50 protein-coding genes (2 of these 50 cut by a window edge) are annotated in these 55,861 nt (G+C 75.8%); 27 read left to right on the top strand and 23 right to left on the bottom strand.

What is annotated here, in order from left to right:
- The 3 genes from ACGFSC_RS10530 to ACGFSC_RS10520 all read left to right on the top strand — a co-directional run.
- On the top strand, positions 1–230 hold the end of the coding sequence (locus ACGFSC_RS10530; RefSeq protein ID WP_359900971.1) for a Tat pathway signal sequence domain protein. 439 nt of this gene lie to the left of the window's left edge; 230 of the gene's 669 nt are visible here — the last part of the coding sequence; its start codon lies off the left edge, out of view; its stop codon occupies positions 228–230.
- A gap of 185 nt (positions 231–415) precedes the next feature.
- Complete coding sequence (locus ACGFSC_RS10525; RefSeq protein WP_359900970.1) at positions 416–1,288, top strand: MoxR family ATPase; 873 nt, start codon at positions 416–418, stop codon at positions 1,286–1,288.
- The gene (locus ACGFSC_RS10520) at positions 1,285–2,709 is read left to right on the top strand and encodes a VWA domain-containing protein (RefSeq protein WP_359900968.1); all 1,425 of its coding nucleotides are present in this window, start codon (positions 1,285–1,287) and stop codon (positions 2,707–2,709) included. Before ACGFSC_RS10525 ends, ACGFSC_RS10520 begins: the two co-directional genes overlap by 4 nt.
- A 72-nt stretch (positions 2,710–2,781) precedes the next feature.
- Here the strand turns inward: ACGFSC_RS10520 and ACGFSC_RS10515 are convergent, their stop codons facing one another.
- The 3 genes from ACGFSC_RS10515 to ACGFSC_RS10505 form a co-directional block, all read right to left on the bottom strand.
- Positions 2,782–3,750, bottom strand: coding sequence for an alpha/beta hydrolase (locus ACGFSC_RS10515; protein WP_359900967.1), 969 nt, complete (start codon positions 3,748–3,750; stop codon positions 2,782–2,784).
- Positions 3,751–3,902: 152 nt separating this feature from the next.
- Entirely contained in the window at positions 3,903–7,400 is a 3,498-nt protein-coding gene (locus ACGFSC_RS10510) for a S8 family serine peptidase (protein WP_359900964.1), read from the bottom strand.
- A 353-nt stretch (positions 7,401–7,753) separates the two neighbouring features.
- Positions 7,754–8,605, bottom strand: a complete 852-nt coding sequence (locus ACGFSC_RS10505) for a siderophore-interacting protein (RefSeq protein ID WP_359900961.1) — start codon at positions 8,603–8,605, stop codon at positions 7,754–7,756.
- Between the two features lie 81 nt (positions 8,606–8,686).
- Between ACGFSC_RS10505 and ACGFSC_RS10500 the strand changes: the two genes are divergently transcribed.
- The 4 genes from ACGFSC_RS10500 (at position 8,687) to ACGFSC_RS10485 (ending at position 11,992) form a co-directional block, all read left to right on the top strand.
- Entirely contained in the window at positions 8,687–9,544 is an 858-nt protein-coding gene (locus tag ACGFSC_RS10500) for a TetR/AcrR family transcriptional regulator (RefSeq protein WP_359900958.1), read from the top strand.
- 279 nt (positions 9,545–9,823) lie between these two features.
- On the top strand, positions 9,824–10,348 hold the full coding sequence (locus ACGFSC_RS10495) for a SigE family RNA polymerase sigma factor (RefSeq protein ID WP_359900955.1): 525 nt from the start codon (positions 9,824–9,826) through the stop codon (positions 10,346–10,348).
- Positions 10,335–11,132, top strand: a complete 798-nt coding sequence (locus ACGFSC_RS10490) for a hypothetical protein (RefSeq protein ID WP_359900952.1) — start codon at positions 10,335–10,337, stop codon at positions 11,130–11,132. The genes ACGFSC_RS10495 and ACGFSC_RS10490 overlap by 14 nt, the downstream gene beginning before the upstream one ends.
- A 74-nt stretch (positions 11,133–11,206) precedes the next feature.
- Positions 11,207–11,992, top strand: a complete 786-nt coding sequence (locus tag ACGFSC_RS10485; protein WP_359900949.1) for a L,D-transpeptidase family protein — start codon at positions 11,207–11,209, stop codon at positions 11,990–11,992.
- Between the two features lie 85 nt (positions 11,993–12,077).
- On the opposite strand, the gene ACGFSC_RS10480 is transcribed toward ACGFSC_RS10485, so the two are convergent.
- A complete protein-coding gene (locus tag ACGFSC_RS10480) occupies positions 12,078–12,275 on the bottom strand; it encodes a hypothetical protein (RefSeq protein WP_359900946.1) in 198 nt (65 codons plus the stop codon).
- Between the two features lie 190 nt (positions 12,276–12,465).
- Between ACGFSC_RS10480 and ACGFSC_RS10475 the strand changes: the two genes are divergently transcribed.
- Positions 12,466–13,824, top strand: coding sequence for a D-alanyl-D-alanine carboxypeptidase family protein (locus ACGFSC_RS10475; protein ID WP_392862928.1), 1,359 nt, complete (start codon positions 12,466–12,468; stop codon positions 13,822–13,824).
- Between the two features lie 86 nt (positions 13,825–13,910).
- Complete coding sequence (locus ACGFSC_RS10470; RefSeq protein ID WP_359900943.1) at positions 13,911–14,324, top strand: PPOX class F420-dependent oxidoreductase; 414 nt, start codon at positions 13,911–13,913, stop codon at positions 14,322–14,324.
- Here the strand turns inward: ACGFSC_RS10470 and ACGFSC_RS10465 are convergent.
- Complete coding sequence (locus ACGFSC_RS10465; RefSeq protein ID WP_359900940.1) at positions 14,207–14,866, bottom strand: hypothetical protein; 660 nt, start codon at positions 14,864–14,866, stop codon at positions 14,207–14,209. The two genes, ACGFSC_RS10470 and ACGFSC_RS10465, sit on opposite strands and share 118 nt — an antisense overlap.
- Positions 14,867–15,024: 158 nt before the next feature.
- Here ACGFSC_RS10465 and ACGFSC_RS10460 point away from each other — a divergent pair, with 158 nt between their 5' ends.
- Positions 15,025–15,426, top strand: coding sequence for an NTP pyrophosphohydrolase (locus ACGFSC_RS10460; protein WP_359900939.1), 402 nt, complete (start codon positions 15,025–15,027; stop codon positions 15,424–15,426).
- Here ACGFSC_RS10460 and ACGFSC_RS10455 read toward each other — a convergent pair.
- A complete protein-coding gene (locus tag ACGFSC_RS10455) occupies positions 15,364–17,130 on the bottom strand; it encodes a TROVE domain-containing protein (RefSeq protein ID WP_359900936.1) in 1,767 nt (588 codons plus the stop codon). The two genes, ACGFSC_RS10460 and ACGFSC_RS10455, sit on opposite strands and share 63 nt — an antisense overlap.
- A 352-nt stretch (positions 17,131–17,482) precedes the next feature.
- Here ACGFSC_RS10455 and ACGFSC_RS10450 point away from each other — a divergent pair, with 352 nt between their 5' ends.
- The 3 genes from ACGFSC_RS10450 to ACGFSC_RS10440 are packed head-to-tail and all read left to right on the top strand — an operon-like array spanning position 17,483 to position 20,441.
- Entirely contained in the window at positions 17,483–17,644 is a 162-nt protein-coding gene (locus ACGFSC_RS10450) for a hypothetical protein (protein WP_359900935.1), read from the top strand.
- A complete protein-coding gene (locus ACGFSC_RS10445; RefSeq protein WP_359900933.1) occupies positions 17,641–19,878 on the top strand; it encodes a heavy metal translocating P-type ATPase in 2,238 nt (745 codons plus the stop codon). Before ACGFSC_RS10450 ends, ACGFSC_RS10445 begins: the two co-directional genes overlap by 4 nt.
- Positions 19,879–19,928: 50 nt before the next feature.
- A complete protein-coding gene (locus tag ACGFSC_RS10440) occupies positions 19,929–20,441 on the top strand; it encodes a copper chaperone PCu(A)C (RefSeq protein ID WP_392862924.1) in 513 nt (170 codons plus the stop codon).
- A 102-nt stretch (positions 20,442–20,543) separates the two neighbouring features.
- Here the strand turns inward: ACGFSC_RS10440 and ACGFSC_RS10435 are convergent, their stop codons facing one another.
- Positions 20,544–21,545 carry an Acg family FMN-binding oxidoreductase gene (locus tag ACGFSC_RS10435; RefSeq protein ID WP_359900928.1) on the bottom strand — a complete coding sequence of 334 codons (1,002 nt, stop codon included), beginning with the start codon at positions 21,543–21,545 and terminating at the stop codon, positions 20,544–20,546.
- Between the two features lie 258 nt (positions 21,546–21,803).
- On the bottom strand, positions 21,804–22,655 hold the full coding sequence (locus ACGFSC_RS10430) for a universal stress protein (RefSeq protein ID WP_359900925.1): 852 nt from the start codon (positions 22,653–22,655) through the stop codon (positions 21,804–21,806).
- A gap of 392 nt (positions 22,656–23,047) precedes the next feature.
- Here ACGFSC_RS10430 and ACGFSC_RS10425 point away from each other — a divergent pair, with 392 nt between their 5' ends.
- Positions 23,048–24,745 carry a GAF domain-containing protein gene (locus ACGFSC_RS10425; protein ID WP_359901051.1) on the top strand — a complete coding sequence of 566 codons (1,698 nt, stop codon included), beginning with the start codon at positions 23,048–23,050 and terminating at the stop codon, positions 24,743–24,745.
- 59 nt (positions 24,746–24,804) lie between these two features.
- Here ACGFSC_RS10425 and ACGFSC_RS10420 read toward each other — a convergent pair whose 3' ends face one another.
- Positions 24,805–25,653 (bottom strand): alpha/beta hydrolase, encoded by an 849-nt coding sequence (locus ACGFSC_RS10420; protein WP_359900922.1) that lies wholly within the window; start codon positions 25,651–25,653, stop codon positions 24,805–24,807.
- A gap of 38 nt (positions 25,654–25,691) precedes the next feature.
- Here ACGFSC_RS10420 and ACGFSC_RS10415 point away from each other — a divergent pair, with 38 nt between their 5' ends.
- Positions 25,692–26,840 (top strand): saccharopine dehydrogenase, encoded by a 1,149-nt coding sequence (locus ACGFSC_RS10415; protein ID WP_359900920.1) that lies wholly within the window; start codon positions 25,692–25,694, stop codon positions 26,838–26,840.
- Positions 26,837–27,418: a TetR/AcrR family transcriptional regulator gene (locus tag ACGFSC_RS10410; RefSeq protein ID WP_359900917.1), complete on the top strand. Its 582-nt coding sequence runs from the start codon at positions 26,837–26,839 to the stop codon at positions 27,416–27,418. The genes ACGFSC_RS10415 and ACGFSC_RS10410 overlap by 4 nt, the downstream gene beginning before the upstream one ends.
- Before the next feature lie 21 nt (positions 27,419–27,439).
- On the opposite strand, the gene ACGFSC_RS10405 is transcribed toward ACGFSC_RS10410, so the two are convergent.
- From ACGFSC_RS10405 to ctaD, 4 genes are all read right to left on the bottom strand, one after another.
- Complete coding sequence (locus ACGFSC_RS10405) at positions 27,440–27,796, bottom strand: pyridoxamine 5'-phosphate oxidase family protein (RefSeq protein WP_359901048.1); 357 nt, start codon at positions 27,794–27,796, stop codon at positions 27,440–27,442.
- Between the two features lie 345 nt (positions 27,797–28,141).
- The gene (locus ACGFSC_RS10400) at positions 28,142–28,861 is read right to left on the bottom strand and encodes a response regulator transcription factor (protein WP_359900914.1); all 720 of its coding nucleotides are present in this window, start codon (positions 28,859–28,861) and stop codon (positions 28,142–28,144) included.
- Positions 28,862–29,069: 208 nt separating this feature from the next.
- Entirely contained in the window at positions 29,070–29,603 is a 534-nt protein-coding gene (locus tag ACGFSC_RS10395) for a hypothetical protein (RefSeq protein ID WP_359900911.1), read from the bottom strand.
- A 112-nt stretch (positions 29,604–29,715) separates the two neighbouring features.
- Positions 29,716–31,551, bottom strand: coding sequence for a cytochrome c oxidase subunit I (ctaD, locus tag ACGFSC_RS10390; RefSeq protein WP_380352263.1), 1,836 nt, complete (start codon positions 31,549–31,551; stop codon positions 29,716–29,718).
- A gap of 692 nt (positions 31,552–32,243) precedes the next feature.
- On the opposite strand from ctaD, the gene ACGFSC_RS10385 reads away from it, so the two are divergent.
- Positions 32,244–34,148, top strand: coding sequence for a BTAD domain-containing putative transcriptional regulator (locus tag ACGFSC_RS10385; protein ID WP_359900908.1), 1,905 nt, complete (start codon positions 32,244–32,246; stop codon positions 34,146–34,148).
- Positions 34,149–34,198: 50 nt separating this feature from the next.
- Here the strand turns inward: ACGFSC_RS10385 and lanKC are convergent, their stop codons facing one another.
- From lanKC to ACGFSC_RS10370, 3 genes are all read right to left on the bottom strand, one after another.
- Complete coding sequence (gene lanKC / locus ACGFSC_RS10380; protein ID WP_359900905.1) at positions 34,199–36,757, bottom strand: class III lanthionine synthetase LanKC; 2,559 nt, start codon at positions 36,755–36,757, stop codon at positions 34,199–34,201.
- Between the two features lie 40 nt (positions 36,758–36,797).
- A complete protein-coding gene (locus ACGFSC_RS10375) occupies positions 36,798–38,018 on the bottom strand; it encodes an MFS transporter (protein WP_359900902.1) in 1,221 nt (406 codons plus the stop codon).
- A 156-nt stretch (positions 38,019–38,174) separates the two neighbouring features.
- Positions 38,175–38,351, bottom strand: coding sequence for a hypothetical protein (locus ACGFSC_RS10370; RefSeq protein ID WP_380636940.1), 177 nt, complete (start codon positions 38,349–38,351; stop codon positions 38,175–38,177).
- Between the two features lie 336 nt (positions 38,352–38,687).
- Here ACGFSC_RS10370 and ACGFSC_RS10365 point away from each other — a divergent pair, with 336 nt between their 5' ends.
- From ACGFSC_RS10365 to ACGFSC_RS10355, 3 genes are read left to right on the top strand one after another with little or no spacing between them, the layout of a single operon-like run.
- Complete coding sequence (locus ACGFSC_RS10365) at positions 38,688–41,804, top strand: adenylate/guanylate cyclase domain-containing protein (RefSeq protein ID WP_359913618.1); 3,117 nt, start codon at positions 38,688–38,690, stop codon at positions 41,802–41,804.
- Positions 41,801–42,661 carry a S8 family serine peptidase gene (locus ACGFSC_RS10360; protein WP_359913621.1) on the top strand — a complete coding sequence of 287 codons (861 nt, stop codon included), beginning with the start codon at positions 41,801–41,803 and terminating at the stop codon, positions 42,659–42,661. Before ACGFSC_RS10365 ends, ACGFSC_RS10360 begins: the two co-directional genes overlap by 4 nt.
- Positions 42,645–43,202: a GAF domain-containing protein gene (locus tag ACGFSC_RS10355; RefSeq protein WP_359913624.1), complete on the top strand. Its 558-nt coding sequence runs from the start codon at positions 42,645–42,647 to the stop codon at positions 43,200–43,202. Before ACGFSC_RS10360 ends, ACGFSC_RS10355 begins: the two co-directional genes overlap by 17 nt.
- On the opposite strand, the gene ACGFSC_RS10350 is transcribed toward ACGFSC_RS10355, so the two are convergent.
- The 7 genes from ACGFSC_RS10350 to ACGFSC_RS10320 form a co-directional block, all read right to left on the bottom strand.
- Positions 43,193–44,110 (bottom strand): virginiamycin B lyase, encoded by a 918-nt coding sequence (locus tag ACGFSC_RS10350; protein ID WP_359913627.1) that lies wholly within the window; start codon positions 44,108–44,110, stop codon positions 43,193–43,195. The genes ACGFSC_RS10355 and ACGFSC_RS10350 overlap by 10 nt on opposite strands.
- Before the next feature lie 107 nt (positions 44,111–44,217).
- On the bottom strand, positions 44,218–45,318 hold the full coding sequence (locus ACGFSC_RS10345; protein WP_359913630.1) for an AI-2E family transporter: 1,101 nt from the start codon (positions 45,316–45,318) through the stop codon (positions 44,218–44,220).
- A gap of 98 nt (positions 45,319–45,416) precedes the next feature.
- Positions 45,417–46,514, bottom strand: a complete 1,098-nt coding sequence (locus tag ACGFSC_RS10340; protein ID WP_359913632.1) for a winged helix DNA-binding domain-containing protein — start codon at positions 46,512–46,514, stop codon at positions 45,417–45,419.
- The gene (locus tag ACGFSC_RS10335; RefSeq protein ID WP_359913635.1) at positions 46,511–47,206 is read right to left on the bottom strand and encodes a glycerophosphodiester phosphodiesterase; all 696 of its coding nucleotides are present in this window, start codon (positions 47,204–47,206) and stop codon (positions 46,511–46,513) included. The genes ACGFSC_RS10340 and ACGFSC_RS10335 overlap by 4 nt, the downstream gene beginning before the upstream one ends.
- 5 nt (positions 47,207–47,211) lie before the next feature.
- Entirely contained in the window at positions 47,212–47,658 is a 447-nt protein-coding gene (locus tag ACGFSC_RS10330) for a hypothetical protein (protein ID WP_359913638.1), read from the bottom strand.
- A gap of 85 nt (positions 47,659–47,743) precedes the next feature.
- Positions 47,744–48,160: a TOBE domain-containing protein gene (locus ACGFSC_RS10325; RefSeq protein ID WP_359913640.1), complete on the bottom strand. Its 417-nt coding sequence runs from the start codon at positions 48,158–48,160 to the stop codon at positions 47,744–47,746.
- 91 nt (positions 48,161–48,251) lie between these two features.
- Positions 48,252–49,436, bottom strand: a complete 1,185-nt coding sequence (locus ACGFSC_RS10320; protein WP_359913642.1) for an ROK family transcriptional regulator — start codon at positions 49,434–49,436, stop codon at positions 48,252–48,254.
- 109 nt (positions 49,437–49,545) lie between these two features.
- On the opposite strand from ACGFSC_RS10320, the gene ACGFSC_RS10315 reads away from it, so the two are divergent.
- The 7 genes from ACGFSC_RS10315 to ACGFSC_RS10285 form a co-directional block, all read left to right on the top strand.
- Positions 49,546–50,790 carry an MFS transporter gene (locus ACGFSC_RS10315; protein ID WP_359913645.1) on the top strand — a complete coding sequence of 415 codons (1,245 nt, stop codon included), beginning with the start codon at positions 49,546–49,548 and terminating at the stop codon, positions 50,788–50,790.
- 95 nt (positions 50,791–50,885) lie between these two features.
- A complete protein-coding gene (locus ACGFSC_RS10310) occupies positions 50,886–51,656 on the top strand; it encodes a dienelactone hydrolase family protein (protein ID WP_359913648.1) in 771 nt (256 codons plus the stop codon).
- 62 nt (positions 51,657–51,718) lie between these two features.
- On the top strand, positions 51,719–52,435 hold the full coding sequence (locus ACGFSC_RS10305; RefSeq protein ID WP_359913650.1) for a VTT domain-containing protein: 717 nt from the start codon (positions 51,719–51,721) through the stop codon (positions 52,433–52,435).
- A 79-nt stretch (positions 52,436–52,514) separates the two neighbouring features.
- On the top strand, positions 52,515–53,027 hold the full coding sequence (locus ACGFSC_RS10300) for a DinB family protein (RefSeq protein ID WP_359913652.1): 513 nt from the start codon (positions 52,515–52,517) through the stop codon (positions 53,025–53,027).
- A 282-nt stretch (positions 53,028–53,309) separates the two neighbouring features.
- Positions 53,310–53,702, top strand: coding sequence for a cell division protein SepF (locus ACGFSC_RS10295; protein WP_359913654.1), 393 nt, complete (start codon positions 53,310–53,312; stop codon positions 53,700–53,702).
- Between the two features lie 175 nt (positions 53,703–53,877).
- Positions 53,878–54,525, top strand: a complete 648-nt coding sequence (locus ACGFSC_RS10290; RefSeq protein WP_359913657.1) for a TetR/AcrR family transcriptional regulator — start codon at positions 53,878–53,880, stop codon at positions 54,523–54,525.
- Positions 54,522–55,861, top strand: partial view of an MFS transporter gene (locus tag ACGFSC_RS10285; RefSeq protein ID WP_359913660.1) — the 5' portion only. Its footprint extends 232 nt past the window's final position; 1,340 of the gene's 1,572 nt are visible here — the first part of the coding sequence; it begins with the start codon at positions 54,522–54,524; the stop codon falls past the right edge of the window. Before ACGFSC_RS10290 ends, ACGFSC_RS10285 begins: the two co-directional genes overlap by 4 nt.

Below are 55,861 nucleotides of genomic sequence, written 5' to 3'. Positions count from 1 at the left end.
CCACGGTGGTGCTCAACACCATCCTGGGCAGCATCAACTGCAACTACCAGAACACCACCGGGATCAACGGCACCACCTCCAACACCGGCAACACCATCGGCTTCACCGGCCAGCCGTTCGCCCTGGCCTCCGGGCCGAGCCTGTGCTTCGCGACCGGCTACTTCAGCGCCACCTACGGCCCGGTCCTCGACACCTCGGTCGCCGGCAGCCCGGCCCTCTTCGTCAACTGACGCCCGGGCCCTCCCGGCCCGTCCCGACGGCGGCGGCGCACGGCACCCTCACCGGGCCGTGCGCCGCCGCGCCGACCGGCCCCGCGGCACGCCCCCGGAGCCGGCCGCCCACCCCCGGGACAGCGAAGTGACCGGCCGGTAGGGTGGCGCCGCACGGAGACGGCGAACCGGAACGGGGCGAGCGGATGAGCGACAACGGCACGGGTTTCTTCACCTCGGTGGCGGACGCCGCCGAACAGCTGGCCGCCACCGGCTACCTGGCCTCCACGGCCGTGGCCACCACCGTCTTCCTCGCCGACCGGCTCGGCAAGCCGCTGCTGGTCGAGGGCCCGGCCGGGGTCGGCAAGACCGAACTCGCCAAGGCGGTGGCCGCGATCGGCCACGCCCGGCTGGTCCGGCTCCAGTGCTACGAGGGCATCGACGAGGCCCGCGCGCTCTACGAGTGGAACCACGCCAAGCAGCTGCTGCGGATCACCGCCGGCCGCGACGAGGGCTGGCAGGAGGCCCGCACCGACATCTTCGGCGAGGAGTTCCTGCTCACCCGCCCGCTGCTCACCGCGATCCGCGGCGAGGAGCCGACGGTGCTGCTGATCGACGAGATGGACAAGGCCGACGTCGAGGTGGAGGCGCTGCTGCTGGAGGTGCTCAGCGACTTCCAGGTCACCGTCCCCGAGCTCGGCACCATCACCGCCACCCGCCGCCCCTTCGTCCTGCTCACCTCGAACGCCACCCGCGAGCTCTCCGAGGCCCTGCGCCGCCGCTGCCTCTTCCTCCACCTCGACTACCCCGAGGCCGAGTTGGAGCGCCGGATCGTCCGCCTCAAGGTGCCCGGCCTGGACGGGACGCTGGCCGATTCGCTGGTCCGGGTCGTCGGCGCGCTGCGCGCGATGGAGCTGCGCAAGGCGCCGTCCGTCGCCGAGACCATCGACTGGGCCCGCACCCTGCTCGCCCTCGGCGCCGACACCCTCGACGAGACGGTCGTCCGGGAGACCCTCGGGGTGATCCTCAAGCACCAGGACGACGTCCGCAAGGCCGCCCAGAAGCTCACCCTCGCATGACGACGCCCCCGCCGGCCGACACCGCCGCCCGCCTCACCGGCCTGGTCCGCGCCCTGCGCGGGCACGGCCTGCGGATCGGCCCGGCCGAGACGGTGGACGCCGCCGCCGTGCTGGAGGTCCTCGGTTTCGCCGACCGCGAGCAGATGCGGGCCGGTGTGGCCGCGGCCCTGCTGCGCTCGGAGGGCCAGCGGAGCGTCTTCGACGCCGCCTTCGACCTGTTCTTCCCCCTCGCTGTCGGCACCCCGGAGGCCGTCCGGGCCGACCCGCCGCCCGTCCCCGACGACCCCGAGCCGCCCCGCTTCGGCCGCCCCGACCCGCTGCGCGAGCAGCTGCGCGAGCGCCTGGCCGCCGCACTGGCCGACGACGACCGCGCCGCCCAGGCCCGGCTGGCCGGCGAGGTGGTGGAGGCCTTCGGCCGGTACGGCGCCGGCGGCACCCCGGGCTCGGACGGCTGGTCCGCCCAGCAGGCGCTGGGCCGGCTCGCCCCCGAGACGCTGCTCGCCCGCGTCCTGGCCGCCCTGCGCGAGCGGCGGAGCGCCCCGGACCTCTCCGACCTGGTGCTCGCCGACGAGATCCGCCGCCGCATCCAGGACTTCCGCGCCCTGGCCGCCGGCGAGGCCCGCCGCCGGGTCGCCGAGCTGCGCGGCCCCGAGCGGATCGCCGAACGCGCCGTCGCCCCCACCGCCGACCTGGTCGACTTCCTCTACGCGGGGCGCGGCCAGGTCGCCGAACTGCGCCGCACCGTCCACCCCTTGGCCCGCAAGCTGGCCACCCGGCTGGCCGCCCGGCGTCGCCGCGCCGCCCGCGGCGAGATCGACCTGCGCCGCACCCTGCGCCGCTCGCTGAGCACCGGCGGGGTGCCGCTGCGCCCCGCGTACCGGCTGCGCCGCCCGGTCCGCCCGGAGCTGGTGCTGCTGTGCGACGTCTCCGGCTCGGTGGCGGGCTTCGCCGACTTCACCATGCTGCTGGTGCGGGCGATGAGCGAACAGTTCAGCAAGGTCCGGGTGTTCGCGTTCGTCAACCGCACCGCCGAGGTGACCGGCCTGCTGCGCGGCGACGACGACCCGGCCCGCCTGGCCGCGCGGATCCTCACCGAGGCCAAGGTGACGGGCTACCACGGCAACAGCGACTACGGCGCCGCGCTCGGCGAGTTCGCCGAGCGGCACCTGGACGCCGTCGGCCCGCGCACCTGCGTGCTGGTCCTCGGCGACGCCAGGAACAACCGGCGCGACCCCAACCCGGACGCGCTGCGCCGGATCGCCGGCCGGGCCCGCCGGGTGTTCTGGCTCAACCCCGAGCAGCCCTCGCTCTGGCCGACCGGCGACTCCGCCGCCCTCGTGTACGCGGGCGTGGTGGAGATGCACTCCTGCCGCAACGCCCGCCGCCTCGGCGAGCTGATCGCCCGCCTGCTGCCGGTCTGACGCCGGTCCGACGGTGCGAGGGCGCCGGTCGCGGCCCCCGTCCCCGGACGGCCTCGACCGGCGCCCCGGGGTCTACTTTTCGAGGTGGGCCAGGAAGTCCAGCAGCGCCGCGTTGACCTCGGCCGGGCGCTCCTGCTGCGTCCAGTGCCCGGTCTCCGGCAGCCGGACGTGCCCGTGCAGCCTGGGCACCCGGCTCAGCAGGTGGTCCAGCACCGGGCGCGGGACCATCGCGTTGACGAGGTCCTGCTCCCCCACCACGAACAGCGCGGGCACGTCGACCGTCACCCCGGTGAAGGCGGCCAGCAGTTCGGCGTTGCGGTCGAGGTTGCGGTACCAGTTGAGCCCGCCGGTGAAGGCCTTCTCGCCGTGCGGGGCGTAGTCGGCCTCGAAGGCGTCGAGGTCCGCCTCGGTGAGCCAGTCCGGCAGGCGTTCCGGCTCCGGGAGGCTGTCCAGCAGCCCCTCGCCCTCGGGGACGATCCACACGCGCGGAGTGCCGTCCGGCGACTTCGCGGACAGGATGCGGCGCAGGCTGGTCCGGACGTCCGCGGCCAGTTCGGCGTCGGCCCGGCCGGGCTCCTGGAAGTAGACCTGGTAGTAGCCCTCGCCGAAGGCCGCCCGGGCGGCCTCCAGCGGCGGCGGCCCGCCCACCGGCAGCGGCGGCACGCTCAGCCCGGCCACTGCGCGCACCAGGTCCGGCCGCAGCGCCGCGGTGGCCCAGGCCACCGGCGCGCCCCAGTCGTGCCCGACCACGACCGCCCGTTCCTCGCCGAGCGCGCCGATCAGCGCCGTCACGTCGCCGACCAGGTGCAGCAGGGTGTACTGGTCCACCCGCTCGGGCCGGTCGCTGCGGGCGAATCCGCGCTGGTCCGGCGCGACGACCCGGTAGCCGGCCTCGGCGAGCGGCGCGAACTGGTGGCGCCAGGAGTACCAGCTCTCCGGAAAGCCGTGCAGCAGCAGGACCAGCGGGCCTTCGCCCTGCTCCGCGTAGTGCAGCCGGACGCCGTTCACCTCGATCTCGCCGTGCTTGATCGCGTCGTTCAACTCGCCACTCCCCATCCGGTGAAGACATGCCGTCACTCCCGACCCTGCCCAGCCGACCGCCCCCGGAACCCCGCCGGCTCCGGGCGGCGGAAGCGGCCGAGGCCGCCCCGGAATCCCGGGACGGCCTCGGCCTGGAACGATCTGACGTGACGTCAGTTCACGGTGTAGCTGTACGGGATCGCCGCGAGCACCGAACCGGTGGTGTTCAGGACGTTGTTGGCGGTGGCCACGCCGGTCGGGCCGGACACCAGGTACAGCACGCCCTTGACGGTGCTGCCCTTCGGGCCGGCCGGGGTCAGCGTCACCTGGAGCGAGCCGGTGGCGCCGGGGGCGACGGTCACCGGGGTGGCGGCCGCGGCCGAGGCGTTCACCGAGGCGGCGTACGGGTCACCGGTGCTGGAGGTCAGCGCCGGGTCGAAGGCCTGGGTGTGCGCGGTGGCCGTGATGGTGGAGGTGCCGGCGGGCGCGGAGCCGCTGCCGAACGGGCCGATCTGCTGGACGAAGGTGCCCCAGGTGCCGGGGACGACCGGCTGCTCGGCGGTGCCGTTGTCGGTGACCACCGAGACGGTCGAGCCGTCCTGGGCCTTCTTCAGGTCGCCGAACAGGTCCGGCGAGCCGGTGGTGGCGCTCAGCTCGATCTGCGCCGGCGTCGAGGACGCCGCCACGGCCTTGAGCCGGTCGGTGCCCGGGGGCACCAGGAAGGACGGCACCGCGGAGCTGAGGCTCAGCGGCAGGCTGACGGTCGCCGAGGCGCCCTGCGGCACCAGCGCCAGGTCGACCCGGCGGTCCAGCCGGCCGTCGGCCGCGATCCGCTGGGTCGCGACGGTGTTGTTGGTGTAGTTCACCTGGACGGTGACCGGCTTGCCGGCCGCCAGCTCGGTGCGGGCGTCGTTCGGCAGACCTGCCGCGGTGGCCTGGTTCTGGTTGAACGCGACGGTGCCGGCGAAGTCCTGGGCGAGCTCCTGGCCGCTGACCGGGCCGAGCACGTTCAGGACGAAGCGCCAGCGGCCGGCGGCCGGGTTGACGGCGGTGGCCGAGACGCCGTTGCCGGTGCCGGCCAGGTTGCCCTGGGCGTCGAACTGCCCGTTGCCCTCGATGTCGACCGGGGTGCCGTTCGGGCTGATCAGCGCGCCCTGCATGAGCAGCTTCGGGTCCTTGCCGACGGTCACGCCGACCCGCAGGTCCTTCTGGCCCTTCGGGACGTCGAAGGCGTACGCGAAGCTCTGCGTCGGCGAGGCGCTGCGGCCGTTGCCACCGGTGACGGTACCGGTGAAGGTGCCCTTGCCCTGGTTGACCGGGACGAGGCTGCGCAGCACGACCGGGACGCTGGTGGTGTTGCCGTTGGAGCTGGAGACCAGGACGGCCTCGCTGGAGTCACCGCTGGTGGCCGGGGTGGTGAGCTGGACCTTGAGGGTCTTGGTCTGGCCCGGCTTCAGGTCGGTGGTGTTCGGGCTCACGGTGCCGGCCGGCACCGCGCGCTGGGTGGCGGTGCCCAGCTGGACGGCGCCGCTGTAGCCGGCCTTGCCGGCCGGGGTGTAGAGGATCGCGGTCCACTCGCCGGCCACCGGGTGCGGAACGTCCACCAGGCCGAAGTTCGCCGGGGTGGCGCCGCCCTGCGGACGGGTGTTGGTCTCGAAGCGGCCCGAGGGGTCGAGCAGCGTCATGCGGACCACCGGTCCGTTGGTGACCGGGTTGGGCGCGCCCTGCCAGGCGATCGAGGCCGCGAGGCGGTCGGCGCCGGCCGGGACGGTGAACTTGACCTGCTTCTGCACCCAGTCCGCGCCGTTGGTCGCGTACTTGAAGGTGTCCTTCGAGGACGGGTCCAGCTGGACGGTCTGCTGGTTGCCCGACTGCGGGGCGAAGCTGCGGGTCGCGGCGCTCACCGTCTGGGTGGTGTCACTGGTGTTGGTGACGGACACGTCGGCGGTGTGGGTCGAGCCGGGGGCGCCGGCGATGTCGACCTGGCCGGTGTTGACCACGACGGTCTTCGCGCCGTCGGTGCCGTCCCCGTCGTCGTAGCCGCGGGCGGCCTCGACGGCGGCGCGGACGTTCAGCAGGCCGGCGCCCTGCTCCTCGGCCGGCACGCCGAGGTCGGTGGCGGTGCCGGTGAGGAACTTCTTCACCAGCGCCGGGGCGGGCGAGTCGCCGCCGTGGGTGTCGCGGTAGGCCTGGATGACCAGGGCCGCGGCGCCGGTGACGAACGGGGCCGACTGGCTGGTGCCGCCGAACGGCTGGATCGGCGAGGGCTGGCCGTTGTAGCCCGTGCAGTCGGTGTACTTGCTGGTGTCGGGCGTGCACAGCGCCCAGTCCGACTCGCCCGGGGCGACCAGGTCGACGGTCCGGCCGGCCTGGGTGAAGCCGCCCGAGGAGAGCGCGGAGATCCGGCTGTTGCTCCAGGTCCTGTTGGAGAACTGGGAGGCCGCGTAGCCGGTCTGCTGGTAGTTCTGGTTGTCGGTGGAGGCACCGACCGCGATCACGTACGGGTCGGTGGCCGGGGTGCCGACCGTGCCGCTGATGCCGGCGTCACCGCTGGAGACGGCGACGGTGACACCGGCCTTGACGGCCTGCTCGTTGAAGAGCGAGATGGTGTCGTGCGCGCCGCTGTCCGGGGTGACGTTGCCGCCGAAGGACTCGTTCAGCACGTCGACGTGGGCGACCCGCACCGCGTAGTCGATCGACTGCAGGATCGATGAGTTGGACATCATCTCGCCGCCGGCCTTCAGCGCGACCAGGTCGGCGTCCGGGGCGAGGCCGCGGATGCGGATGTTGCAGCCGGCCGGGAGCGGGTGCGAGGAGTTCACGAACTTGGAGACGTCGTAGACCTGGCGGCCCTGGGCGATGACCGCCGAGGCGTCGCCGAAGGCTTCGGCCGCACCGGTCGGCGCGTCCCAGCCGTCGCCCGCGAAGTCCTGGTAGTCGACCACGGCGTGCGAGCCGTCGGCCCGGATGAAGTCCGGGTTGTCGGGGTCGAGGCCGTCGGCGATGTAGGCGACCTTGACGCCCTTGCCGGTGGCCAGGTCCTCCACGCCGGGCTTGCCGTTGCCGGTGACGGCCCGGGTCGAGTAGAGGCCCTCGGGCTCCAGCAGCGGCTTGCTCGGGTCGGAGGGGCAGACCGTGTTGGTCGCGTTCTCCTCCGCCCCCTGGCCGTTACTGCCCGAAACGGCCTGCGGAGCGGCATCGGCCTTGGGCGCCTTGGCGCCGGCGGCGGCAGCGTCCTTGGCCGCCTTCGCCTTTACGGCGGCCGCCGGGGCGACCTGGACCTGGGCGTCGGCCACCACGGTGGAGACGGCCGGGTCCGCCTGGAGCTGGGCGCGCAGGGCGGGGCTGACCGTGGCCGAGAAGGCGTTGCCGACCACGAAGCTCTTGATGTCGGTGCCGCCGGCCGCCTTGACCTTCTTCAGCAGCGGCGCCTGCGCGTCGGCGGTCTTCTGCTGCCGGGCGCCCAGGTGGCCGTGGTCGGCCGGGGCGTCCGCGATCTGGTCCTTCAGAATCACGATCACCGGCACCGGGGCCCCGTCCGCGGACGCCGCCCGGGCGTTCTGCGGGTCGGGGGCCGGGGCCGCGTTCGCCATGGTCCCGAGGCTCAGGACCATCGACGCGGCGGTGACCGTGACGGCCGCCGCCAGCTGGGTTTTCCGCCAGCCGATCATATAAATCCTCTCGTCAGATGGATAGCTGACGCATTCCAACGCACCTGAGAGGATCACGACAAGGGGGTAAATCCCCATCAGAAAGTAAAGTTGACCATCAATCAGTAAAATTCACGGAGGAAATCGGGCTGAATCATCATCTTTCAGCCGATCGGCCCTTACCGGACCCGGGGCGACTCCACCGCGGGAAGGGCGGTGGCGACTCCCTTCCCGCGCCACCGCCCGGCGAAACGACGCGGCCGGCGAAACGACGTGCCCGGCGAACCGGCGCGTCCGGCGAACCGGCGCGTCCGGCTCCTGTCGAGGCCGCCGCCCGCCCCTCCGCCGCCCGCCCGCCGTCCGGCCCGTCCCGGTCAGTACCCGGCCAGCCGCTCCTGAGCGTCCGCCAGGTCCTCGGCGGTCGGCGCGTCGTCCTGGGTCAGCCGGTGGCGCCAGTAGCCGGTGAAGTCGACGGACGCCTTCGGCACCCCGCGCTCCTCGACCAGGTGGCGGCGCAGCGCCCGGACCGCCCCCGCCTCGCCGGCCAGCCAGGCGAACGGCCGGCCCGGCGGCAGCTCGGCGGACCGGACGGCCCCGGTCAGCACGGCGCCCGGGGCGGCGCCGTCCCGGTGCAGCCAGTGCACGTCGAGGCCCTCCGGCCCCTCCAGCGGCTGCCGCTCGGCCTCGTCCGCGACCTCGACGTACGCCACCGCCCGCACCCCGGCGGGCAGCGCCCCGACCAGCGTCGCGAGCGCCGGCAGCGCGGTCTCGTCGCCGGCCAGCAGCACCCAGTCGGCCGCCGCCGCGGCCTCGGCGAACGGGACCGGCGGGGCGTACAGCGCGGAGGGGCCGACCATCCCGAGCCGGTCCCCCGGTGCGGCCCGCAGCGCCCAGGCGGCGGCCGGCCCGGTGTCGCCGTGCAGCACGAAGTCGATCTCGACCAGCCGGGTGCCGGGGCGCCGCCCGCGCAGGGTGAAACCGCGCAGCAGCGGGCGCCGCTCCTCGGGGATCGCCAGGTAGGCCCGGTACCAGCCCGTCGGGTCGTCCTGCCGGGCGGGCAGCACCGGCTCGCGCTGGCCGGGGCGGGGGAAGCAGAGCTTGAGCTGCTGGTCGGGGGCGGTACCGACGGCGTCGGGCAGTTCCTCGGCGGCGAAGGTGATCCGGGCGGTGCGCGGCGTGATCCGGCGGACCTCGACGACCTCGACGAAGGTGACGGGCAATGTCATCGCGAAACCCCTTCGATTGGTAACCTTACGGCATAAAGAGTTGCCGCAGGGGCGATACTTTACGCCATAAGGAGATGTCGGATGACCGTCTACGCCGGACAGGGCGACGCCCATCGCTCGCTCGCCCTGCTCTGGGGTGCGCCCGCGGAACCGCGCACCGGGCGCAGCGGCCCCAAGCCGGGCCTGAGCGTGGACGCGATCGTGTCGGCCGGAATCGCGGTGGCCGACGCCGAGGGCATGGCCGCACTGTCGATGCGCGCCGTGGGCGAACGGCTCGGCCGCACCGCGATGGCCCTCTACACCTATGTGCCCGGCAAGGCCGAACTGCTCGACCTGATGCACGACCGGGTGCTCGCCGAGCTCCCGGTCGAACGCCCGACCGAACGCCCCGCCGAATACCCCTCCGAACTCCCCGGTGAGCGCTCCGCCGAATACCCGTCCGGACTCCCGGACGGCCCCTTTGTGGCCGAGGGCTGGAGGGGGGCCGTCACCGCCTGGGCCGAGAACCTGTACGCCTGCTACCTGCGCCACCCCTGGGTGCTCCAGGTCTCGCAGGCCCGCCCGGTGCTCGGCCCCGCCGAACTCGCCGCGATGGAGGCGCTGTTGCGCGCGCTGCGACCGGCCGCGCTGGCTCCCCGGCGGCTGCGCGGGGCGGTCGCCGCACTCTGGCAGTTCGTCCGCGGCCTGGCCGCCACCACCGCCGACGCACGCGGCGCGGCCGCCGCGACCGGCGTCACCGACGAGGACTGGTGGGCCGGCCGCTCCGCCCGACTGGTCGAACTCGCCCCGGACTTCGCGGAACGCTTCCCCCTTCTCGTCGCCCTGCAGAGCGAAGGCGGCGGCGCCCCGGAGGACGGCCACCTGGAGGCCTTCCGCAGCGGGCTCGCCGTGCTGCTCGACGGCATCGCGGCGGAGGGCCTCCCGACTGATCCACGGTGACGCGGTCCCGGGAACCGGGAACCAGGAGCCGGGAACCGGGAACCGGGAACCGGGAACCGGGAACCGGGCCGCTGCGGGCGGCGCGGTCCCCGGCCTCGGATACCGCACCGCCCGCGGCACCGCCGCTCCGCGCCGGCCCGAAAAACTTTTTCCCGCAGGCAGGCAACCCGCCCCGTCACCCATCGCGTTCAGCAGCCGTGAGAATGAGACGACCACCGCGGCCGACCGGGCCGCCGCAGCGAACGGGAACGGCACGAGCACCATGGCGGGGACAGCACGATGAGGGACGCGACACCGGACTTCGAGGAGTTCGTCTCCGCCTGCGGACCGAAGCTGCTGCGCACGGCCTGGATGCTGACCGGCGACCGGCACCAGGCCGAGGACCTGCTGCAGACCGCACTGGCCAAGGTCTGGCCCAAGTGGGAGCGGATCGCCCCCGACCGTCCCGAGGCGTACCTGCGCAAGGTCCTGGTCAACTGCCACGTCTCCTGGTGGCGCCGCCGCTGGACCGGGGAACTGCCGCACGGGGAACTGCCGGACCGGCCGTCGCCGGGCGCGGACCCGTACGAGGACGTGGTGGTCGGGCAGGTCGTCGCCCAGGCCGTCCGGGCGCTGCCGCCGCGTCAGCGGGCCGTGGTCGTGCTGCGCTTCTTCGAGGACCTGAGTGTGGAGGAGACCGCCGAGGCGCTGCGCTGCTCCACCGGCACGGTCAAGAGCCAGACGCACCACGCGCTGGCCGCCCTGCGCGGCCGGCTGCCCACCCGGGAACTGCTGCTGGACGGAGGACACCGTGACCGGATGTGACCTGCTGGACCCGGACTCGCACGGGCCCGCCGGCGGCGACGAGGAGCAGGAGCTGCGGTTCCTGCTCCAGCGGGCCGTACCGGACCTGGACGCCCCCGAGGACCGGATGGACCGGGTCCGCGCCCGCGCCGCCCGCACCCGGTCCCGGCGGCGGACCGCCACGATCGGTGCCGGACTGACCGGCGGGCTGGTCGCCGCGGCGCTGGCGGCCGCACCCGCCGTCGCCCCGGCCCCGGAACGAGGGGCGGCCGCGGGGCCGGCGGCGACACCGTCCGCCGTGGCCACGGTCCCGCCCCCGGAGGCGACCGTCCGCTTCCCGTCCCTGCCGGACGTGGCCGTCGACGTGCCGCACGGCTGGCGCACCCGCGCCGGCGTCACCGACGACCCCCGGGACGGGATCGGCTTCCTGGCCACCCACCCGCTCGACGTGAAGTCGTCCTGCCCGGAGGGCGACCTCTGCGTGCCCGTCGGACCGCTCACCGCCGACGACGCCTTCGTCATGCTCCGGCTGGTCGACGACCCGGCCCGGATCCCGCAGACCGCCGCGCGCCCGGCCACCCTCACCGAGGGCAGCCCCGAGACGTTCTGCACCATGTACGGCGGCACCCGGGAGTTCGTCGGGCACCGCGTCGTCGTCCGGGGCGGCCGCCCCGAGCTGATCGAGCTGACGGCCTGCCTGCGCCAGCCGTCCGACCCGACGCTGCGGCAGGTACGGCAGGTGCTCGACTCCCTGCGGACCACCACCGGGAACGGCAGCACGCCCGCGAACACCCCGCGCGGCTGATCCGAGCCCCCTCGCCCGACGCTCCTCCCCCCAAGTTCCTTTTCCGAAGCTCCTTTTCCGAAGGCTGAACCGCCATGTCCCTACCCCGTCGCGCCCTGGCCGGGCTGGCGCTGCTCCTCGTGAGCTGCGCGCCCAACACCGCCGCAGGGCCCGTGCCGCCGGCCGCGGCCGTCCCCGACACCCCGGGCACCCCGGGCGCCCCCGCGCCCGCAGCGCCCACGCCGCACCCGACCGCGGCGGCCGTGGCCGCCCGGCCCGCTCCGCCCGAACTGCCGCGCCAACTGCCCGGGGTCGGGCCCCGCCTGCTGGCGGCCGTACCCGCCGGGACGCGGCAGGCGCTGGTCGTCACCGGCGACGGCCCCGACGCCTCGACCGGCCGCGCCGTCCTCTACCGCGACGACGGCACGGGCTGGCTCGCCGGCCCGACCTGGCCCACCCGCAACGCCCTGCACGGCTGGACCGCGGACCACCACGAGGGCGATCTGCGCTCGCCGATCGGCGTGTTCACCCTCGGCGACGCCGGCGGGCGCCTGCCCGACCCGGGCACCCGGCTGCCCTACGACCACACCGACGACTTCAGCATCTCCGGCACCGGTTTCGCGGGCGAGCCGCTCGCCGGGGCCTTCGACTACGTGGTGGCCATCGACTACAACCGCGTGCCCGGCGCCTCCCCGCTCGACCGGCGCCGCCCGCGCGGCGGGCAGTACGGCGGAGGCATCTGGCTGCACGTCGACCACGGCGGGCCCACCCACGGCTGCGTCGGACTGACCCCCGACCGGATGCGCGAACTGCTCCTCGCCCTCGACCCCGCCCTGCACCCGGTGGTGGTCATGGGCGACGCCCCGGCCCTGGCCCGCTGAGGGCCGGGCGCCCGGTGCGGACCCCGTCGGCGGCGGCCGCACCGCGGTTCGCCGCCGCGCAACCGCTCCCCGCCGCCCGGCCGCGCTAGCCGTGCCGGGCTGCGGGGAGCGCCAGCAGGACACCGAGCACCACCAGGGTCGCGTACCCGGCGATCTCGTGGCCCGCCGGCACCAGGACCCGGACGAAACCGAACAGCCGGAAGCCCTCGATCCAGGTGGACAACAGGCCCGAGGCGCCGCCGACGATCAACACCGAACCGAGGTAGCCGAGCAGCGTCTTCATGCCCCCGAGCCTAGGAAGGCGGCCGGTCGCCGGACGTCCGACTTTCGGTGCGGACCCGCGCCACCAAAGTCGTCCCTTCCGCACGGGTCCGCACGGCTCCGGGCGGCCCCCGGGCTCCCCGCGCGCCCGCAGAACTCCGGACGGAGCAGCAGGTCCGGCGGCCCGGCGGCGGCCCGGGTACGTTCGCCGTGTGCAGCCCAAGCGTGTGCAGCAGAAGTCCCCGTACGTCACCAGGGCCGCGGCCGGCACCGCCGCCTGTGCCGCCCTGGTGCTCTCCGCCATCGCCCCGGCGGCCCTCGCCCAGGACTCCGTCCCCGCCGTCGGCGGGGAGCGGCTCGGCCGCCCGGCCGTCCAGGTCGAACCGCTGGCCGGGGCGCCGGCCCTGCCGTCCGAACTGACCGGCCGATCCTGGCTGGTCGCCGACGCGGCCACCGGCGAGGTGCTCGCCGCCCGTGACGCCCACCTGCCGTTGCCCCCGGCCAGCACCCTCAAGATGCTGTTCGCGGACACCGTGCTGCCCAAGTTCGACCGGGGCCTGGAACACAAGGTCACCACGGCCGAACTCGCCAGCCTCGGCGCCGGCAGCAGCCTGGTCGGCGTCAAGGAGAACCTCGCCTACCGGGTCGAGGACCTCTGGCGGGGCGTCTTCCTCAGCTCCGGCAACGACGCCGTCCACGTCCTCTCCCACATGAACGGCGGCATCCAGCGGACCGTCACCGAGATGCAGGAGCGCGCCCGGACCCTCCAGGCCCGGGACACCCATGTGGTCTCCCCCGACGGCTACGACATGGACGGCCAGGTCTCCTCCGCCTACGACCTCACGCTCTTCGCCCGGGCCGGGCTGCGCAACACCGACTTCCGCTCCTACTGCTCCACCCGCACCGCGAGCTTCCCCGGCGGGCTGGACAAGACCACCGGCCGGCGCACCAGCTTCGACATCGCCAACACCGACCGGCTGCTCGGCAAGTACCCCGGCCTGATCGGCGTCAAGAACGGCTACACCACCAACGCGGGCGCCACCTTCACCGGCGCCGCCGAACGCGACGGCCGCACCCTGCTGGTGACGGTGATGCACCCCGATGCGCAGGGCAGGGTGTACGACGAGGCCGCCAGCCTGCTCGACTGGGGCTTCGCGGCCGCCGGAAAGGTCCAGCCGGTCGGCAAACTGGTCGACGAGCCCGCCCGCCCCTCGCCCGCCCCGTCCGCCGGGGCCGGGGCCGAGGCCGTCGACCAGCTCCCGCCCTGGTCCCGCCCGCCGGTGGCCGGCAGCTCCGACTCCGGCTTCGCCGCCGCCGTCTGGACCGCCGCGGCCCTCGGCACCGTGCTCGCCGCCTGGGCCACCGCCCGCACCGCCGCCCGCCGCCGAGCCGCGCCCGCCCGGGCCGTCCCCGTCCCCGCGTACGGCGGGGGCGGTGCGACCTCCGTCGGGGGCGCCACCGGCGTCGGTGGCCGCGGCCGGCGCCGCGCGGTCCGCCACGCCCGCACGCTGATCCGCAGCGCGCGCAGCGCCCGCCCCCGCGCCCGAACCCACCGCACCGGATCCGACTGACCGGCGGGGACGGTACCCGGCCCGCACGCCCTTCCGGGGGAGCGCGCCGGCCGGGTTCCGGCGAACCGCCCTCTAGACTTCCGGCCATGACCACGCCCGACCACTCCGCCGCGGACCGGCTCTCCCGGATCGTCCGGCTCTCCTCCGGGAGCTACCTGCTCGTCACCACGTACAAGAAGGACGGCACCACCGTGCCGACCCCGGTGTGGGTGGTGCGTGACGGGGAGGCGCTCGGCGTCTGGACCGTCGCGGACTCCTGGAAGGTCAAGCGGATCCGCAACCGCGCGGACGTGCTGGTCGGCCCCTGCGACGTCAAGGGCAACCCGACCGGCGACCAGTACCCCGCCACCGCCGAGATCCTCGGCCCCGAGCGCACCGCCGCCTACCGCACGCTGCTGCGCCAGAAGTACGGCCTGCTCGGCGTGCTCACCCTGCTCGGCAGCCGGCTGCGGCGCGGCGAGCGCGGCACCGTCGGCATCCGGATCACGCTCGCGGACTGAGCTACGGGTGCGGGCCCGCCAGCACGCTGGGCAGCCCGACGAACTCCGGCCAGGTCTCCGCAGAACAGGGTGCGGGTCTGCTCCTCGAACAGCACCCGTGCCTCCCAGCCGTGCGGCACGTGCGGGGTGTTGATGTTGCGCAGCCGGCGGCGCACCTGGCGCCCGCCGAGGTCCAGCACCTCGCCGTCGTCCATCGGCACCGGCGGACGGTCGGCCAGGTCGTTCAGCGAGACCAGGCAGCCCAGCGTGTTGTGCGCCACCCGCGCGTGCGGTGCCGCGGCGAGGAACTCGTTCATCGCCCCGCACTCGTCCGCCTCGACGTGCCCGAAGGTCACCCAGCGCAGCCGCTCCAGCGGCACCACCTTCCCGATCGCCTCCGAGACGACCGGGAACAGCCGGCGCATCCCGGTGTGGAAGATCAGCGGCTCCTCGGCGTCGACCAGGAACTGGTTGAAGGTGAACCCGGTGGGCGGGGCGATCTCCGGGACGAAGGTCGAGACCCGGTAGACGCGTTCGGCGATCTCGTCGATGCGTGTCTCCATGGGCCCGTTGCCTACCCGACCGCCGTGCGGCCGCCCGGCAGCGCGCGCCGGACATGCCGGGCGGGTCCCCGGTTCGGCCGAGTCGCGTGCCCGTGTGCCCGCGCCCCGGCGCGTGCCCGCGGCCCGGCGCGGGGCGACGACGTGGCAGGCTGGCGGCCATGGACGAGAACGCGGCCGGGCCGCTCCCCCTGCTGGTCGTCGACGGCGCGAACGTGGTCGGGTCGGTGCCGGACGGCTGGTGGCGGGACCGGCGGGGCGCCGCCGAGCGGCTGCGGGACGGGCTGGTCGCGGTGGCCGCCCGGGGCGTGCCGGAGCTGCCCGGCCCGCTGGAGGTGGTCCTGGTGGTGGAGGGCGCGGCCCGGGGCGTCGACGGGGTGGCCGGGGTGCGGGTGGTCGCGGCGGGCGGCAGCGGGGACGACCGGATCGTGGAGCTGGTCCGCGCGGCCCGCACCGAGGACCCGGAGCGGACCTGCCTGGTGGTCACCGCCGACCGTGAACTACGTTCCCGGGTCGGTGTGTTGGGCGCCGGGGCGATCGGGCCGCGCAGCGTGCGGAGCTGACCGCTCCCAGGGGTGGCCGCCGTCCTGGCCGCTCTCCAGCAGCGGGATCAGTTCGAAGGACGCGTCGCTGAGGCCGCCGAGGGTGTAGCGGCGCGGGCCTGGGGCGGTGTGTCCGACGGCGTAGCCGGCCAGGTTCCAGGTGTACACCGGGACGTCCTCGGGGACGGGCGCGAACGGGTCGGCGCTCGACCGGTGGGCCTGCTCGTCGGTGACCACGACCACCCGGTCGTGCTCCCGGTAGTGCCGGCGGACCGCGCCGGCCGTGTCGGTGCCGCCCAGGTTGCGGAAGAGCCCCAGGGTCCGCAGCACCGAGGGTTCCGGTTCGACCGCCCGGCTGCCGGTGCCGAACTGGACCAGGTCGGCCCGCTCGGCCCGCAGGGCCAGCGCGGTGCCGAAGACGGCGGCCGTGTCCGCCCGGTTCAGCTGCGTCCGGGCCGACGGCAGGTCGAACATCGAGGACGAGCGGTCCACCAGCACCAGGGTGCGGCCGGGCAGCACGGGCACCCCGGCCAGCGAGTGCCCGAGGGCGGTCTCCAGGGGCTCGGACCAGCGTGACGAGCGGGTGGCGCGGTGGGCGGCGAGGAAGCGGAACGGGAACTGCCGGGAGCGCCGGACCTCCTCCGGGTCGGCGATCCGGCCGGCCGCCCGCGCCGCCGGCTCGTCGCCGACGCCGGCCTGGTCGAAGTTGCGGAGGTTGCGCACCAGCGCCATCGGGCCCATCGAGGGGATGACGGCCTCCCAGGCGGCGGCGTCCAGCGGGCCCTGCAGCCAGCCGGCCAGGGCCTCCCAGGTCATCCCGGCCTCGGCGAGGCGCTGCGCGCCGCCGGGCTCGGTGACCAGCGCCCTGCGGTCGGCCGGCGGGACGCCGAGCAGTTCGTGGTGGGCGCTCAGCAGGCGCTGGTCGGCGGGCGGCAGGGCGCGGTCCGGGCGGTGTCGGCGGTCCAGGGCGTACCGGAACAGCGCGCCCTGCCAGGGCTTGTCCGGGTCGGGCGCGGGGTGGGTGAGCTCCAGGACGTCACCGAAGCGGAAGGCGCGCGAGGGCGTGTCGTACTTCAGCAGCGCGCGGCCGGTGTAGAGCCGGCGGACCGCGTCGCCGATGCCGCGGCGCAGCGGCTGGGGCAGCCGACGGCCGTACCGGCCGGTCCAGTGCGCCAGCAACTCGCCCGGCTCGTCGGGGCGTTGGAGCACCGCTTCGACGGCCTGCCGGGAGTACCCGGCGGCGCCGGCCGCCGACCGGGCGTGGACGAACTCGACGGCCCCGACCAGGGCGGCGGTCCGGACGCGGAACCCGGTGCGCAGCCAGCGCAGCAGCCCGAGGGTCCACTCGGGGTCGCTCACGGCGTGCTCGCGGATCAGCCGCACGTACCGCTCGTCGCGTTCGACGGCCGACTCGTAGAAGCTCTCCTGGCCGAACAGGTGGGAGACGGCGAGGAGGAACAGCTCCTCCTTCGGCTCCCGGAGGTAGCCGGTGCCGCACTGGTGGTTGGTGACGGCCGTCCCCGGGGCGGCCGTCCGTTCCGGGGCGGCCGCGGTGCGCCGGACGACCGGCGGCGGCGCCGAGCGCAGGTGCCGGACCTCCGGGATCGGCCACTGGCCGTGGGTGGAGAGCGGGGAGGGCACCCCCCGTGCGGTGAGTCCCGGTAGTTCTCGCTGGATCTCGGCCCTGGTGGCGGCCTTGGTCCGTTGGCGGTTGAACCGGGTCATGCAGAGGTCCCCCTGGTGGGTGGTCGGGCCGGAGCGGGAGGGGAAGGGCGAGGCGGGGCACGCGGCGACGGGCGAGCCGGGGCACGCGGCGACGGCGGGCGCGGGCCGAAACCGGCGCGTGCCGGGACGGGCGCCTCCCGGGATCAGAATCGGCACCGGTGTCACTTGATGGTTTTCGAAAAGGAAGTAACCGGGGCCAGGCGCATCGGGAGGCGCCGTCCCGGACGCTACCCGGTCGGGCCGCGGCTCGTCATCCGATTATTCGCGCCTCGATTTCGGAGCGTACGGGAACCGTTCCGCGGTCGCGTCCGACTGCTGGGAGGTGAGTGCGAAGTCGCCGGGTGTCCGGCCGTTGAGTGTGCTGGCGGGTTTCCTCCTGCTGCTGGTGGTGGTGTTCGTGGTGGCCTACGGGGTGGGCCGGCAGGTGGGGCCGGTGGCGCCCGGTCTGCGGCCGAGCGGCGGGGGCGGGGCGTCCCCCGGAATGGGCGGGCACGACATGGGCGGGATGCGGTGAGCGCCGTCGCCGAGCCCGTGGTCGCCACCGATCTGGCGGTCGGCGGGATGACCTGCGCCGCCTGCGTGGGCCGGGTGGAGAAGCGGCTGGCCCGGATCGACGGGGTGACGGCCGGGGTGAACCTGGCGACCGGGCGGGCCCGGGTGCTGCACCCGGCCGGGATCCCGGTCGCGGAACTGGTGGCGGCGGTCGAACGGGCGGGCTACACCGCCGAGCCGCTGCCCGCGGGGGCTCCGGTCGGGATGGCGGCCGAGGAGCCGGACGAGCGGTGGCGGCTGCTGGTCACCGCCCTGCTGGCCGTCCCGGTGCTGGTGCTGTCGATGGTGCCGTCGGCGCAGTTCACCGCCTGGCAGTGGGTCTGCTTCGCGCTCGCCGTCCCGGTGGTGACCTGGGGGTCGGCCGGTTTCCACGGCCGGGCCATGCGGGGGCTGCGGCACGCGGCGGCGACCATGGACACCCTGGTCAGTCTGGGTGTGGTGGCCTCCTTCGGCTGGTCGGCGTACGCGCTGTTCCTCGGCGGGGCCGGCGATCCGGACATGCGGATGCCGTTCTCGCTGACCGCCGACGGCGGCGGCACCGCGCACGTGTACCTGGAGGCGGCGGTCGGCGTACCGCTGTTCGTGCTGGCCGGGCGACTGCTGGAGGGCCGGGTGCGCCGGCGCAGCGGGTCCGCGCTGCGGGCGCTGGCCGAGCTGGGCGCCAAGCAGGTGTGCCTGCGCGGGGCGGACGGCGAGGAGCGCCTGGTGCCGATCGAACTGCTGCTGCCCGGGCAGGAGTTCGTGGTGCGGCCGGGCGAGCGGGTGGCCACCGACGGGGTGGTGGTCGAAGGGGGTTCGGCGCTCGACCTGAGCCTGCTGACCGGGGAGAGCGTGCCGGTCGAGGTCGGCCCGGGCGCCGTGGTGGCGGGTGCGACGGTCAACGTGGGCGGCGCCCTGGTGGTCCGGGCCACGGCCGTCGGCGCGGACACCCAACTGGCCCGGATCACCGCACTGGTGGCGCAGGCCCAGGCCGGCAAGGCGCGGGCGCAGCGGCTGGCGGACGCGGTGGCCGGGGTGTTCGTGCCCTGCGTGCTGGCGATCGCGGCGAGCGTGCTGGGCTTCTGGCTGGGCGCGGGCGCGGCCCCGCAGGCGGCGGTGACGGCGGCGGTCGCGGTGCTGGTGGTGGCCTGCCCGTGCGCGCTCGGGCTGGCCACGCCGACGGCGCTGCTGGCGGCGACCGGGCGGGGCGCGGAACTCGGCGTGCTGGTGCGCGGCCCGGAGGTGCTGGAGAGCCTGCGCCGGGTGGACACGGTGGTGATGGACAAGACCGGGACACTGACCACCGGACGGATGGAGCTGTCGGCCGTCACCACCACCGACGGCCTCGCCCAGGACGAGGCCCTGCGGTTGGCCGGCGCGGTCGAGCACCGCTCCGAGCACCCGATCGGCCGGGCCGTCGCGGCGGCGGCCCGGGAGCGCTGCGGGCCGCCGGCGGCCGTGGACGGCTTCGCGGCCACCACCGGGCTCGGGGTGTCCGGGACGGTCGAGGGCCGGGCCGTGCGGGTGGTGCGGCCGGACGACTCCGTCCTGCCCCCGGCCCTGGCCGAGGCGGCCGCGCAGGCCGCGGAGGAGGGCCGTACGGCCGTCGCGGTCGAGCTGGACGGGCGGCCGGCGGCCGTCCTGGTGGTCGGCGACACCCTGCGATCGGGCAGCTGGCGGGCGCTCCACCGGCTGCGCGGGCTGGGCCTGGAGACCGTCCTGCTGACCGGGGACGGCCCGGGCGCCGCGCGGGCGGTGGCGGCCGAGCTGGGCATCGAGCGGGTGCACGCCTCGGCCTCCCCCGAGCGCAAGGCCGAGGTGGTGGCCGAACTGCGCGCCGCCGGACGGACGGTGGCGGTGGTCGGCGACGGCGTCAACGACGCCGTCGCCCTGGCCTCGGCGGACCTCGGGGTGGCGCTGGCCTCCGGCAGCGACGCCGCGATCGGCGCGGCCGGGCTGACCCTGGTGCGCGGCGACATCGAGGCGGTGGTGGACGCCGTACGGCTGGCGCGGCAGACCCTGGCGACCATCCGGGCCAACCTGCTCTGGGCCTTCGGCTACAACCTGGTGCTGATCCCGCTGGCGGCGGTCGGGCTGCTCAACCCGATGCTGGCGGCGGTCGCGATGTCGCTCAGCTCGCTGCTCGTGGTGGGCAACAGCCTGCGGCTGCGCACCTGGGAGCCGGGGCGGGGACAGCGCCGGGGAGGACGGCGGTGAGGGGCGTGGAGAACAGGAAGGGCGTGAGGGGCATGAGGGGCGTGACGGGTGTGAGGGGTGCGAAGGGAGGGACGGCGGCGAGGGCCGCCGGGCGTCTCGCGGTGGCCGGCCCGCCGGTCGGCGCGGCGGCCCTGGCCCTGGTCCTGCTCACCGGGTGGACGGCGGTCGGCGGGGCCGGCCGCGCCCTCCCGGTGACGGCCGAACCGGGCTGGGTACTGCTGCCGGCGGCGGGTGCGGCCACCGCCACGGCGGCCTTCTTCACGGTCCGCAACCCGGGCGACGTCCCCGACGAACTGACCGGCGCCTCCTGGGAGTTCGGCGGCCGGATCACACTGAAGCGGCACCTGCACCAGGGCGCGGCGGGCCGCTGGGAGCCGGCCTCGGCGCTGCCGGTGCCGGGCCGCGGCGAACTGCGGATGACCCCGGAGGACGCGGACCTGATGATCGCCGAGCCGCCGCCGCTGCGGGCCGGCCAGTGGGTGGAGTTCACCCTCGCCTTCCGGCACAGTCCGCCGTTGCGGCTCGCCGCCCAGGTGGTGCCCGCGGCCGAACGGCCGCGCTGACCCTCCCCGAACGCCCCCGGGGCCCGAAGCCGTCGGGCTTCGGGCCCCAGGGGCCGGGGAGACGCTCCGGGAGGGACGCTCGGCTCAGGCGGGACACTCGGCTCAGGGCTCCCCGAGCGTCTCCTCCACCGTCCGCCGCGGGGTCGCCGCACCGGGCGGGCCGTAGCCGGCCCGCAGCACCAGCTGGACGTGGCCCGGCCCGGCGGCCGGGTCGCGCAGCGCCCAGCGAATGTCCGGCCACTCGATCGCCTGGTGCCAAACGGTGAGCCGGACGCCGTGCACCGTGGCCAGCAGCCAGACCCGCTCCAGCGCCTGCCCGGTGCGCAGCCAGTCCAGCGGGCCGTCGCCGGGAGTGGTGAGGGTGCACAGCTGGGGCAGCGCCTCGAACCGCCGGGAGGGCTGCGCGGGCGCCTCCGGCGGGCGGCCGGCGAACTCGCGCATCGGCACCCGGGCGTCATGGTCCTGCGGGCCGAGCGCGGCCTGCGGGATGCCGTCCTCGGCGGTGCCGTCGTCGGACCGCAGCCAGGAGCGGGACTCGGCGACGCGGGCCGGGTCGGCGGCGATGCGGCGCTCCGCCTCGGCGGTCAGCGCCTGCACCCGCCGTACGCCGTCCTCCTCCAGCGCGGCGAGCGCGACGCCCTCCTCGCGGGCGGCGGCCATCAGCTCGCCGATCACCGCCTCGGGGACGTCGCGCTGGGTGAAGGGCTCGCGGCTGGAGTGCCGGGCGGCGATCGCGGGATAGAGGTCGCGGCCGAAGGGCGTCTCCTCGACGGCCGGCCGGGAGAGGTCGAGCACGGCGAGCAGGCCGGGCTCGGCGGCCTCCGGCAGCAGCCGGACCTGCGGTTCCCGGTCCAGCCGGCCGGCCGCCACCCGCAGGTTGAACACGGCCGCGCCGACCGCGATGTGCGCCGCGGCGCCGACCGGGTCGGCCAGGGGTACGGAACGCCCGGTGTCGGCGTGCACGGCGAGCCCGCGCCCGTCCGGGGTCGGCGCGAACCGCCAGGGCTGGCTGTTGTGCAGCGAGGGCGCCGCGCCGCCGGCCGCGGCGAGCAGGCGCAGGTCGGCCGTACTGAGCATCTGGGTGAGAGCCGGGTCGAGCGTCATGGCGATCCACTCCTTCAACCGCGAGGCTTCGGCTTCAACCGCGGGGTTCGGCCGCACGGGACCCGCGGGTCCCGCTGCTTACGAGCGTGCGCGCCCCGACCGGTCCGGGGACAGGGCCCTTGGGCCCGTCCTCGCGGCCGCCGGGCCGGGGCCACCCGCTCGGGAGGCCCTGGCGGGAGGCCGTCGGGCCCGGGCAGGAGACCGTCGGGCCCGTCCGGTGGATCGGGACGGGGGCGGATCCACCGGACGGGCCGTCCATCACCCGTGCGGGACGACCGCGACGGGAGCCTCGGCGTGGTGCAGGACGGCGTGCGCGACCCGGCCGAGCCGGGGCCCGAACTCGACCGGGCGCCGGCCCCGGCCGACCACGACCAGCGCGGCGCCGGCGGAGACCTCGACCAGGGCGCGGGCGGCACCGATCTGCACGTCCTCGACCACCTCCACCTCCGGGTGCTGCTCGCGCGGACCGGCCAGGGCGAGCGAGAGCAGCTTGGCCTCCAGCGCCTCCAGCTGGGCGAGCTCGGCCGCCGGGACGGCGCCGCCCGCGTAGCCGAACACCGGCGGCAGCTCCCAGCCGTGCACCGCCCGGACCCGGGCGCCGCGCAGGGCCGCCTCGCGGAAGGCGAAGTCGAGCACCTCGGTCTCGGGGGTGTGGGCGTCGACGCCGACCACCACCTCGCCCGCGCCGGCCTCGCCCTCCTCGCGCACCACGACCAGCGGCACGGTGCTGCGCCCGGCCACCGACATGCTGACCGAGCCCAGCAGCAGGCCGGTGAAACCGCCGCGGCCGCGCGAGCCGAGCACCAGCAGCTCCGCTTCCGCGGCGGCGGCCAGCAGGCCGTCCACCGGTGCGTCCAGGACGGCGTCGGTCTCCACGGCCAGGTCGGGGTGCCGGCCGCGGATGTCCTCGGCGGCCTCGGCGAGGGTGCGGCGGACGGCCTCGGGCAGGTCGTCCGCCTCGGCGAAGGAGGACACGCCGTCGGTCAGCCACGGCCAGGCGTGCACCAGGCGCAGCGAGGCGCCCCGGCGCACCGCCTCGGCGGCGGCCCAGTGGGCGGCCGCGGCGCTCTGCGGCGATCCGTCGACCCCGGCCAGCACGGTTGACGTCATGACTGTTCCTCCACACTGTCGACAGGTCGTCGACGCTCGGCGGTTCGGTGCGGGCCGCGGTGTGCTCTGACGCCCCGTCCGCTCCTCCCCCACCCTGGCAGCGACGCGCGGCCCGGCGGCAGAGGCCTCAGGACCCTGCGCGGCGGGACGAAAGGCCCGCCCGACGGAGCCTACGGCCGACCCCGCCGTCCCCACCACCGACACCGGGGCACTACCGTGAACACGGCAATCCCGCTGGTCGGACGGCACCCGAGTCGGGTCGGGCGGTGGGGGCGGCCGTCCGCGGGGCGGACGGGGCGCGTCCGGAAGGTGGACGGGCCGGTCAGGGCAGCACGACGAGGAGGACAGCGGTGGGCGGAGCGGACGGCAGCGCGGCGGGTGGCGGCGCGCGGATGCCACGGCTGCGCCTGGACGAGCTGCTGGAGGAGCTCCAGTGGCGGATCGACGCGGCGCGCGGCACGCAGAACCGGGTGCACAGCCTGTTGGAGGCGGTGCTGGCGGTCGGGCGGGAGCTGGACCTGGCGCAGGCGCTGCACCGGATCGTGGAGGCCGCCGCCGATCTGGTGGACGCCCGGTACGGGGCGCTCGGGGTGATCGGGCCGGACGGGCACACGCTGTCGCAGTTCCTGACGGTGGGCCTGACGGAGGAGGAGATCGCCGAGATCGGCCCGCCGCCGTCGGGCCGGGGCATCCTGGGCGAGCTGATCCGCGAGCCGCGGCCGCTGCGCTGCCCGGTGCTGTCCGACCACCCGGCCTCGGTGGGCTTCCCGTCGAACCACCCGCCGATGCACACCTTCCTGGGGGTGCCGGTGCGGGTGCACGGCGAGGTGTTCGGCAACCTCTACCTGACGGACAAGCGCGGCGGGCTGGACTTCGACGAGGACGACGAGGCGGTGATCTCCACCCTGGCGGTCGCGGCCGGTGTGGCGATCGACAACGCCCGGCTGTACGAGGAGGCGCAGCTGCGTCAGCGCTGGCTGCGGGCGAGCACCGAGATCACCCGCAGTCTGCTGTCGGGGGCGCCGCGGCTGGAGGTGGTCGAGCTGATCGCCCGTCGGGCGCGGGAGATCTCGGGCGCCGAGCTGGCGGACGTCTCGGTGGCGCTGGCCGGTCCGGAGGAGCGGGCCGAGGAGTTGACGGTGGAGGTCGCGCTGGGTGGCACGCCGTCCGCGCGGCTGGGGGTGACGGTGCCGGTGGACGGCACGCTGTCGGGTGCCGCGTACGCCTCGGGCTCGCCGGCCACCAGTGACGAGCTGGCCTGCGACGCCCGTTTCCCGGCCGGTCCGGCGGGCCGCTTCGACGGGCTGGGCGCGGCGGTGGCGGTGCCGCTGGGTACGGGTGCAGGGTACGGGCGGGGCGTGCTGCTGCTGGCCCGGGCGCAGGGTCAGCCGGCGTTCGGGCCGGAGGAGACCGGTCCGCTGCTGGGCTTCGCCGACCAGGCGGCGCTGGCCCTGGAGCTGGCCGAACGGCGGCGTGACGCCGAGCAGTTGAACCTGCTGGAGGACCGTGACCGGATCGCCCGGGACCTGCACGACCTGGCGATCCAGCGGCTGTTCGCGACCGGGATGACGCTGCAGAGCGCGGGCCGGCTGATCGAGAGCCCGGCCGCGGCGGACCGGGTGGCCCGGGCGGTGGCCGACCTGGACGAGACCATCAAGATCATTCGCTCGACCATCTTCGGCCTGCGCGCCCACAGCGAGCCGGACCGCGGCCTGCGCGCCCGCGCCACCCGGGTGGTCACCGACGCCCAGGGCACGCTCGGCTTCCCGCCCCGGCTGAGCATGGAGGGCCTGCTGGACACCGACGTGCCGCAGGAGCTGGCCGGGCACGTGGTCGCGGTCCTCGCCGAGGCGCTCAGCAACGCCGCCCGGCACGCCAAGGCGTCCCGGGTCGAGGTGACGCTGCGTGCCCTGGCCGGGCGGGTGGCGCTGAGCGTGACGGACGACGGCGTCGGCGTGCCCGAGGGCGGGCGGCGCAGCGGGCTGCGCAACCTGGCCGAGCGCGCCGACCGGGTCGGCGGCTCCTTCACCGTCGACCCGGCCGAGGGCGGCGGCACCCGGCTGGTCTGGGAGGCCCCGATCGGGTCCTGAGGGCCTCCCGCCACCCGCCTCCCGTCAGCCGTCAGCCGTCAGCCGTCAGCCGTCAGCCGTCAGCCGCGCAGGGTGGGCAGGGTGCGCAGGAAGCCGAGGAGGTGGCTGTTGAACTCCTCCGGCCGTTCCATGTTGGGGTAGTGCCCGGTGCCCTCGACGATCACCGCGCGGCCTTCGACGACGGTGCGCACGACCCGTTCGGCCAGGTTGATGTGGTCCACCGAGTCGATGCCGCCGTTGATCGCCAGCAGCGGGACGGTGATCCCGGTGAGCCGCTTCCAGGTGTCGGTCACCGGCACCAGGTACTGGGGCTCGTCGGGGGTGTGCTTGGCGACGGTGCTCCGGGTCATCTCCTTGAGCCTGCGCACCACCTCCGGATCGACCTCGTCCAGGCGGCGGTGCGGCCCGGAGGCGAGGCTGGTGAAGGAGTCGAGCCAGGCCTCGGCGTCGCCCTCGGCGAGCGCGGCGGTCTGGTGGGCGGCGAGTTCGCCGAGCCACGGGTCGGTGAACTCGGATTCGCTGGTGCCGTTGCCGCTGATCACCAGCGCGCGGACCAGTTCGGGGTGTTCGAGGGCGAGGTCGAGGGCGATCGTCCCGCCCATGGAGAGCCCGATCACGGTCACCGGGCCCAGGCCGAGGTGGCGCAGCAGGTCCGCCAGGTCGTCGGCGGGGCGGAAGGGCCGGCCGGCGTTGTCGGAGGCGCCGTGGCCGCGGGTGTCCGGGGCGATCACCCGGTATTCGGGCAGCAGGGCGGGGAGTTGGTCGGCCCAGCTCCGGCGGTCCAGCAGGCCGCCGTGCAGCAGCACCAGGGGTTCGCCGGTACCGGCGTCGAGGTAGGCGAGGCGGCCGTGGCCGCTGTCGAAGGTACGCAGGTCAAAGGTCTGTTCGGGGGAATCGGAGTACGTCATGACGAAAATTTTAGGTCGGGCGACCTATATTTGTCTCCATGAGCCCCACATCCGTCTCAGGTCTCTCCCCGCACCCCACCTTCCCCTCGGACCGCCTCAGCCACAACCCCGACGGCCCCGTCCTGCTGGTCGGCGGCTACGGCACCGTCGGCGCCGAACTCGCCCGACTCGCCTCCCCCACCTGGCCGTTGCTGCTCACCGGCCGCTCCGAGCAGCGCGGCGCCGCCCTCGCCGCCGAACTGGACGACACCACCGTCCGCCGCTGGGACCTCGCCGACCCCGAGCCGTTCACCGCCGCCGTACGGGCCGTGGTCGGGGTGGTCAACGACCCGGACGACCGGGTGCTGCGGGCCGCCGTCCGCGCGGGCGTCCCGTACGTGGACGTCACCCGCTGGACCGCCCGGCTCCAGCGCGCGGCCACGCTCGCCGCCCTGCTGCGCCCGACCGCCCCGGTGCTGCTCTCCTCGGCCTGGATGGGCGGGGTGACCAGCCTGGTCGCCGCCGCCCTGGCGGACCGGCTGGGCGGGGCCGAGCGGATCGAGACCGCCATCCGCTGGGACCTCGCGGACCGGGCCGGCGCCGACTCGGTGGAGTTCATGGACCGCCTGGGACTCGACTACGAGGTGATCGAGGACGGCCGACGCCACTCCGTCGCCCCGCTCAGCCGCCCGCGGACCGTCCGCATCGGCGACACCCCGACCCTGGTCGCCGGGATCGACACCCCCGAGCAGTTCACCCTCCCGCTCACGCTGGGCGCCACCACCGCCGCCACCCGGATCGGCTTCAGCTCCCGCTCCTCCACCACCGCCCTGCTCGCGGCCCGGCACGCCGGCTTCTTCCGCTGGGGCCGCGGCGACCGCTGGGAGCCGGCCCGCCGCGCTCTGCTCCACTCCCCCGGCGAGGGCGGCACCGCCCTGCTGCGCACCGACGTCGCCTCCGGCGGACGCGCCCTCACCGCCACCGTCGAGGACCGGGGCGGCCAGGCCCGGCTCACCGCCGTCGGCGCCCTGCTGGCGCTGCGCCGGGCGCTCGGCACGGACGGCGCCCCGCCGCCCGCCGGGGTGGCCTTCCCCGAGCAGACCCCGCGCCCCGGGCAGGTCCTGGAGGACCTGGCAGCCCTGGGCGTCACCGTCACCGTCACGGCCACCGGGGCCGACGGGCGGCACGGCACGGCGACGGCGGCATGAGCAGCGTCCGGGGCCTGAGCGGCAAGGGCGCCCAGCGGCGGGAGCAACTGCTCGACACCGCGGAGGAGTTGCTCGTCACCGCGGGCGGCACCGAACTGTCCATGCGGGCGGTGGCCGCCGCCGCGGGCGTCCGCCTCGGCCACCTCCAGCACTACTTCCCGACCCACGCCGAGCTGGTGGCCGCCGTGCTGGAGCGCGTCCTCGCCCGCTCGGTGGAGCGGCTCGCGCCGCTGCTCGACCCGGGCCGCGACGAGGACGCCCTGCTCCGCGAACTGCTCGCCGAGCAGCAGGACGTGCGCCTGGTCCGCCTGTTCGCCGAGCTGTGGGCGCTGGCCGCCCGCGACCCCTCGGTGGCCGCCACCGTCCGGGCCTTCTACGACCGCTACCGGGAGCTGGTCGCCTGCTTCCTCGCCGAACGCCAACCGACCCTGACGGAGGAGGAACGGCACGCCCGCGCCCAGGTGTTCGTCATGCTGATCGAGGGCGCCTCGCTCTTCCGCTCCGGCCTGGCCGGCACCGCGGACGCCGCGGCGGACGCCGAACTCCTGCGCACCGCCCTGGCGTTGCTGGGGCCGTGAGGACGCCTCGGGGCGGCCGGCTCAGGCCAGGCACCGGCCGATGACCAGTTCCGGGCGGATGCGGATGCGGACCGTGCCGCCCGGATCGGCCGTCCTGGCCGCCGGGCGGACCTGCGCGCGGCCGAGGACCGTGACGAACCAGCCGGAGCCGTCCCGGCCGTCCACCTCGTCGGCCTCGAAGGCGATCACCGCGCCGTCCACCGCCCGGGCCAGTTCGGAGCCGGCCGGTGCCGAGAGCAGCACACCGCCGGGGGCCAGCCGGAACGGCACCGGCAGGACGGCCGGGAGGGCGTCGACGGTGTAGACCACCCGGCCGACGTCGGCCCGGGCCAGCAGCTCCAGCGACCGCTTCCGGTCGAGTTCGCGCAGTTCCGGCAGGTCGGGCCGGTCCTGCGGAACAGGTCGGCCGGACGGAACGGGCCGGTCGAGCGGAGCGGGGCCGTCGTACGCGACGGCCGGGGCGGCCGGACCGGGCAGAGCTGCCGGACCGGGCGGGTCGTACGGGACGGGCCGGGGGGACGGGACGTGGTCGCGGTTCATGCGAGCGATGCTCGCCCGGGCCCGGGCCGGGCCGCGAGGGCCGATGGTCCCGGCCGGGCCCGGCGAGAGCCCCGCCCGGCGGGCCGTCGGCCCCGGGTCCCAGGCCCGGGACCGAAGGACCGTTCGGCCCCGAACGGCACTGCACCGCACCGAACGGGCACAGACAGTGCCGAACGGCCGGACTCAGCCCCGGCCGGTGCGCAGCACGGAGGGCTGCGCGGCCGCGGAGGCCTGGCGCAGCTCGGTGGCGATCAGGGCCGCCTGCACCCGCCGCTCGACGCCGAGCTTGGCGAGCAGCCGCGACACGTGGTTCTTGACGGTCTTCTCGGCGAGGTAGAGCCGCTCGCCGATCTGCCGGTTGGTCAGGCCCTCTCCGATGAGTTCGAGGACCTCCTGCTCGCGCGCGGTCAGGCCCGGTCCGGTGGTGACCGGCTGGGCGGGCTCGGCGTCGCTGCGCAGGCGGTTCAGGAGGCGGGTCGCGGCGCCGGGGTCGAGCATCGAACGGCCGGAGGCGACGGTGCGGACGGCGGCGACCAGGTCGGTCCCGCTGATCTGCTTGAGCACGTACCCGGCGGCACCCGCCATCACGGCGTCCAGCAGCGCCTCCTCGTCGTCGAAGGAGGTCAGCATCAGGCAGGCCAGCCCGGGCATCCGCGAGCGCAGCTCACGGCAGACCGAGACGCCGTCACCGTCGCCCAGCCGGACGTCCAGCACGGCCACGTCGGGCCGCAGCGCGGGCACCCGGACGAGCGCCTGCTCGGCCGTCGCCGCCTCCCCGACCACTTCCAGGTCCGGCTCGCAGTCCAGCAGGTCGTGCACCCCGCGGCGCACCACCTCGTGGTCGTCCAGCAGGAACACCCGGACCGGCGCCGGGGCCCCGGCACCCTCCGTCTTGGTCGCCATCACGCGGCTCCACCTTCGTCGCACCCCCGCACACTCCCAGCGGGGCCCAGGGCATCATCCCCCGGACCCGGCCGCGGACCCAGGGCCCAACGGCCCCATTCCGGCCGGGCCACACGGCCCGGGCCGGACCGGGGCCGGTCCTGCGGTTCTCTTCAGGTCTCTTCAGGGTCCGCCGGGCCGCTCGGGAGGCGCGCCGGCGGAAGCGTCCTCAGCGCCCCTGCCGCCGGACGTTCCCGAGCCCCATCAGCAGGAAGGCGAGCGCGATGCCCGCGCCGCTGGCCGCCGCGAGCACCACCCGGGGCACGACCTCGCCGCCGCCGGACACCAGGATGGCGACCGCCCCGAGCGAGGCGACGGCCGCGCCGACCACCAGCCACCCGGCCAGGGCCAGGGCCGGCGGCCGGTGGGAGCGCGGGGCGGGGCCCACGTCCAGGGCGGCCCAGCGGGCCGCGGTCTCCTTCACCTCCCGGCGGCGGTCCCACAGGGCCCGCAGCCGCAGCGCCGTGCCGCCGACCAGTCCGGCGAGCGCGATCTGTGCGGCGGGCCGCCAGTCCGGCACGACGAGCAGCAGCCCGCCCGCGAGCGCGAGCCCGGCCCACCACAGCACGCAGGCCGCGGCGGCCGTACGGGTGGAGCGGGGCCGGTCGGCGCCGGCCTGGAGGTCGGCGATGGCGGGCAGGTACCAGACACAGCCGCTCGCGGTGAGGGCGGCGGTGCCGATGGCGAGAACGGTGTGGTTCACGACCCGGCCTTCCTGGTCACGAAGGGGTGGGGAGGGGAGAAGGGGAGAAGTGGGCCGTCCCCGCCCGCCCGGGGGCAGCGACGCGGGCGGGGACGGCGTTCGAGGGGCGGGCTCAGCCGCCCGAGGAGGGTGAATCGGTGGACGCGGCGGCCTCGGAGGGCGGGGCCTTGACCGCGACGGCGGCGGCCGCCCGGTCCGCCCGGCTCAGCGGCCGGTCGTACTTCGTCGGCTCCACGTCGCCCAGGTGCGTGGCGGGCTTGCCGCTGTGCGCCAGGACGTCCATGGCCGCGATGTCCGGGTGGTGGAGGTCGAAGGCCGGGGATTCGGAGCGGATCCGCGGCAGCTTGACGAAGTTGTGCCGCGGCGGCGGGCAGGAGGTGGCCCACTCCAGCGAGCGGCCCCAGCCCCACGGGTCGTCCTCGGTGACCTTCTCGCCGTACTTGGCGGTCTTCCAGATGTTGTAGAGGAACGGCAGGATCGACAGGCCGAGCAGGAACGAGCCGATGGTGGAGAACGTGTTCAGGGTGGTGAAGCCGTCCGAGTCCAGGTAGTCCGCGTACCGGCGCGGCATGCCCTCGGCGCCCAGCCAGTGCTGGACCAGGAAGGTCGCGTGGAAGCCGACCGTCAGGGTCCAGAAGGTGATCCGGCCGAGCCGCTCGTCGAGCTTCTTGCCGGTCATCTTCGGCCACCAGAAGTGGAAGCCGGCGAACATCGCGTAGACCACGGTGCCGAACAGCGTGTAGTGGAAGTGGGCGACCACGAAGTACGAGTCGGAGACGTGGAAGTCGATCGGCGGGGCCGCGAGCAGCACGCCGGTCAGGCCGCCGAACAGGAAGGTGACCAGGAAGCCGACCGTCCAGAGCATCGGTGTCTCGAAACTCAGCGAGCCCCGCCACATGGTGCCGACCCAGTTGAAGAACTTCACCCCGGTCGGGACGGCGATCAGGAAGGTCATGAACGAGAAGAACGGCAGCAGCACCTGCCCGGTGACGTACATGTGGTGCGCCCACACCGTCACCGACAGGCCCGCGATGGCCACCGTCGCGGCGATCAGGCCGGAGTAGCCGAACATCGGCTTGCGGCTGAACACCGGGATGACCTCGGAGACGATCCCGAAGAACGGCAGCGCCAGGATGTACACCTCGGGATGCCCGAAGAACCAGAACAGGTGTTGCCAGAGCATCGCCCCGCCGTTGGCCGGGTCGAAGACGTGGGAGCCGAACTTGCGGTCGCACTCCAGCGCCAGCAGCGCGGCGGCCAGCACCGGGAAGACCAGCAGCACCAGCACCGAGGTGAGCAGCACGTTCCAGCAGAAGATGGACATCCGGAACATGGTCATGCCCGGAGCGCGCATGCAGATGATGGTGGTGATGAAGTTGACGGCGCCGAAGATGCTGCCGAAGCCGGACAGCGTCACGCCCATGATCCACATGTCGGCGCCGACGCCGGGCGAGTGGATCGCGTCGGACAGCGGCGCGTAGAGGAACCAGCCGAAGTCGGCGGCGCCCCCCGGGGTCGCGAAGCCGGCCGCGGCGATCAGCGAGCCGAACATGAACAGCCAGTAGGACAGCATGTTCAGGCGCGGGAAGGCGACGTCCGGCGCGCCGATCTGGAGCGGCATGATCCAGTTGGCGAAGCCGGTGAACAGCGGCATGGCGAACAGCAGCAGCATCACCGAGCCGTGCATGGTGAAGGCCTGGTTGAACTGCTCGTTGGAGAGGATCTGCGTTCCGGGCCGGGCGAGTTCGGCGCGCATGACCAGGGCGAGGATGCCGCCGATCAGGAAGAACGCGAACGACGACACCAGGTACATGGTGCCGATCGTCTTGTGGTCGGTGGTGGTCAGCAGTCTGACCAGGGCCGAACCGGGCCTCCTGGCCCTGGCCGTCCCTGCTGGGAGGGCCGTTGGCGGTGAGGTGGGGTCGCCCTGTGCCTGGGTGGCGCTCAAGGACGCACTCCTTCGGAACGTCGTGCGAATGGATGGCGCTCCATGATCCGAACAGGCGCCCTCCGCGCCCCAGGGCCCTTCGGCCCGCCCGCCCGGGGCCGCTGGGCCCGAGTTCCCGGGCCCCGACCGGGACCTCCCGACCGCGCACCCGGGACCTCCCGGCCGCCCGCCCGGTGCCTCCCGGCCGCGCGTCCCGTGCCTCCTGACCGGCCGTCGGGTGGCCGCGTGCCCGGATCGCCGCCCGCTCGGGCCGCGCTCACCGCGGCGCGGAGCCCCGGTCGAGAACCGCCGGAACGCGCCCTTCCCCACCGTCCCGTACGCCCGCCCGGCGGCGCCCCGCGGGCCGCCCGTCCACCCGGTCCGCCCGGGCCCCGCCACCCCGGCCGACCTGCCGGAACGGCGACCGCGCAGCCGTACGGACCCCACCGTCGACCCCCCGCCGCGGGGCCCCGGTCATGGGCCCGGGGGGAGCGGACCCGGCCGGTTCCGCGGCCTTCAGCGCCGATCGGCCGTCAAGTAGCCTGCGCCCACACCGCACCGCCGCACCCGCACCCGCACCCGCACCACGGCCGCCCCGCCGCCGGCAGGCCCCGCCACCTGCCACCTGCCACCTGCCACACCGTTGCCGCGAACGCCCAAGCGCACGCCCAAGCCCACACCCACGCGCACGCCCACGCCCCGGAGGTACGCCGATGCCCCTGGCCCAGCCCGCCACCCCCGCCCGGCTGCGCTTCGCCGTCCTCGGCCCGCTCACCGGGGAGGCCGACGGCCGCCCGCTGGCCCTCGGGCCGCTGAAGCAGCGGCTGGTGCTCGCCGTCCTGCTGAGCCGCGCCAACACCGCCGTCCCGGTCGACCTGCTCACCGACGCGGTGTGGCCCGAGGAGCCGCCGCGCACCGCCCGGAAGAACCTCCAGGTCTACATCTGCACCCTGCGCACCCTGCTCGGCCGCGGGGACGGGCCCGACCGGCTGGTGCACTCGGCCGCCGGCTACCTGCTGCGGGTCGCCGAGCCCGAGTTGGACCTGCTGCGGTTCCGCGCCCTGGCCCGGGCCGGCCGGGCCGCCGCCGACGGCGGAGCGCTCGCCCCCGCCGCCCGGCTGCTGCGCCAGGCCCTCGACCTCTGGCAGGGCCCGCCGCTCGCCGACCTGCGCCGTTCGCCGGCCGTCGAGGCGGAGGCGGACCGGCTGGAGGCCCGCTGCCTGGGCGTCCACGAGGACTGGGCGGAGACCGAGTTGGAGCTCGGCAACCCCGGGGCCGTCGCCGAGGACCTCGCCGAGCTCGCCGAGCGCCACCCGCTGCGCGAGCGCCTCCAGGCCGCCCGGATGAACGCCCTGCACCTGTCCGGCCGCCAGGCCGAGGCGCTCGCCGTCTACGACACCCACCGCCAGCTGCTCGCCCGGGAGTTGGGGCTGGAGCCGAGCCCCGCGCTGACCGCCCGCTACCGGGAGCTGCTCGCCCGCGGCCGCTCCCTGCCCGCCGACACCCGCCCGGAGCGCGGCGCCGGGCCGAACGGCGTCGCGCTGCTGCCCGCCGACACCGCCGACTTCACCGGAAGAACCGACGAACTACGCAATCTCGTCGACGAGTTGGGCGAGGGCCGCGGGCGCGTCGCGGTGCTCTCCGGCCCGGCCGGCTGCGGCAAGACCGCGCTCGCCGTGCACGCCGGCCACCTGCTCGCCGACCGCTTCCCGGACGGCCGGGTGCTGGTCCGGCTGCGCGCCGAGGACGGCACCGCCCGCCCGCTGCCCGAGGTGCTCGCCGAACTCGCCGTCCTCACCGGCCGCCCGGGCGCCGCACCCGTCGCACCCGTCGGGACTGTTCGACTCGCCCCCGACCAAGGCCCCGACCACGCCCCCGAGCCCGGCCCCGGCGACACGGCCCGGGCGGCCGCCCTATGGCGCGCCTCGCTCGCCGGGCGCCGGCTGCTGCTGATCCTGGACGACGCCCCGGGCGAGGCCGTGGTCCGCGAGCTGCTGCCGGGCTTCGGCCCGAGCGCCGTACTGGTCACCTCCCGCAGCCAGCTGGCCGGCCTCGCCTCGGTGCGCCGCGTCGCCGTCCCGCCGCTCGCCCCCACCGAGGCCCTGGACCTGCTCGGCCGGATCGTCGGCACCGGCCGGACCGGCGCCGACCGCGCCGCAGCCGCCCGGATCGTGGCCGCCTGCGGGCTGCTGCCGCTCGCCGTCCGGGTCGCGGGCACCCGGCTGGCCGTGCTGCGCCACCTCCCGCTCGCCGAGTACGCGGCCCGGCTGGAGGACCCGGCGGGCGCCCTGGACGAACTGGTCGCCGGGGACGTCACCGTCCGCGCCCGGCTGGACTCCGGCTGGCGCGACCTCACCGACCGGGGACGGCTCGCCCTGGCCCGGCTCGCCGCCCTGCCGCTCGCCCTGCTCTTCACCCTCCCCGAGGCCGCCGCCGCCCTCGGCCGGCCCGAGCGGCTCGCCCTGCGCACCCTGGAGGCGCTCACCGACACCGGGGCGGTGACCTCCCCCACCGGTGAGGTCACCGCCCACGCCGCCCTGTACGCCCTGCCGCGGCTCACCCACCTGCACGCCCGCGAACGCGCGGTGGAGGCCGTGCGGGCGCCGGCACTGACCTGACGGCCGCGCCCGTGGGGCACCGGCGCCGACCTGACGGCCGCGCGGTTCGCTCACCCCAGGGTCAGCAGGTCCAGCACGTCCGCCCGCCGCTCCCCGGGCCCCTCCTCCAGCCCGCTCAGCGCCAGCAGCACCCCCGCCGCGCCCGTGTGCAGGTCGGCGGAGAAGCGCCGCAGCCTCATCCCCGGCACCAGCAGCCCCTCCGGCCGGGCCACCAGGTGCCACTGGAGCTTGCGCACCTGCCCGAGCACGGCCTCCCGCGCGGGCGCCCCGCCCAGCCGGTCCAGCGCCAGCGTCAGTCCGACCCGCCCGCGGAACAGGCCCGGCTCCCGGATGAACCCGGGCGCGCAGACCTTGCGCACGTCCGCCAGGAAGGCCTCCCCGCCCGGCAGCTCCGCGTGCTCCAGGAACTCCCGCACCACCAGCGCGATCCCGCTGCTGCCCCGGTCCAGGTAGGCCAGCCGGCGCCCGGCCTCCAGCACCTGCACCGACCCGTCGGGCACCCGGACGCACCCGGCCACGGCCCGTTCCAGCGCGGTCCGCCCGGAGTCGAGCAGCCACCGCTCGCCGGTCCGCCGGTACAGCCGCAGCTGGAGCAGCGCGACCCCCGCCAGCCCGTACAGCAGTCCGGCGGCCGCCGGCTCGTCCAGTCCGGGCACCGGCTCGCCGCGCAGCACGGCGGCCAACTCCCGTGCGTCGTCGAGCGCGTGGGCCAGCTCCCGGGGGCGGTCCAGCGCCCGCGCCAGCCGCAGCCGGGCGAGCGCCGCGCCGGCCCGGCCGCCGAACAGGCCCGCCTCCCGGGCCGGGCGGGCGGTGCGGGCGCGCCCGAGCAGTTCCTCCGCCTCCTCCGTCCGGCCGATCCGGGCCAGCACCAGCGCGGTGCCGAGCGGCCCGTCGTACAGTCCGCCGGTGCCGGGGCGGTCGGCCCGCCGGCGCACCGCGGCGACCAGCCAGTCCGCGTACTCCTGCGGCCAGTCGGCGCCGGCGCGGTGCAGCGCGTACAGCACCCCCGCCGCGCCGTGCGACACGCCCGTACCGCCGTCGGCGAACCCGGCCACGTCCCCGGGGAAGAGCCGGTCCGGCCGGTCCGGGGTGGCGCCCGCGTGCAGGCCCGCGACCAGCTCCCGGCACACCGGGTCCAGCGAGGGCCCGGCCAGCAGCTCCCGCCCGCGCCGCTCGCTCGCCGACTCCACCAGGGCCACCGCTCCAGGGCGCACCGGCCCCTCCTCCTCCCCGAGTCCGAACCACTCGCGCGCCCGCCGCTCCAGCGCCGGGAGCTTGCCCGGGTCGAGGTCGGCCAGTTCCAGCACCGGCATCAGCAGCATCAGCCAGGTGGCCCAGAGCAGCCAGCGGTCGGCCTCGGCGCCGTCCAGCCCGGGCGGGACGTGCTGTCCGGCCGCGCCGGCCACCGGCACCCGCCGGTCATCCAGCCCGGCCGCGTACTCGAAGTCCACCAGCACCACCGACCCGTCCGGCCGGAGCACCACGTTGGACGGGTGGAGGTCCCCGAACCGCACGCCCCGCCCGTGCAGGGCGGCGAGCGCCCGCTCCAGCCCCGCCACCACCCCGCCCACCCACCGCGCGTACCGGGCGCGCTGCTCCGGTGTGCAGTCTTGGTGCACCAGCGGGTAGCGCCGGATCGCCTCGGTGAACAACTGGACGCCCTCGACGTGCTCCTGCACCAGGAAGGTGTGCTCCCACACCGTGCGCACCTCGTGCAGCCGCGGCACGCACGCCAGCCCGGCCAGCCGCTCCAGCGCCCACTGCTCGCGCCGCAGCCGGGTCAGGGCGTCCGCCCCGGCGCCGTCCAGCCCGGTGTGCGGGCGGGCCTCGCGCAGCACCACCCGCTCCCCCGTGCCGTGCCGCTCGGCGAGGTAGATCCCGCCGGCGTTGGAGAACCGGAGCACCTCGACGATCCGGTACGGCAGGTGCCCGCGGGCCGCCGCCCGGGCGGCCAGGTGCGGGCGCAGCGCGGCCGGCGGCTCGACCCACCCGGGCAGCCGGAACGCCGGCTCACGAGGGTCGGGCACGAGCGCGCCGGAGGGGTCGCGCAGCGCCGGGACGACCCGCCCGGCCGCGTCCTGGCACCACAGCTCGACGAAGGCCCCGTAGCGCGCGAACACCGGGGCGTCGCCGATCCGCAGGTCGGTGAGCACGTACGGCCCGGGGAAGCCGTCCAGCGCCCGCGCCAACTCCTCGGCCAGGGTGAGGAACTCGCCCTCCGTGGCCGGGTAGACGGTGATGAACTTGCCGCTGCTGCCGCGCCCCGCGAACTTGCCGTTCGTCACCGCCAGCGCCGCCGGGCCGCGCAGGAACTTGAACGCGACCCGGCGGTCGAGGCAGATCCGGGCGACGGCGTCCAGTGTCCGCTCGGCACTCTCCCGCACCGCCGACACGTGCAGCTTCCAGCCCTGCTCCGGCAGCCGGGAGTCGGCCGACAGGACCTCGGGCCGCAGCACCGTCCACAGCCCGCGCTGCTCCCGCCGCCAGCCCGCGGGCGGCTCGCCGAGGGCCGGCGGGTAGCGGTTCGCCCCGTCCCGCAGCCGCCCGGGGGTGTCGTAGTACATCGGATCGGCGAGGCAGTACAGCTGGGTCTCGTGGGCGCCGGCCATGGGGCCTCCTGTTCCGAAGTCTTCCGGGAGCGGGCGGTGTTCAGACGGCCGGGCGCGGCCGCGGTCCGCGCCGGACCGGCGGCGCCCAGGTGACCACGGCCGCGCAGAGCGCGATGGCGAGGGCCAGCAGGGCGAAGGTCCGGGTGCCGCCGAGCGAGCCGAGCAGGGTGCCGGCGGCCAGCGGGCCGAACGGCTGGACCAGGGTGGACAGGAAGCCGGCCGCGCTCTGCACCCGGCCGATCCGGTCGGGCGGCGCGGCGATCAGCATGCCGGAGACGAAGCCGATGCTGGCGACGGTGGACAGGCACATGCAGGCCGCGCAGAGCAGTCCGATCAGCAGCGGCACCCGGGTGAGCACCAGGACCCCGGCGGTGAGCGCGCAGGCCCAGCAGGCGAGCGCGACCAGGCTGCCGTCCCGGACCCGGGCACCGAGCCGGGGAGCCAGCAGCGCGCCGGCCAGGGCGCCGGCCGCGGTGCAGGAGACGACCGTGCCGCCTCCGACGCCGGAGCGGCCGCCGTCGGAGGCGACGGCCAGGGTGGCGAACATCAGCGCGCTGAACGCGAAGTTCATCCCGAGGCCGAAGATCAGCAGCAGGGTGCGCAGATAGGGCCGGTGCCAGATGAAGGCCAGTCCGGCGGTCAGCTCGGCCCGGCCGAGCACCGGCCCGTTCCTCGCGGCGGGCAGCGAGCGGGTCCGCATCAGCGCCACGCAGACGGTGGACAGCAGCAGTCCGACGCCCTCGGCGAGGAACGGCAGCACCGGGTGCCAGGCGAACAGCGCCCCGCCGCCGAGCGGTCCGATCAGCCGGGCGGCCGCGCCGCGCGCCTGCATCCGGGAGGAGGCCTCGCGGGCCTGCCCGGCGGGCACCACCGCGCGCAGCAGCCCGCCCGCGGCGGGCCCGTAGACGCCGGTGATCAGCGCCCCGGCGGCGGCGACCAGCAGGACCAGCGGCAGCGGGGTGTGCCCATGCAGTACGGCGACGACCAGGGCGCCGACCGCGAGCAGACCGAGGGCGTCGCAGATCCGCATCAGCCGGCGCCGCTCGATCCGGTCGGCGAGCACCCCGCCGGGCAGCATGGTGAGCAGCAGCGCGCCGACCGAGACGGTGCCGACGGCGCCCGCCCGGGCGGCCGATCCGGTCTCCCGCAGGACCAGCAACGGCAGGGCGATCGAGGCGAGTTGGGAGCCGAGCGAGGCCAGCAGGCCGCCGGCCCAGAGCAGCCGGAAGTCCCGGTTGCGGGCGAGCGGGGTGGGCTCCATGGCCGTCCTCCGTGGTCGGGCGGGGGCACCCGCGGGGGTGCGGATCGGGCCGGGGCGGTCCCGTCCCGGCGGGACCGCCCCGGAGGCCTTCGGCGGCCGGCGGCCGGGGGCGGCGGTGCGTCCGCCCCCGTGCCCGGCCCGGCGTGCGGACTCCGGTCAGGCGGAGGTCTCGGCGCCGGCGACGTAGCTGATCAGGCTGAAGCAGTTGCCGTCGGAGGCCTCGCTCAGGACCTTCATCGACTGGAGGTCCAGGATGTTGGCCACGTGCGCCTCGACCTCCGGGCCCTCCTCGCCGCTCTCGCCGACGTTCTGCTGCTCCATGTTCTCGGCCATGGTCGAACTCCCTTCCGCATGGGGGGTGGTGGCGGCGACGGCGGGCGGCCGCCCGCCGTCGCCCACCATGCTGGGCGGGACCGGCTGCGCCCGGCTTCGGGGCCGGTTGGGATCCGGTATGTCCGCAGGTCGGCGCGGCCGCACCGGGCCGCACGGGCCGCACCGGGCCCTCCCCGCAGGCCCCCGCACCCCGCCCCGCCTGCGGCCATACCGCTCGCCAGGCGTTCCCGAACCGGGCCCGAAGCCGCGCCCGCGACCCTGGCCGGGAACGCCCGTGCACACCCGCTCCGCCGCGCACGCCCCCGCACAGCGAAGGACGACCGAAGGACGGCCACCATGCCCTGCCCACTCTGCGCCCAGCCCGTCGGCACCAACGACCAGTTCTGCCCCTCCTGCGGCGCCGCCCGGGGCGCCGCCCTCGACCTGGCCGCCGAGGAGCGCAAGCTGGTCACGGTGGTCTTCTGCGACCTGGTCGACTCCACCGCCCTGTCCGGCGCGCTCGATCCGGAGACCCTGCGCGAGGTGATCCTGCGCTACTTCGAGCGGATGCACCGCCGGATCGAGGCGCACGGCGGCACCCTGGAGAAGTTCATCGGGGACGCCGTGATGGCCGTCTTCGGCGTCCCGGTGATCCGCGAGGACGACGCCCACCGGGCGCTGGCCGCCGCCCTCGCCATGCTGGAGGACCTGGAGGACCTCAACACCGAGCTGGACGCCACCCTCGGGGTCCGCCTGGACGTCCGGATCGGTGTCAACACCGGCCAGGTGGTGGCGGGTTCGGACGCCTCGGCGCGCCAGGCGCTGATCTCCGGCGAGACCGTGAACATCGCCGCCCGGCTGCAGACCCGGGCCGCCCCCGGCCAGGTGCTGATCGGCCCGCAGACGCTGCGCGCGGCCGGTCCGGCCGCCCAGGTGGACGAGGTCGGCCCGCTGCACCTCAAGGGCAAGGCCGAGCCGGTCACCGCCTACCGCCTGGTCGCCCTGGACGAGGACGACCCGGAGCTGCTGCGCCGCTTCGACGTCCCGCTGGTCGGCCGGGATCGCGAACTGGCTCAGCTGGACGCCGCGTTGGCGCGGGTGGCGGGCGGCTCGGGGGCCGAGCTGCTGCTGGTCGCCGGCGAGGCCGGAATCGGCAAGACCCGGCTGGTGCGCGAGTGGCGCGAGCGGGTCGGCCGGCGCACCGCGCGCTGCGGCACCGCCCGCTGCCGCAGCTTCGGCGAGCAGGGCACGCTGGCGCCGATCGCCGAGGCGGTCCGGACCCTGCTGGACGAGCCCGGGGGCGCCGCTCCGGCGGAGGCGCTGGCCCGGCTGGACGAGGCGACGGCGCCGGGCCTCGACACCCGCCGCTCGCTGGAGCTGCTGGCCGCGATCCTGCGGGGCCGCACCGTCGAGCGCCCGGCCGTCCTGGTCCTGGACGACTGCCAGTGGGCCGGCCCGGCGCTGGTGGACGCCGCCGGGTGGCTGACGGCCGAGCTCGGCGCGGCCCCCGTGCTGCTGCTCTGCCTGACCCGCCCCGAGCTCCCGGCCGCCAGCCCGGAGCTGCCGGCACTGCCGGTCGGCGGCCTGTCCTGGGACGAATCCGCCCTGCTGGCCGCCCAGTTGACCGAACTGAGTGCCCACCAGGACGCGGTTCCCACCCGGCTGCTGGAGCGCGCCGAGGGCAACCCGCTGCACCTGGAGGAGCTGCTGGCCGCCCTCACCGAGACCGAGGGCCCCGTCCCGACCGACGAACTGCCGCCCACCGGACGGGCCCTGCTCAGCGCCCGGATCGACGGGCTGGAGCGCGACGAGCGCGCCACCCTCGACCTCGCCGCCGTCCTCGGCCGCGCCTTCACCGCCACCGAACTCGCCGAACTCGCCCACGGCGGCAGCGACCAGGACGCGTTCGCCGACCCGGAGGACGACGTCTTCACCGGCCCGATCGACGGGCTGCCGGCCGGCCCGTCCGCCGGGGGCGACGACACCCCGCCGCGGCTGCACGCCGCGCTGGCCCGGCTGGCCGAGCTGCGGCTGGTCGAACCGGCCGGCACCGGCTACCGGTTCAGCAGCGGCCTGGTCCAGGAGTCCGTCTACCAGTCGATGTCCAAGCGGGCCCGCGCCGAGCGCCACGAGCGCGCCGCCGACCTGCCGGCCGTCCGCTCCACCGGGGACGCCGCCGTCGGCGGCCACCTGGAACGCGCCCACCGCTACCGGCTCGAACTCGGCCTGCTGGACACCCGCACCGACGTGCTGCGCACCCGCGCGGCCGCCGCCCTCGGCGCCGCCGGGGCCGGCGCGCTGGCCCGCGCCGACCTGCCCGCCGCCACCGACCTGCTGGAGCGCGCCGTCCGGCTGCACTACCCGGGCGAGCGCGCCGCGGGCCCCGCGCTGCGCCGCCTCGGCGAGGCCCGGCTGGCGCTCGGCCGCGCCGAGGAGGCGCTGCCCGTCCTCGCCCAGGTGCGGGACGCGGCCGCCGACCCGCTGGACGCCGCGCACGCCCGGCTCGCGCTGGCCGCCCGCGGCCTGCCGCCCGGCCCGGACCAGCCCGCCGCGACCGCCCGCGCCGTCCTGCCGCTGTTCACCGACACCGGGGACGACCTCGGCCGGGCCCGGGCCGGGCTGCGGCTCGCCGAGGAGCAGTTGCTGGCCGGCCGGCACACCGAGGCCGAGCGGCTGCTGGACCAGGCCCTCGACCGGGTCTGCCGCACCGACGCCGAGCTGGACCGGGCCGCCGTGCTGGCCGCACTGGCCGCCTCCCTGCTGGCCGGCCCCGAGCCCGTCCCCAACGCGACCTTCCGGCTGCGCGCCCTGCTCGGCGAGCACGGCACCGGCCGGCGGACCGTGCGGGTCGCGCTGAACGGCCCGCTGGCCGTCCTGCTGGCCCTGCGCGAGCGCCCCGAGGAGGCCGAGCTGCTGCTCGCCGAGGCCAACAGCCTGGCCGGGGAGCTGTCGCTGGCCGAGGCGATGGTGGCGCTGCCCGCGCTGACCGCCCAGGCGGCGGCCGCCCTCGGCCAGAGCGGCCAGGCGCTGGACCTGCTCGCCGACGCCGCCGAGATCGCCCGCCACCAGGGCAGCCCCGCCCCGCTGCCGCGCCTCGCTCTGACCACCGCCCGGGTCCTGCTGGACACCGACCGCCCGGCCCAGGCCGCCCGGCACCTGGACGACGCGGACGCCCTCGCCGCGCTGCCGCCGGTGCTCGCGATCGAACTGGACGCGCTGCGCGGCCGGCTCGCCGCCGCACGGGGCGAGGCCGCGCCGGCCCTGGACCTGACCGCCGCCGCCCTGACCGCCGCGGAGGCCACCGAGTCGCTGCTGCTGCAGGCGCTGACCGCGCTCGACCGGGCGCACGCCCTGCTGCTGCTCGACCGCCCCGCCGAGGCCGCGGTGGCCGCCGCCACCGCCCGGGACCGGTTCGCCGCCAAGGGCCACCTGCCGGGCGTGCGGCGGGCCGAGCGGCTCGGGGGCACCCGGTGAGCGGCCCGGCCGGCCTCACCTGGAGCCTGCGCGACCGCACCCCCGCCGACCTGCCGGTGCTCGCCGACGCCGTCGCCCCCGACGGCGAGGAGAGCGGCGGGGGCGGGGGCACCGGCAAGGGCGTACGGGTCTGCGTCGTCGACTCCGGGATCGAGCCCGACCACCCGCTGGTCGGGCCGGTGCAGGGCTCCTGGGCGGTGGCCAGGGACCCGGCCACCAGGGAGTTGGTCGTCCGCCCGGACTCCGCCGGCGACACCTGCGGGCACGGCACCGCCTGCGCCGGCATCATCCGCCGCACCGCCCCGGATTGCGAGCTCTACAGCGTGCGGGTCCTCGGCGAGCGCTTCACCGGCACCGGCGACATGCTGATCGCCGGGCTGCGCTGGGCCGTCGGGCAGCGCTTCGACGTGATCAACCTCAGCCTCTCCACCACCCGGACCCGCTTCCTGGACGAGCTGCACGCGATCGCCGACGACGCCTTCTTCGCCCGTACCGCGATCGTCGCCTCCGCCCACAACACCCCGGTGGAGAGCTACCCGTGGCGGTTCTCCTCGGTCATCTCGGTGGGCAGCCACCAGGAGGACGACCCGCGGCTGCACCTGTACAACCCGGCCCCGCCGGTGGAGTTCTTCGCGCCCGGCCAGAACGTCCGGGTGCCCTGGCTCGGCGGCGCCACGATCCGCACCACCGGCAACAGCTTCGCGACCCCGTACGTGGCCGGGCTCTGCGCCCGCATCCTGTCCCGGCGGCCGAGGCTGACCACCTTCCAGCTGAAGAGCGCGCTCTACCTCACCGCGGCCAACGTCCAGGTCCCTTCCACCCCCACCCCGGAGGCGCCCGATGACCCTCAGCACTGACCCCGCCGTCGACCCGCTGGCCCGCGAGCTGCTCCAGTCCGTGGTGGACGTCGCCCGGGCGATCTTCGGCGCCCAGGCGGGCTCGGTGTGCCTGCTCGACGAGGCGGCCGGGGAGCTGGTCTTCCAGGCCGTCTCCGGGCGCGGCGAGGAGTCGCTGGTGGGCCGCCGCTTCCCGGCCGGCCGGGGGATCGCCGGCTGGGTGGCCGCCTCGGGCGAGCCGATGGTGGTGGACGACCTGGGCGCCGACCGCACCTTCGACCGGGACTTCGCCGAGTCCACCGCGTACGTCCCGACCGCCCTGATGGCCGCGCCGCTCACCCACGGCAGCCGGGTGCTCGGCGTCCTGGAGGTGCTGGACCCGGCCCCGCAGGCCCGCGCCAGCCTGCCCGAGCTGGACCTGCTGGCGATGTTCGCCCGCCAGGCCGCCGCCGCCCTGCGGGTGATCGCCGAGCGCTCCCCCGCCCCGGCGCCGGCCCCCGACCGCGCCGCCGCCCTCGGCCTGCTCGCCGACCTGGAGGAGCTGCTGCGCCGTCAGCCCTGAGCGCCCCGGGCACCCAGGGCGTCCCGGGCGTCGCGGGCCGGGGTCAGCCGGGCGATCTGCCCGCGCTCCAGCGCCGCGTACACCGTGCCGTCCAGGGCGACGGCGATGCCGTGCGGCTCGGCGCCCGGGCCCGGGACGGGGTGGCCGTCGAGCCGCCCGTCGGGGGTGAGCACCCCGATCCGGCCGGCGCCCCACTCGGTGAACCAGAGCGCCCCGTCCGGTCCGGCCGCGACGGCGTGCGGCCTGGCCGAGCGGTCGGCCAGCGGATGCTCGGTCACCTTCCCGTCCACGGTGATCCGCCCGACCAGCCCGCCGCCGATCCCGACGTACCAGAGCGCGCCGTCCGCCCCGGCGGTGATCCCGACCGGCGCGGTGCCCTCGGTGGGCAGCCGGTGGACGGTCACCGCGCCGTCGGTGCCGACCCTCGCCACCGCGTCCGCCTGGTTGAGCGTGCACCACAGTGCCCCGTCCGGCCCGGCCGTGATCAGCGACGGGAAGGCCCCGTCGACCGGCAGCGGGTACTGCGTCACCTCGCCGTCCACGGTGATCCGCCCGACCCGGTCGGCGTTCAGCTCGGTGAACCAGAGCGCCCCGTCCGGCCCCGCGGCGATTCCGTACGGGCCGGGGTCCTCGCCCGGCAGCTCGAACGAGCGGGCCCGCCCGTGGACGTCGATCCGCCCGATCCGGTGGTCCCGCATCCGGCTGAACCAGAGCGCCCCGTCCGGGCCCGCCGTGATCACCGCGGGCCCGCACCCGGGCGCCCCGAGGCCGTAGCGCCGCACCGTCCCGTCCGGGGCGAGCCGCCCGATCTCCCCGCTGTGCACCAGCGTGAACCAGACGCCCCCGTCGGGCCCCACGGCGACCCCGTACGGCCCGGCTCCCGCCTCGGCCACCTCGAACAGTTCCATGCGACCCCTCCCGAAGCACTATTGCGACTCATGTCGCATTAGCAATGCTCACATGATCCCCCGGCCGACGGCAACCCGCTTTCCGCTCCGCCCGGCCGGCCGGCTGCTCAGCGGTCCGGCGCCGCCGACCGGTCCGGATCCCCGCGCAGCACCGAGACGACGCCCATTCCGGCCGCGCAGACCGGGACGGCGAGCAGGGCGCCGATGATGCCGGCGATGCCGGCGCCGGCCACCACGGCGACCATGATGGTCGCCGGGTGCAGCTCCACCGTGCGGCTCTGGATCACCGGCTGGAGGATGTTCCCCTCGATCATCTGCACCGTGAGCACCACGCCGAGCGCCCACAGCGCCGTGCCGATGCCGCCGTCGGCGAGGGCGACCAGGACCGCCGCCGTGCCGGACAGGAAGGCCCCGACGAAGGGGATGTAGGCGCCCATGAAGACCAGCGCGCCCAGCCCCGGCGCGCCCGGCACACCGAGGGCGAGCAGGCCGATGGTGATGAAGCTCGCGTCGATCAGGGCGATCAGGGTGGTGCCGCGCATGAACCCGGCCATCGCGTCGAAGGCCCGCCCGGCGCAGGCGATCACGGTGGTGGCGCTGCGCTCGGGCAGGTAGGAGCGGATGACGTCGCCGGTGCGGTGGCCGTCCCGCAGGAAGAAGAACACCAGGGCGAGCGCCAGCACCCCGCCGGTGATCAGCTGGGTGAGCAGGCCGAGCCCGGAGAGCACGCCGTTGGTGAGGGTGGACACCAGCGAGTTGGTCTCGCCCTTGGCGTTGCTCAGCGCGTGCTGGATCTTCGACCCGAAGGGGCCGAGCCACCCGGCCAGCCGCCGCCCGGCCTCCGGGAGCGAGGCGGCGATCTGCGGGGCGCTGTGCACCAGGGAGTTGACCAGCAGGGCGATCACCCCGCCGACCGCCGTGACCAGCACCGTGCAGGTCAGCCCGGCGGCCAGGCCCCGCCCGACACCCCGGCGCACCAGCCAGGGCACCACCGGGTAGAGCAGCGAGGTCCCGAGCAGGGCCAGCAGGAACGGCACGGTCGCGGCCCGCAGTTCGACCAGCGCGAAGACCACCAGCGAGGCGACGGCGATCAGCAGGATCACCGCCAGCGACCAGGCCGCCGCCTGCCGCAGCGCGGGCGGCAGCATCAGGTACGGCCTGCGGTGGTCCGGCCGCCGCTCCTCGCCGGGCGCGCGCTCCACGGACACGGTCGCCTCCGCCGGGGTCTCGACGATTCCGGACCGCCCCAGCTCAGCAGAGGTTCCGACGGCCCGCGCGGCGGACCGGCCGGGAGCACCCGAACGAGCTACCCGGGGGCCTCGAACCGCACCGCGCCGTCCTCGCCCGCCCCCGCGAAGACCAGCACCCGCTGCGCCTCGGCCTCGGCGGCCCGCCGGTCGGCCGGGCGCAGCGGGGCGAACGGGGCGACGGTCACCTCCCGGTCGCCGGTCAGCCGCCAGGTCCCGGCGACCAGCCCGTCCACCAGGAGGGTTCCGTGCACGATGCCGTTGCGGGTCATCACCCGGCCGCGGTGCTCCTCGGACAGCACCCGGGTGCGGTCCGCGTGCGAGAGCAGCAGGTTGTCGAACGGGGCGACCAGCCGGACCGGCGCGGGGGTGTCCTCGTCGGGGCGGGGCGCCTCGGGCAGGTCGTACAGCTGCCGGCCCTGTTCGTCCCGGAACGCCCGCAGGCTCGGTGCGAGCCGCCGCAGCACCGGGGCGAGGCCGGCCAGGCCGCACCACTGGCGCAGGTCGGCCGCGGAGGCGGGGCCGAACGCGGCGAGGTAGCGCAGCACCAGGCCGTCCGGGCCGGGTGACGGGTCGAGCGGGCGGCCGAGCCAGGCCTCGGCGGTGGTGTGGGCGGCCGGTCCGCCGCGCCCCCACAGCCCGCGCGGCGGGACCTGCACCAGCGGCAGCCGGCAGCGGGCGGCCTGGGCGAGGGCGGCCGGGTCGCGCTCCGGCCGGCTCGCGGCGAGCAGCGCGCCGAGCTGCTGGAAGGTGCGCGGCCGCTCCTCGACCAGGGTGCGGGCCTCGGCGGCGAGCGCGTCCAGGTCCAGGCCGGTCAGCCGCTTCCCGAAGGTGGTGCGCATCGCCTGGTCCAGCATCGGCTGGAGGAGCGGGCGCAGCGTCAGGCAGTCCTCGGCGGTGACGAGGTGGATGGTGCCGCGCTGGAGGGCGGTGCGGACCACCGCCCGCTGCTCGATCAGGGTGCTCAGCCGCTCGGGCGTGAAGCCGTCGAGCCGGGCCAGCAGTCCGAGGTAGGGCGGCTGGGGTGCGGCCTGGGCCTGGAGGCCGCCGAGGTGGTGGATCAGTGCGGCGGGCTGCTGGTCGGTGCGGGCGAGCAGGTGCTGACGGGCCAGCAGGGCCCGGCCGAGCGCCCGTCGGCTCAGGACCGGTCCGGTCACCGGCGGCCGTCCAGCACGGAGCGCAGGACGCCGATCCGGTTGGAGGTGATGGAGGCGACGCCGCTCTCGCGCAGCCGGCGCATGGTGCGGCGCAGGTCGGCGGTCCAGGTGGAGACGGCGAGCCCCTGCTCCGCCGCGGCGGCGGTGAACGCGGGGGTGACCAGGCCGAACGGCGGGTTGAGGTAGCGCGGGCGCAGGTCGTCCAGCAGGGCGCGCACGGGCATCCCGGGCTGCTTCCAGGTGAGGGCGATCTCGGCGTCCGGGCTCAGTTCGCGCACCGCGAGCATGGCGGTGGTGGGGCCGCAGAAGGCGACCGCGCGTTCGGCGCCGAGCCCGGTGACCACCGACCAGGTCGCCGCGGCCGGTCCGGCGTCGTCCAGGTCGATCAGCAGCCTGCGGCCGTCGACGGCGGCGACCGCCTTGATCGCCTCGGCGAGGGTGGGGACGGTCAGCGGGCCCTGTCGCAGCTCCTCCAGCTGGTCGGCGGTGACCCGGTCGATCGACCGCGGGTCGCGCCAGAGCCGCTCCAGGGTTTCGTCGTGCAGCAGCACGGGCACCCGGTCGCGGGTGAGCCGGACGTCCACCTCGACGGCGTCGGCCCCGGCGGCGAGCGCGGACTCGACGGAGGGCAGGGTGTTCTCGCGGTGGCGGTAGGGGTCGCCGCGGTGGGCGACGGCGAGCGGTTTGGCCATGGCGTTCAACGGATCCTTCCGGCGAGCCAGGGGGTGAGGTCGTGGACGCCGATGGCCTCGCGGTGGCTCGGCTCCCCCGGGACGGTGACGATCAGCGTGGTGGACGGCGGGAAGGTGCGCGCCTTGACGTGCACCAGGTCGGACCAGAGGGCGTTCAGGAAGCCGGGGACGCGGTCGCGGTCGACGTCGAAGGCGATGCCCTCGACGGTCACGGTGACCTCGTCGTGGGTGAACAGCCGGACGGTGACGGCGGGCCGGCCGTCGAACTCCAGCAGTGCCTCGTGCGGGAGGGCGTCCGGTTCCCCGTCGGGACCGCCCGGGCCGACCAGCCCGGCGAAGGTCCGGTCGCGGCCGATGTCGTGCTGGGCGCGGACGGTGCGGCCGTGCCGGGCGGCCACGGCCTCGATCGCGAGCACGGCGCTCTGGGTGGTCGGCAGGTGCGGGGGTGGCATCCGGGCCTCTCCTTCGGTTCCGGGGCTCGTGGGGCTCGTGGGGCGGGGCGGCCGGGGCGGCCCGTGCTCGGGCGACGGGCCCCGACTAGCGTCGTTCGACCATCACATTGGTGGACTTGATGACCGCCGTGGCGGGTGCGCCGGGGACCAGGTTCAGCTCCTCCGCCGACTCCCGGCTGATCAGGGACACCACCCGGAACGGCCCGGCCTGGATCTCCACCTGCGCGGCCACGTCGCCGAGCACCACGTGGGTGACGATCCCCGGGAACCGGTTGCGCGCCGAGGACGGCCGGCCCTCCGCCTCGGAGTTCTCCGGCCGGGCCAGCTCCCGGGCGAAGGCGGCGAGCTCGGCCCCCGGGATGATCCGGTGCCCGTGCTCGTCCCGCGCGGCGGCGACCCGCCCGGCGTCCACCCAGCGCCGCATGGTGTCGGCGCTGACGCCGAGCAGCGCCGCGGCCTCGCCGATGCGGTACGGGTTGGCCGGCACCTCGGGCTGGCCCATGAGCGTCTCCTGACGGTGGTTCTGATTCCCGGGGCGAGTGCCCCTGCGCCATCCTGCCGTACGGACGGCGCGGGTGATCACGCGAGGGCGGTCACGGCTCGCCGAAGAGGTCGCGCCGCACCGCGTCCCCGGCGGTGAGCACCGCCCCGGCGAGCACCGCGCCGCCGCCCGCCGTGCCGGCCCGCACCTCGGTGCTCAGCGGGGAGAGCCGGGCCAGCCGCCGCTCGACCCGTCCGGCCAGCTCCGGGCCGCCGGCCCGGCCGACCTCGCCGCCGAGCACCACGCAGCCGGGGTCCAGCACCACGCAGACGCTCGCCGCACCGATCGCGATCCGCTCGGCCAGCTCGTCCAGGAAGACCTCGCCCGCCGCGCCGGCCGCCAGGGCGGCCCGTACGGCGGCCTCGGCGGCGGGGGCGTCCCCGGCCGGGCCGGCGGGCAGCCCGTGGGCGCGGGCCAGCGCGCAGATCGCGGCGCTGCCGACCAGGCTGTGGAAGCCGCCCTCGCAGCTGTCGGCGCTGGGCAGGGCGACGGTGCCGGGAACGGGCAGGAAGCAGATCTCGCCGGTGCCGCCGGAGAAGCCCCGGCGCAGCCGCCCGTCCAGGATCACGGCGGCGCCGACGCTGTGGCCGAGCCACAGCAGTACGAAGGTGTCGCGGTCGCGCGCGGCACCGACCCGGTACTCGGCCCGCCCGGCCAGGTTGACCTCGTTCTCCAGGATCACCTCGGTGCCGGGCAGCTCGCGCAGCGCGGCGAGGAGTTCGGCGTGCCAGGCGGGGAGCTTGCCGGTGCTCTGCAGCCGGCCGGTGGCCTGGTCGACCAGTCCGGGGGCGCCGACCGCGACGGTGTGCAGCCGTTCGACGCCGACGCCGCGCGCGGTGTCCAGCAGGGCGGCGACGATGGTCCCGGCGGTGTCCGGCCCGCCGTCGCCCTCGACCGGGACCTCGGCGGTGGCCAGGCCGCGCCCGGCCAGGTCGGCGACGACCAGGCTGACGCCGCCGGAGCGGACGTCGAAGGCGGCGAGGTGGGCCCGGGAGGCGACCAGCGCGTAGAGCCGGGCGTTGGGGCCGCGCCGCTGTTCGCCGCGCTCGCCGACGACGGCCACCAGTCCGGTGCGCTGGAGGCGTTCGAGCAGGTCGGCGACGGTCGGCCGGGAGAGGCCGGTGAGGTCGCGCAGCTCGGTCGCGGTCAGGGGGCCCTGTTCGAGCAGGAGGTTGAGCGCCAACCGGTCGTTGATCGCCCGGGCGGTACTCGGCGTGGCCGTACGCGCGGTGGTCATGGCAGCTCATCCTTCCAGAGCATTTCTATCAGGGTCCCTTCCTGATAATTTAGCGACCGTCACAGGGCACTGTCGCGCCCCTCACCGCGCGACCGGGAGGGAAGAACCCATGAGCGGAACCACCGCACCACCACCGCCGGAGCCGTTGGCCGCGCCCCGCCGGGCCCGGAGGAGCATCGCCCTGACCTTCCTGGTGCACGGGGCCGTCACCGGCAGCTTCGTCACCCGCATCCCCTGGATCCAGCACCACCTCGACCTCTCGACCGGCCAGCTCGGCCTGGCCCTGGTCATGCCCGCCGTCGGCTCCTCCCTCGCCATGCCGCTGGCCGGCCGCTTCGTGCACCGCTACGGCGGCCGGGCCGCGGTGCGCGGGCTGATCTCGCTCTGGTGCCTGTCCCTCGCCCTGCCCGCACTCGCCCCCTCGCTGCCGGTGCTGTGCGCGGCCCTGCTGGCGTACGGCGCCACCTCCGGGATGGCCGACGTCGCGATGAACGCCCAGGGCGTGGAGATCGAGGAGCGGCTCGGCCGCTCGATCATGTCCGGGCTGCACGGGATGTGGAGCGCGGGCGGACTGCTGGCCTCCCCCTTCGGCATCCTCGCCGCCCACCTGGACCTCGACGCCCGGATCCAGCTCGCCGTCACCGCGCTGGTCCTGCTCGCGCTCGCCCAGCCCGTCTGCCGCGGCCTGCCCGACCTCCGGGCGCACGAGGGCGCGGAGGAGCCGCCGCGGTTCGCGCTGCCGCCGCGCAGCTCGCTGGTGATCGGACTGGTCGGCTTCTGCGCGGTCTTCGCCGAGGGCGCCTCGATGGACTGGAGCGGCGTCTACCTGCGGGACGTCACCGGCGCCTCGGCCACCGTCGCCGCCGCCTCGTACACCGCCTTCTCGCTCACCATGGCGGTCAGCCGGCTCGCCGGGGACGCGGCGATCCGCCGCCTCGGCGCCGTCCGCACCACCCGCATCGGCGGCGCCGTCGCCACCGTCGGCGGCCTGCTGGTGGTCGCCGCGGACAGCCCGGCACTGGCCATCCCCGGCTTCGCCCTCATCGGCATCGGCATCGCGGTGATCGTCCCGCTCGCCTTCGCCGCGGCCGGCCGGATCGGCACCAACCCCAGCCAGGCCATCGCGGGCGTCGCGACCGTCACCTACACCTCCGGCCTGATCGCCCCCGCGGTCATCGGCGCCCTCGCCCAGGCCACCTCGCTGACCGTCTCCTTCGGCCTGGTCACCGCGCTCGCCTGCGCCCTGCTGCTGAGCGCCGGGGCGCTGCGGCTGGCCGAACGGAATTCCGGCGGTGAGAACGTGACCGCAATGTCACCGGAAAAGCCTTCCGGAAAAGATCTCTCCGCGATATGATGATGAATTCCTGAGGGAATTTCCCGCTAAGGTCTCGAACCGCCGGGCGCACACCGCGCCCGGCGGTTTTCGTGCTCCGCGAGAGGAATTCCCCCGTGTGCTACGACCCGGACGCCGCCCCGCCCGTCCTCGGCCCCGCCCCGTGGCCCCTGGCCGAGGCCGCCCCACTCACCCTGACCTCGGCCGACGGCACCCGGTTCGGTGCCTTCCTGGCCCGGCCGGAGACCGCCACCGGGCCCGGAGTGCTCGTCCTGCCGGACAACAGGGGCCTCTCCCCGTTCTACCGCCGGACCGCCGCCCGGCTCGCCGAACACGGCCACCCGGCCCTCGTCCTCGACTATTACGGCCGCACCGCCGGAGCCGCCCCGGAAAAGCGCCCGGCGGAATTCGGCGAAATGCCGAACCTGCTCCCCCACCTGCTCGCGCTCACCCCCGCAGGACTGGACGCCGACATCACCGCCGCACTGGAACGGCTGCGCGCCGCCGGGCCCGCCGAGGTGGTCGCGCTCGGCTTCTGCTTCGGCGGCCGACAGGCCTTCCGCACCGCCGCCCCGCGCTTCGGCCTGGCCGGCGCGGTCGGCTACTACGGCTACCCGGACACCCTCAACGGCGCCCCCGGGCCCACCCAACTGGCCGAGGGGCTGACCGCCCCGGTGCTCGCCTTCTGGGGCGGCGCCGACGAGCACATCCCGGCCGCCGCCGTCGAGGCCTTCGACGCGGCGCTCACCGCGGCCGGCTGCCCCCACGAGTTCGTCAGCTATCCGGGGGCACCCCACAACTTCTTCGAGCTCGCCGCCGTCGAACACGCCGACGCGGCCCGCGACTCGTGGCAGCGCCTGCTGGGGTTCCTCTCCCGACCGAGCTGAGGTCCGTCCCGCGGGTCGGCCCGGGGCGCCGGCGGGGCCCGGGCACCGGTTAGGCTCGGGCGGTGTTCGAGCCCGATGCCGTTCCCGTGCCGCCCGCCGTGCCGCAGGCGCCCGCCGTCGCACCGCGTTCCCCGTGGTGGCGGTTCGCGCTGCTGGTGGTGATGCTCGCGGCGACGGCCGGGTCGCTGCTGCTGTGGAGCCCGACGGAGCTGCTGTCCGGCGGGCTGGCGGACCGGATGCCGGGGTACTGGTTCGGCCCGCTGTTCGCCCTGGTCTACGCGGTGGGGACGCTCGCCTTCGTACCCCGGCCGGCGCTGAACGCGGTGGCCGGTCTGCTGCTCGGCATCCAGCAGGGCGTGCTGCTGGCCGTGCTCGGCACCACCGTGGGCGCGGCCCTGGCCTTCGGGCTCGGCCGGGGCCTCGGCCGGGAGGCGCTGCGCCCGTACCTGCGCGGGAAGGTGCTCGGGGCGCTGGACCGGCGGTTCACCGAGCAGGGCTTCCGCAGCGTGCTGGTGCTGCGGCTGCTGCCCGGGATGCCGTTCCAGGCGGCCAACTACGGCGCCGCGTTCTCCGGGGTCCGCTTCCTGCCCTTCGTGCTGGCCACCGCGATCGGCGTGGTGCCGACCACCGCGGTGTACGTCACGGCGGCGGCCAGCGCGGGCCGGCCGGGCTCGGCGGCCTTCCTGCTGTCGGCGGGGGTGATCGCCCTGCTGGTGCTGGGCAGCGTGGTGGGCCTCTGGCGGACGGTCCGGACCCGCCGCCGGGCGACGGCCGGCTGAGCCGCTCCACGGGGCCGGCAGCAGAGCCGGGAGCAAAATCGCACGCGCCCGCGCGCGACCGGACGCCAGGATGGCGCGCATGACCGAACCGAACCCGCGGGTGGACCCGCCGATGACGGCCGACGAGGCTGCCACCCTGACCGCCTTCCTCGACTACCACCGCCGCACCCTCGCCCTCAAGTGCGAGGATCTGACCGACGACCAGCTGCGGCTGCGCTCCGTCCCGCCGTCGAGCCTCTCGCTGCTGGGCCTGGTCCGGCACATGGCCGAGGTGGAGCTGTACTGGTTCCAGTCCGTCCTGCTCGGCCGGGAGATCACCGGGCACTTCTGGACCGAGGAGCACGAGGACGCCGACTTCGACGACGTCGACACCGCCGACGTCGCGGCCGACTTCGCCACCTGGCGCGCCGAGGTCGAGGCCGCCCGCCTCGCCGTCGCCGGCCTGCCGCTGGACACCGTCGGCAAGAACCCGCGCCGGGGACAGCCGGTGACGCTGCGCTGGATCCTCACCCACATGATCGAGGAGTACGCGCGACACAACGGCCACGCGGATCTTCTGCGCGAATTGATCGACGGCGCGACCGGCGAGTGACGCGACGGGTGAAATCGTTTCCTCATTGTTGACAGAAGGTCAATTAAGCCGTGACCGCGACCGATAAGGTCAACGCGCGCAACCGTACGGTGCCGCGCCGCGTCACTGGAAGTGCCCGGGTTCGCCCGGGTTTCCGGCGCGGCACGACTCGTACGGGGGTTGCGAGCGGGCACGGGACCGGTGAACAGTGCGATACTCGGACAGTTCCGACGAGTGGATGACGTGTCAAGAACGGCACGCGACCCCGGGGGACCAGGACGGGACGAGGCAGGGAGGCGCGGCATGGGAGCACTTCGCGACGAGCACCACAACGGGTGGCTGATGCCCTCGGGGAACTACCCGGCCGCGGTGTACGACGACGAGTGGGTGGATCAGGAGACGGTTCCGGCCGCCCCCGCGCCCACGAAGATCGTCTCCCTGCGGCCGACGGGCTTCGAGGCGGCCCGGACGGTCGGTGAGCACATCCGGGCGAGCATCCCGGTGGTCATGGACCTCACCGAGATGAACGAGGCCGAGGCCAAGCGCATGGTCGACTTCGCCTCCGGGCTGATCTTCGGCACCAGGGGCGGCATCGAGCGGATCGCCCGGAGGGTCTTCCTGCTCACCCCGGCCGACGTCGAGGTCATGGTGATCGACCGCCCGATGGACGAGACCGGCTTCTACAACCAGAGCTGAGCCGCCGCCCGGCGACGGCTGAAGCTCCGGCCGACAGCGGCGGCACCCCGGACCGGGGACGGTACACCCACCGTCCCCGGTTTTTTGCTGCCCGCCCACCGAGACCCGACGCCTCACCTGAGAGCCCGGACAAAAGAATGAGACATCTGCGTCTCATGTGAACTAGACTCGATGCATGGCCACCGATCGCGACACTGTCCTGGAAGCCGCCGTCGGCGTCCTCTCCCGCCGCCCGACCGCCCACCTGGACGAGATCGCGCGCGCCGCCGGCATCAGCCGCGCCACGCTGCACCGGCTCTTCCCGGGGCGCGACGCGCTGATCCGCGAGATCGGCCTGCTCGGGCTGCGCCGCTTCGCCTCCGCGCTGGACACCGCCGACGTCGAGCGGGGCGACGCCGAGGCCGCGCTGCGCCGCCTGGTGGACGCCTCCGTCCCGGACGCCATGCTCTGCGCCTTCCTGGCCGGCGAGAACCAGCTCTACGAGCACGAGGACATCAACGACCTCTGGGAGGTCCAGATCGCCCGGCTGCACGCGCTCTTCCTGCGCGGCCAGCAGCAGGGCGTGTTCCGCATCGAACTGAGCGCCGCCTGGCTGAGCGAGGCCTTCTTCGACCTGGTGGCCGGCGTCGGCTGGTCCATCCAGGACGGCCGGCTCGCCCCGCGCGACGCCGCCTTCTCGCTCGCCGAACTGTTCCTCGGCGGCGCGCTGCGCAGACCGGACACCCGCACCCCCGCCGGCGCCACCGCCGGCAGCACCGCCCACAGCACCGCCACCCCTGTCCACAGCACTTCCGACCACAGGCCGGACACCGATAAGCCATGAACACCCTGACCGCCCGCCAGCGCTGGACCGGCCTCGCCGTCCTCGTCCTGGCCGTGACCGTGGTCGCCCTGGACGCGACCGTCCTCTCCCTCGCCATCCCGTCGATCAGCGAGACGCTGCGCCCCAGCGGCACCCAGCTGCTCTGGATCGGCGACTCCTACTCCTTCGTGCTGGCCGGCCTGCTGGTCAGCATGGGCGCCCTGAGCGACCGCATCGGCCGCAAGAAGCTGCTGCTGGCCGGGTCCGCCGCCTTCGGCGCCGCCTCGCTGCTGGCCGCCTACGCGCCGAGCGCCGGCTGGCTGATCCTGGCCCGCGCGCTGCTCGGCGTGGCCGGGGCGACGATCATGCCGTCCACGCTCTCGCTGATCCGCGGCCTCTTCCCGGACGACCGGGAGCGGGCCACCGCGATCGGCATCTGGGGCGCGGCCGCCACCGCCGGCGCCGCCCTCGGGCCGGTCGTCGGCGGGGTGCTGCTGGAGCACTTCTGGTGGGGTTCGGTGTTCCTGCTGAACATCCCGGTGCTGATCCTGCTGCTGGTGTCCGGCGCCTGGCTGCTGCCGGAGTCCAAGGACCCGAAGCCGGGCCGCTGGGACGTGCTGAGCGTGCTGCTGTCGATGGCCGGCGTGATCGGCACGGTGTACGCGATCAAGGAGGCCGCCGCGCACGGCGTGGACCGCTGGGACGTGCCGGTCACCTTCGTCCTCGGCGCCACCGCGCTGTTCCTCTTCGTCCGCCGCCAGCTGCGGCTGGAGACCCCGCTGCTCGACGTCCGGCTGTTCCGCGACCGGCGGTTCACGGCGGCCGTCTCGGCCTCGCTGATCTCCCTGGTCGGGCTCTCCGGCGTGATCTTCGTGGTCTCGCAGTACCTCCAGCTGGTCCGCGGCTACCAGCCGCTCCAGGCGGGCCTGGCCGAGCTGCCCGCCTTCGCGGGTTCGGTGGCCGGCGGTCTGCTCACCGCCGCGATCGCCCGGCGCTTCGGCGCCCGCAAGGCGCTGACGGCCTGCCTGCTGGCGATGGGACTGGGCGTGGGCGCGCTCGGCTGGCTGTCGCAGGACACCACCTACCTGCTGCTGGCCGCCTCCTTCCTGCTGGTCGGGACGGCCGAGGGCGTGGTCTACACGCTCGGCGCCGACCTGGTGCTGACCGCCGCGCCCGCCGACAAGGCCGGGGCCGCCTCGGCGGTCTCGGAGACGGCGTACGAGCTGGGCACCGCGCTCGGCATCGCCCTGGTGGGCTCGGTGGTCGGCTCGATCTACGCGAGCGGGCTGGCGGTCCCGGCCGGGACGGACCCGGCGGCGGCCGCCCGGGCCGGCGAATCGCTGGGCTCGGCCGTCGA

This window comes from Kitasatospora sp. NPDC048715 (genome assembly GCF_043198905.1).
Taxonomy (GTDB): domain Bacteria; phylum Actinomycetota; class Actinomycetes; order Streptomycetales; family Streptomycetaceae; genus Kitasatospora; species Kitasatospora lactacystinica.
This window is presented reverse-complemented; position numbering and strand designations above follow the sequence as displayed.

Bases quoted from the DNA above. Each gene is read 5' to 3' on its own strand.
- ACGFSC_RS10525 (WP_359900970.1), top strand. From the start codon at position 416: ATGAGCGACAACGGCACGGGTTTCTTCACCTCGGTGGCGGACGCCGCC.
- ACGFSC_RS10520 (WP_359900968.1), top strand. From the start codon at position 1,285: ATGACGACGCCCCCGCCGGCCGACACCGCCGCCCGCCTCACCGGCCTG.
- ACGFSC_RS10510 (WP_359900964.1), bottom strand. From the start codon at position 7,400: ATGATCGGCTGGCGGAAAACCCAGCTGGCGGCGGCCGTCACGGTCACC.
- ACGFSC_RS10505 (WP_359900961.1), bottom strand. From the start codon at position 8,605: ATGACATTGCCCGTCACCTTCGTCGAGGTCGTCGAGGTCCGCCGGATC.
- ACGFSC_RS10500 (WP_359900958.1), top strand. From the start codon at position 8,687: ATGACCGTCTACGCCGGACAGGGCGACGCCCATCGCTCGCTCGCCCTG.
- ACGFSC_RS10495 (WP_359900955.1), top strand. From the start codon at position 9,824: ATGAGGGACGCGACACCGGACTTCGAGGAGTTCGTCTCCGCCTGCGGA.
- ACGFSC_RS10485 (WP_359900949.1), top strand. From the start codon at position 11,207: ATGTCCCTACCCCGTCGCGCCCTGGCCGGGCTGGCGCTGCTCCTCGTG.
- ACGFSC_RS10480 (WP_359900946.1), bottom strand. From the start codon at position 12,275: ATGAAGACGCTGCTCGGCTACCTCGGTTCGGTGTTGATCGTCGGCGGC.
- ACGFSC_RS10470 (WP_359900943.1), top strand. From the start codon at position 13,911: ATGACCACGCCCGACCACTCCGCCGCGGACCGGCTCTCCCGGATCGTC.
- ACGFSC_RS10465 (WP_359900940.1), bottom strand. From the start codon at position 14,866: ATGGAGACACGCATCGACGAGATCGCCGAACGCGTCTACCGGGTCTCG.
- ACGFSC_RS10460 (WP_359900939.1), top strand. From the start codon at position 15,025: ATGGACGAGAACGCGGCCGGGCCGCTCCCCCTGCTGGTCGTCGACGGC.
- ACGFSC_RS10455 (WP_359900936.1), bottom strand. From the start codon at position 17,130: ATGACCCGGTTCAACCGCCAACGGACCAAGGCCGCCACCAGGGCCGAG.
- ACGFSC_RS10435 (WP_359900928.1), bottom strand. From the start codon at position 21,545: ATGACGCTCGACCCGGCTCTCACCCAGATGCTCAGTACGGCCGACCTG.
- ACGFSC_RS10430 (WP_359900925.1), bottom strand. From the start codon at position 22,655: ATGACGTCAACCGTGCTGGCCGGGGTCGACGGATCGCCGCAGAGCGCC.
- ACGFSC_RS10425 (WP_359901051.1), top strand. From the start codon at position 23,048: ATGCCACGGCTGCGCCTGGACGAGCTGCTGGAGGAGCTCCAGTGGCGG.
- ACGFSC_RS10420 (WP_359900922.1), bottom strand. From the start codon at position 25,653: ATGACGTACTCCGATTCCCCCGAACAGACCTTTGACCTGCGTACCTTC.
- ACGFSC_RS10415 (WP_359900920.1), top strand. From the start codon at position 25,692: ATGAGCCCCACATCCGTCTCAGGTCTCTCCCCGCACCCCACCTTCCCC.
- ACGFSC_RS10410 (WP_359900917.1), top strand. From the start codon at position 26,837: ATGAGCAGCGTCCGGGGCCTGAGCGGCAAGGGCGCCCAGCGGCGGGAG.
- ACGFSC_RS10400 (WP_359900914.1), bottom strand. From the start codon at position 28,861: ATGGCGACCAAGACGGAGGGTGCCGGGGCCCCGGCGCCGGTCCGGGTG.
- ACGFSC_RS10385 (WP_359900908.1), top strand. From the start codon at position 32,244: ATGCCCCTGGCCCAGCCCGCCACCCCCGCCCGGCTGCGCTTCGCCGTC.
- lanKC (WP_359900905.1), bottom strand. From the start codon at position 36,757: ATGGCCGGCGCCCACGAGACCCAGCTGTACTGCCTCGCCGATCCGATG.
- ACGFSC_RS10375 (WP_359900902.1), bottom strand. From the start codon at position 38,018: ATGGAGCCCACCCCGCTCGCCCGCAACCGGGACTTCCGGCTGCTCTGG.
- ACGFSC_RS10370 (WP_380636940.1), bottom strand. From the start codon at position 38,351: ATGGCCGAGAACATGGAGCAGCAGAACGTCGGCGAGAGCGGCGAGGAG.
- ACGFSC_RS10365 (WP_359913618.1), top strand. From the start codon at position 38,688: ATGCCCTGCCCACTCTGCGCCCAGCCCGTCGGCACCAACGACCAGTTC.
- ACGFSC_RS10355 (WP_359913624.1), top strand. From the start codon at position 42,645: ATGACCCTCAGCACTGACCCCGCCGTCGACCCGCTGGCCCGCGAGCTG.
- ACGFSC_RS10350 (WP_359913627.1), bottom strand. From the start codon at position 44,110: ATGGAACTGTTCGAGGTGGCCGAGGCGGGAGCCGGGCCGTACGGGGTC.
- ACGFSC_RS10335 (WP_359913635.1), bottom strand. From the start codon at position 47,206: ATGGCCAAACCGCTCGCCGTCGCCCACCGCGGCGACCCCTACCGCCAC.
- ACGFSC_RS10330 (WP_359913638.1), bottom strand. From the start codon at position 47,658: ATGCCACCCCCGCACCTGCCGACCACCCAGAGCGCCGTGCTCGCGATC.
- ACGFSC_RS10325 (WP_359913640.1), bottom strand. From the start codon at position 48,160: ATGGGCCAGCCCGAGGTGCCGGCCAACCCGTACCGCATCGGCGAGGCC.
- ACGFSC_RS10320 (WP_359913642.1), bottom strand. From the start codon at position 49,436: ATGACCACCGCGCGTACGGCCACGCCGAGTACCGCCCGGGCGATCAAC.
- ACGFSC_RS10315 (WP_359913645.1), top strand. From the start codon at position 49,546: ATGAGCGGAACCACCGCACCACCACCGCCGGAGCCGTTGGCCGCGCCC.
- ACGFSC_RS10300 (WP_359913652.1), top strand. From the start codon at position 52,515: ATGACCGAACCGAACCCGCGGGTGGACCCGCCGATGACGGCCGACGAG.
- ACGFSC_RS10295 (WP_359913654.1), top strand. From the start codon at position 53,310: ATGGGAGCACTTCGCGACGAGCACCACAACGGGTGGCTGATGCCCTCG.
- ACGFSC_RS10290 (WP_359913657.1), top strand. From the start codon at position 53,878: ATGGCCACCGATCGCGACACTGTCCTGGAAGCCGCCGTCGGCGTCCTC.